Annotated in this window: 45 protein-coding genes; 21 read left to right on the forward strand and 24 right to left on the reverse strand. The window is 69.7% G+C overall.

Going from position 1 to position 45901, the window contains the following annotated elements; translation table 11 throughout:
- Positions 1 to 1672, reverse strand: a 1672-nt coding sequence (locus ON27_RS03575; protein WP_043719217.1) for a helicase-associated domain-containing protein, incomplete at its 3' end; no start/stop codon positions are given.
- Positions 1673 to 1855: 183 nt separating this feature from the next.
- Between ON27_RS03575 and ON27_RS03580 the strand changes: the two genes are divergently transcribed.
- Positions 1856 to 2044 (forward strand): hypothetical protein, encoded by a 189-nt coding sequence (locus ON27_RS03580; RefSeq protein ID WP_039795086.1) that lies wholly within the window; start codon positions 1856 to 1858, stop codon positions 2042 to 2044.
- A gap of 81 nt (positions 2045 to 2125) precedes the next feature.
- On the opposite strand, the gene ON27_RS03585 is transcribed toward ON27_RS03580, so the two are convergent.
- Both ON27_RS03585 and ON27_RS03590 read right to left on the reverse strand, forming a co-directional pair.
- Positions 2126 to 2749: a resuscitation-promoting factor Rpf1 domain-containing protein gene (locus ON27_RS03585; RefSeq protein ID WP_043719302.1), complete on the reverse strand. Its 624-nt coding sequence runs from the start codon at positions 2747 to 2749 to the stop codon at positions 2126 to 2128.
- 406 nt (positions 2750 to 3155) lie between these two features.
- On the reverse strand, positions 3156 to 3398 hold the full coding sequence (locus tag ON27_RS03590) for a hypothetical protein (protein WP_043719220.1): 243 nt from the start codon (positions 3396 to 3398) through the stop codon (positions 3156 to 3158).
- Positions 3399 to 3589: 191 nt separating this feature from the next.
- Here ON27_RS03590 and ON27_RS03595 point away from each other — a divergent pair, with 191 nt between their 5' ends.
- Positions 3590 to 4009: a cold-shock protein gene (locus ON27_RS03595; protein WP_043719222.1), complete on the forward strand. Its 420-nt coding sequence runs from the start codon at positions 3590 to 3592 to the stop codon at positions 4007 to 4009.
- Positions 4010 to 4049: 40 nt separating this feature from the next.
- Here ON27_RS03595 and ON27_RS03600 read toward each other — a convergent pair whose 3' ends face one another.
- The gene (locus ON27_RS03600; protein ID WP_043719225.1) at positions 4050 to 5573 is read right to left on the reverse strand and encodes a sulfatase family protein; all 1524 of its coding nucleotides are present in this window, start codon (positions 5571 to 5573) and stop codon (positions 4050 to 4052) included.
- A gap of 114 nt (positions 5574 to 5687) precedes the next feature.
- Here ON27_RS03600 and ON27_RS03605 point away from each other — a divergent pair, with 114 nt between their 5' ends.
- Positions 5688 to 6302, forward strand: a complete 615-nt coding sequence (locus ON27_RS03605; protein ID WP_043719227.1) for a TetR/AcrR family transcriptional regulator — start codon at positions 5688 to 5690, stop codon at positions 6300 to 6302.
- A gap of 3 nt (positions 6303 to 6305) precedes the next feature.
- On the opposite strand, the gene ON27_RS03610 is transcribed toward ON27_RS03605, so the two are convergent.
- The 3 genes from ON27_RS03610 to ON27_RS03620 form a co-directional block, all read right to left on the reverse strand.
- Positions 6306 to 6839 (reverse strand): DUF2771 domain-containing protein, encoded by a 534-nt coding sequence (locus tag ON27_RS03610; RefSeq protein ID WP_051046180.1) that lies wholly within the window; start codon positions 6837 to 6839, stop codon positions 6306 to 6308.
- A gap of 46 nt (positions 6840 to 6885) precedes the next feature.
- Positions 6886 to 8793 (reverse strand): MFS transporter, encoded by a 1908-nt coding sequence (locus ON27_RS03615; protein WP_051046181.1) that lies wholly within the window; start codon positions 8791 to 8793, stop codon positions 6886 to 6888.
- 92 nt (positions 8794 to 8885) lie between these two features.
- Complete coding sequence (locus tag ON27_RS03620) at positions 8886 to 9659, reverse strand: glutaminyl-peptide cyclotransferase (protein WP_043719237.1); 774 nt, start codon at positions 9657 to 9659, stop codon at positions 8886 to 8888.
- 17 nt (positions 9660 to 9676) lie between these two features.
- Here ON27_RS03620 and ON27_RS41080 point away from each other — a divergent pair, with 17 nt between their 5' ends.
- Positions 9677 to 11305: a DUF3027 domain-containing protein gene (locus ON27_RS41080; protein WP_083887358.1), complete on the forward strand. Its 1629-nt coding sequence runs from the start codon at positions 9677 to 9679 to the stop codon at positions 11303 to 11305.
- Positions 11306 to 11361: 56 nt separating this feature from the next.
- Positions 11362 to 14400: a sacsin N-terminal ATP-binding-like domain-containing protein gene (locus ON27_RS03630; RefSeq protein WP_043719239.1), complete on the forward strand. Its 3039-nt coding sequence runs from the start codon at positions 11362 to 11364 to the stop codon at positions 14398 to 14400.
- Between the two features lie 4 nt (positions 14401 to 14404).
- Here ON27_RS03630 and ON27_RS03635 read toward each other — a convergent pair whose 3' ends face one another.
- Positions 14405 to 14947 carry a TetR/AcrR family transcriptional regulator gene (locus ON27_RS03635; protein WP_051046182.1) on the reverse strand — a complete coding sequence of 181 codons (543 nt, stop codon included), beginning with the start codon at positions 14945 to 14947 and terminating at the stop codon, positions 14405 to 14407.
- Between ON27_RS03635 and ON27_RS03640 the strand changes: the two genes are divergently transcribed.
- Positions 14894 to 17209 carry a neutral/alkaline ceramidase gene (locus ON27_RS03640; RefSeq protein WP_306306938.1) on the forward strand — a complete coding sequence of 772 codons (2316 nt, stop codon included), beginning with the start codon at positions 14894 to 14896 and terminating at the stop codon, positions 17207 to 17209. The genes ON27_RS03635 and ON27_RS03640 overlap by 54 nt on opposite strands.
- Positions 17210 to 17219: 10 nt before the next feature.
- Here ON27_RS03640 and ON27_RS03645 read toward each other — a convergent pair whose 3' ends face one another.
- Complete coding sequence (locus ON27_RS03645; RefSeq protein ID WP_043719249.1) at positions 17220 to 17459, reverse strand: DUF2530 domain-containing protein; 240 nt, start codon at positions 17457 to 17459, stop codon at positions 17220 to 17222.
- A gap of 115 nt (positions 17460 to 17574) precedes the next feature.
- Between ON27_RS03645 and ON27_RS03650 the strand changes: the two genes are divergently transcribed.
- Complete coding sequence (locus ON27_RS03650; RefSeq protein ID WP_043686798.1) at positions 17575 to 18012, forward strand: MarR family winged helix-turn-helix transcriptional regulator; 438 nt, start codon at positions 17575 to 17577, stop codon at positions 18010 to 18012.
- Between the two features lie 48 nt (positions 18013 to 18060).
- Here ON27_RS03650 and ON27_RS03655 read toward each other — a convergent pair whose 3' ends face one another.
- The 3 genes from ON27_RS03655 to ON27_RS03665 all read right to left on the reverse strand — a co-directional run bounded on the left by ON27_RS03655 (position 18061) and on the right by ON27_RS03665 (position 20174).
- Positions 18061 to 18300, reverse strand: coding sequence for a hypothetical protein (locus tag ON27_RS03655; RefSeq protein WP_157227075.1), 240 nt, complete (start codon positions 18298 to 18300; stop codon positions 18061 to 18063).
- A 203-nt stretch (positions 18301 to 18503) separates the two neighbouring features.
- Positions 18504 to 18905 carry a YccF domain-containing protein gene (locus tag ON27_RS03660; protein ID WP_043719252.1) on the reverse strand — a complete coding sequence of 134 codons (402 nt, stop codon included), beginning with the start codon at positions 18903 to 18905 and terminating at the stop codon, positions 18504 to 18506.
- A gap of 66 nt (positions 18906 to 18971) precedes the next feature.
- Positions 18972 to 20174, reverse strand: a complete 1203-nt coding sequence (locus ON27_RS03665; protein ID WP_043719254.1) for a GNAT family N-acetyltransferase — start codon at positions 20172 to 20174, stop codon at positions 18972 to 18974.
- Positions 20175 to 20286: 112 nt separating this feature from the next.
- On the opposite strand from ON27_RS03665, the gene ON27_RS03670 reads away from it, so the two are divergent.
- Positions 20287 to 21090, forward strand: coding sequence for a TrmH family RNA methyltransferase (locus ON27_RS03670; RefSeq protein ID WP_043719318.1), 804 nt, complete (start codon positions 20287 to 20289; stop codon positions 21088 to 21090).
- Positions 21087 to 21386, forward strand: coding sequence for a DUF2537 domain-containing protein (locus tag ON27_RS03675; RefSeq protein ID WP_043719256.1), 300 nt, complete (start codon positions 21087 to 21089; stop codon positions 21384 to 21386). The genes ON27_RS03670 and ON27_RS03675 overlap by 4 nt, the downstream gene beginning before the upstream one ends.
- 200 nt (positions 21387 to 21586) lie before the next feature.
- Here the strand turns inward: ON27_RS03675 and ON27_RS03680 are convergent, their stop codons facing one another.
- From ON27_RS03680 to serC, 3 genes are all read right to left on the reverse strand, one after another.
- Positions 21587 to 22315, reverse strand: a complete 729-nt coding sequence (locus ON27_RS03680) for a DUF6928 family protein (protein WP_043719258.1) — start codon at positions 22313 to 22315, stop codon at positions 21587 to 21589.
- Positions 22316 to 22683: 368 nt separating this feature from the next.
- Positions 22684 to 23727, reverse strand: a complete 1044-nt coding sequence (sepH, locus tag ON27_RS03685) for a septation protein SepH (protein WP_174377807.1) — start codon at positions 23725 to 23727, stop codon at positions 22684 to 22686.
- Positions 23728 to 23937: 210 nt separating this feature from the next.
- Positions 23938 to 25062 (reverse strand): phosphoserine transaminase, encoded by a 1125-nt coding sequence (serC, locus tag ON27_RS03690; RefSeq protein WP_043719263.1) that lies wholly within the window; start codon positions 25060 to 25062, stop codon positions 23938 to 23940.
- A 64-nt stretch (positions 25063 to 25126) separates the two neighbouring features.
- Between serC and ON27_RS03695 the strand changes: the two genes are divergently transcribed.
- Entirely contained in the window at positions 25127 to 25765 is a 639-nt protein-coding gene (locus ON27_RS03695) for a hypothetical protein (protein WP_043719266.1), read from the forward strand.
- A 25-nt stretch (positions 25766 to 25790) separates the two neighbouring features.
- Here ON27_RS03695 and ON27_RS03700 read toward each other — a convergent pair whose 3' ends face one another.
- From ON27_RS03700 to ON27_RS41085, 3 genes are all read right to left on the reverse strand, one after another.
- Positions 25791 to 26630 (reverse strand): polysaccharide deacetylase family protein, encoded by an 840-nt coding sequence (locus tag ON27_RS03700; RefSeq protein ID WP_245559771.1) that lies wholly within the window; start codon positions 26628 to 26630, stop codon positions 25791 to 25793.
- Positions 26631 to 26763: 133 nt separating this feature from the next.
- Complete coding sequence (locus ON27_RS03705) at positions 26764 to 27444, reverse strand: RibD family protein (protein ID WP_043719272.1); 681 nt, start codon at positions 27442 to 27444, stop codon at positions 26764 to 26766.
- Complete coding sequence (locus ON27_RS41085; protein ID WP_051046184.1) at positions 27441 to 28799, reverse strand: helix-turn-helix domain-containing protein; 1359 nt, start codon at positions 28797 to 28799, stop codon at positions 27441 to 27443. Before ON27_RS41085 ends, ON27_RS03705 begins: the two co-directional genes overlap by 4 nt.
- A gap of 297 nt (positions 28800 to 29096) precedes the next feature.
- Between ON27_RS41085 and ON27_RS03715 the strand changes: the two genes are divergently transcribed.
- The 6 genes from ON27_RS03715 (at position 29097) to ON27_RS39645 (ending at position 31375) form a co-directional block, all read left to right on the forward strand.
- Positions 29097 to 29276, forward strand: coding sequence for a hypothetical protein (locus tag ON27_RS03715; RefSeq protein WP_043719274.1), 180 nt, complete (start codon positions 29097 to 29099; stop codon positions 29274 to 29276).
- A gap of 6 nt (positions 29277 to 29282) precedes the next feature.
- Positions 29283 to 29726, forward strand: a complete 444-nt coding sequence (locus tag ON27_RS03720) for a hypothetical protein (protein WP_051046185.1) — start codon at positions 29283 to 29285, stop codon at positions 29724 to 29726.
- Positions 29705 to 30049 carry a hypothetical protein gene (locus ON27_RS03725; RefSeq protein WP_043719277.1) on the forward strand — a complete coding sequence of 115 codons (345 nt, stop codon included), beginning with the start codon at positions 29705 to 29707 and terminating at the stop codon, positions 30047 to 30049. Before ON27_RS03720 ends, ON27_RS03725 begins: the two co-directional genes overlap by 22 nt.
- Positions 30046 to 30399 (forward strand): hypothetical protein, encoded by a 354-nt coding sequence (locus ON27_RS03730; protein WP_043719281.1) that lies wholly within the window; start codon positions 30046 to 30048, stop codon positions 30397 to 30399. The genes ON27_RS03725 and ON27_RS03730 overlap by 4 nt, the downstream gene beginning before the upstream one ends.
- A gap of 15 nt (positions 30400 to 30414) precedes the next feature.
- A complete protein-coding gene (locus tag ON27_RS03735; RefSeq protein WP_043719283.1) occupies positions 30415 to 30705 on the forward strand; it encodes a Clp protease N-terminal domain-containing protein in 291 nt (96 codons plus the stop codon).
- A 169-nt stretch (positions 30706 to 30874) separates the two neighbouring features.
- The gene (locus tag ON27_RS39645; RefSeq protein WP_051046186.1) at positions 30875 to 31375 is read left to right on the forward strand and encodes a hypothetical protein; all 501 of its coding nucleotides are present in this window, start codon (positions 30875 to 30877) and stop codon (positions 31373 to 31375) included.
- A gap of 100 nt (positions 31376 to 31475) precedes the next feature.
- Here ON27_RS39645 and ON27_RS03750 read toward each other — a convergent pair whose 3' ends face one another.
- Positions 31476 to 32624: a citrate synthase 2 gene (locus ON27_RS03750; RefSeq protein WP_043719327.1), complete on the reverse strand. Its 1149-nt coding sequence runs from the start codon at positions 32622 to 32624 to the stop codon at positions 31476 to 31478.
- A 121-nt stretch (positions 32625 to 32745) separates the two neighbouring features.
- Between ON27_RS03750 and pdxH the strand changes: the two genes are divergently transcribed.
- The 4 genes from pdxH to ON27_RS03770 all read left to right on the forward strand — a co-directional run bounded on the left by pdxH (position 32746) and on the right by ON27_RS03770 (position 36689).
- Positions 32746 to 33435, forward strand: coding sequence for a pyridoxamine 5'-phosphate oxidase (gene pdxH / locus ON27_RS03755; RefSeq protein WP_043719291.1), 690 nt, complete (start codon positions 32746 to 32748; stop codon positions 33433 to 33435).
- A gap of 69 nt (positions 33436 to 33504) precedes the next feature.
- Positions 33505 to 34785 carry an MFS transporter gene (locus ON27_RS03760; RefSeq protein ID WP_043719329.1) on the forward strand — a complete coding sequence of 427 codons (1281 nt, stop codon included), beginning with the start codon at positions 33505 to 33507 and terminating at the stop codon, positions 34783 to 34785.
- 192 nt (positions 34786 to 34977) lie between these two features.
- A complete protein-coding gene (locus tag ON27_RS03765) occupies positions 34978 to 36291 on the forward strand; it encodes a citrate synthase (RefSeq protein ID WP_083880375.1) in 1314 nt (437 codons plus the stop codon).
- 38 nt (positions 36292 to 36329) lie between these two features.
- Positions 36330 to 36689, forward strand: coding sequence for an FKBP-type peptidyl-prolyl cis-trans isomerase (locus ON27_RS03770; protein WP_043719293.1), 360 nt, complete (start codon positions 36330 to 36332; stop codon positions 36687 to 36689).
- 373 nt (positions 36690 to 37062) lie between these two features.
- On the opposite strand, the gene ON27_RS03775 is transcribed toward ON27_RS03770, so the two are convergent.
- From ON27_RS03775 to ON27_RS03795, 5 genes are all read right to left on the reverse strand, one after another.
- Complete coding sequence (locus tag ON27_RS03775; protein ID WP_043719295.1) at positions 37063 to 38232, reverse strand: YhgE/Pip domain-containing protein; 1170 nt, start codon at positions 38230 to 38232, stop codon at positions 37063 to 37065.
- Between the two features lie 58 nt (positions 38233 to 38290).
- On the reverse strand, positions 38291 to 39667 hold the full coding sequence (locus ON27_RS03780) for a sensor histidine kinase (protein WP_083887360.1): 1377 nt from the start codon (positions 39665 to 39667) through the stop codon (positions 38291 to 38293).
- Entirely contained in the window at positions 39664 to 40377 is a 714-nt protein-coding gene (locus tag ON27_RS03785; protein ID WP_043719297.1) for a response regulator transcription factor, read from the reverse strand. The genes ON27_RS03780 and ON27_RS03785 overlap by 4 nt, the downstream gene beginning before the upstream one ends.
- Before the next feature lie 118 nt (positions 40378 to 40495).
- A complete protein-coding gene (locus ON27_RS03790) occupies positions 40496 to 40882 on the reverse strand; it encodes a hemophore-related protein (RefSeq protein ID WP_043719335.1) in 387 nt (128 codons plus the stop codon).
- A gap of 121 nt (positions 40883 to 41003) precedes the next feature.
- Positions 41004 to 43067 carry an AMP-binding protein gene (locus ON27_RS03795; protein ID WP_043719300.1) on the reverse strand — a complete coding sequence of 688 codons (2064 nt, stop codon included), beginning with the start codon at positions 43065 to 43067 and terminating at the stop codon, positions 41004 to 41006.
- A gap of 320 nt (positions 43068 to 43387) precedes the next feature.
- On the opposite strand from ON27_RS03795, the gene ON27_RS03800 reads away from it, so the two are divergent.
- Positions 43388 to 45901, forward strand: a 2514-nt coding sequence (locus tag ON27_RS03800; RefSeq protein WP_083887361.1) for a sensor histidine kinase, incomplete at its 3' end; no start/stop codon positions are given.

Raw genomic sequence — 45901 nt, forward strand, 5'->3', positions numbered from 1 at the left:
CGATCAGATAGGTCAGTGCCTGCGGGATCGGCGTCCGGGAATGCTTGGCGAACAAGGCGTGCAGTTCGGCCGCCGTCAACCCGGCGTCGAGGGCGCGCCGCACCGAGGACTCGCCGATCCGGTACACCGTCGCCGCACCCGCGGATTCCACGTCGGCGACCAGGGCGACGCGGTGCTGTAGATCGGTGGTCAGCGGCCCGGGCGCGATCACCGTCAGGTCCGCCTGCACCAGCACGTGATCCACCGGCTCCGGCAGCGCCGCCTCCATCTCCGCCTCGGCGTCGGCCACGCTGGTCGGCGCCGCGTGCAGCAGCGCCCGCGCCGCCGAACCGAGCGCACCCCGGCCGACGAAGCCCAGCGCCGCCGCTTCGGCCAGGGTCTGCTCGACGACCTCCGGGCGGAAGTTCCTGCGCCTGCGCGGCTGCCGCCAGGCCAGCACCCGGCCGATGTCCGCCGGGTCCAGCGCCGTACCGGACGGATATTCCGCGAGCAGGCCCAGGATGGCGCGCCGGTCGCGGGGCGCGTTCGGGGTGCGCAGTTCCAGCGACAGTGCGGCCAGCGGTTTGTCGTTGGCGTCGCGCATGCCGATCATCCACGGCGTGCGGTCCACTTCGAGCCACGTCTGGCCGAGCGCGGCCCAGCGCCGCGCGGGCGGAGACTCCAGCCAGGCGTCCACCAGGGGTGTGGGCGCCCAGAAATCGTCGGTCGAGTCGAACTCCGGCGCCGGGTCCGGCAAACCCTTCTCGATCAATTTCGCGGCGGCCAGCAGCTCGACCAGCAAACCGGCTCGCTGCTCGTCGACCCCGGCCAGCTTGGCGATGCGGCGCAGCTCCCGCACGCCGAGACCGCCCGCGCGCAGGGCCGGAGCGGGCGCCTGCCCGAGCACCTCGAGCACGGCGGCACAGTGCCGTAGCAGCTCGCCGACCTCGCCCGCCGCGACCGCGTTCACCTCGGCGGGCGCCCATTTGGCGGCTTCCGGTTGCGGCGGCGTGAGCGCGTGCGGGTGAGTGACCGGTTCCCGGCGCAGCACTTGGCCGACGGTGACCGGAAGCTCGACGGTTTCGTCATCGATCCAGTGCAGCAGTCTGCGCGCCAGCAGTCGCTGGATCGGCCGGTCGGGCGCGGTGCCCGGGGCGGCGTCTCGCGTGCGTCCGCGCGGGCCCGTCGCCGCCAGCTTGTCCAGCAGGGCGCGTTCGGCGGGCTCGAGTTCGGTGAGCGCCGCGACGACCTCCGGTTCGGTGAGGGCGTCGGGCAGTTCGGTCGCGGTGCCGATCGGCCAGGGCAGCGCCTCGGCGGCCGCCGGGATCAGGTGCAATCGCTGCTCGGCGTCGAGCCAGACCAGCGCCCGAGCCGTCAGCCGCTCCAGCGCGTCGTCGATCGCGTCGGCCGCCACCCGTTCGCTCAGTTGCACGTGCAGTTCGGGACGGTCGAGCGGCGCGCTGTCGGGGCGCCGCACCCCGTGCACCGCAAGGGTTTCCAGGAGGGCGAATTCCAGGGTGTTCAAGTCCTCCGTGGCGCGCAGCACCGACGCGCGCTGTTCGGTGCGGGCGGCGAGCACGGCCATCGAGGAGGGCAGCGGCACGGCCAGGTCGGGCCGAAGCTGCAGCAGCGTCACGAGCTGGGCATCACTGCGGGCACCGAGCCATCCGGCGAGGGAGTCGGTCACGGTCATCCCGTCCACCCTACGACGCCGGGCCCGGTCGATCGGAGCCCGTCACGCGCCACCTCATGTCGCGAGCACATGGGTAACTCACCGGGTACGTCGCAAGGGTGAGCGGGACTTGATCGCGGATACTGTGTCACCTGACTGGTACGGCCTTGATACTCGGAGGGGCGGCACAGCTAGCATGGGGCCGTGGTGAACAAATCGAAGAAATCCTACGTCGACAACGGCTGGCCGAAGGTCGCCGACGGTGATCACGCGGTCACCGAGCTTTCCTCGGCCCGCTCCGGTGGTCTCTCGCCCTACGGCGAGGACACCGAGTTCCCGGTGCCCGCCGAGCAGTTGCCCTACATGCACCCGAACACGGTGATCAACCGCTGAGCGCCACCGGAACGTTCTCGGCAACGAAGAAGGGCCCCGCATCCACATTGATGCGGGGCCCTTCTCGAAGCTGAGGGGCGATCAGGAGGGCAGCAGGCCCTTGTTCGCCTCGTAGAAATTCACGATCGCGGGGTCGAGGGTGACTCCGCTGGACTTGGCGGCGTTGAAGAAGTCGAGAGCTTCCTTCGGCACCTGCACGCCCTGGCTCTGCACGACCTCGAGGGCGCGATCCACGGCGGAGAAGATCTGCTGGGTGTCCGGCGCGGCCGGGGCGGCCTGCGGCGCGGGGTTCCAGCGGGGGGTTTCGTCGGTGGCGGGCGCGGAGCGCGGGGTGGGCGCGCTGCTCAGACCCAGCTTGTTGGAGCAGGAGGGCCAAGCGCCCCAGCCCTGCGAGGCGAGCACCTTCTCGGCGACCGCGATCTGCTGTTCGCGAGTGGCCTGGTTGGCCGAGGCGGCGTACTCCTGGCCGCCGTGGGCACGCCAAGTGCTGGGGGAGAACTGCAGCCCGCCCTGGAAACCGTTGCCGGTGTTGATGCCCCAGTTGCCGCCGGCCTCGCACTGAGCGAGTCGATCCCAGTCGGAGTCGGGTGCCGCGCTGGCGTTGCCTGCGAATGCCACACCGGCGGTGCCGATGATGGCGCCGGTGACGGCAACCTTGGCTACCGTGCGGCCGGTCGAGCTTGGCTTGCGATGGCGTCCACTCATATCGGGTTCGTCTTCCTCTCGACGCACCTGCGACATCTTCGGTTCTGGTTCGGACTGAGAGGTCGTCCGTTCCGCCCTCGCCCCTACGTTTCCGTTGGGGTTCCGGTACCCGCGGGGCGAGGCTCGGTGCGGCGGGCCGGTGGTCGCCGGGGTGCCCCGGCTGGTTAAGACCGTACGACGAACGCCGGGAAAAATCACTATTTGGTAACCGGTGTGTACCAGTGGGTCTCGGCGGGATATCGGCGGGGAAATAGGTCTTCGTGCAGCTAGAGCGATCGCGGTCACTCGGGTGGGCCGCCGCCACCGCCCCGTGACCATCCCGTAATGTGATGAGGATCACACAGCTGAGTGGGTAACGAACCGCGCGGGTAACCGTTTCGCGGCGGATGGTGGCCGGCGCTCCGGTTCAGCGCGACCGGCGACCCGAGCGCAGCGCGAATGCCAGGGCGAGCACGAACCCCAGCGGCGCGAGCATCGCCCCGAAGTACAGCCATAGGCCCGGCTCGGCGTCGGTGAGTGTCGGGATCGCGAAGATGGCGACGATCGCCAGCAATCCCAGCGCGAACAGGAAGAGCGCGAGCTGCAGCAACCAATCGCCGCGCCGCCGCGGGGAGCCGCCGGAAGGGGTCGGAGCGGAAGGGTTCGTCACGGCTCGACGGTAAAACTGATGTGCTTGCGTTATTCGCACCGGGGTAGACTCGATGGCAATCGCGTCCCGCAATCGTGCTGGGCGCGTTCTTTTCGCACAGCAAAAGGGGGTCGGTCGCGTGACCGGCCCGGTGGACAGATTGTGCTCGGGCCGTAGGGGTCCGAGTTTTCGATGACGAACGGGTGAGCGCAGTGCCGACCGGCAGGGTGAAGTGGTACGACGTCGAAAAGGGCTTCGGCTTCCTTTCCCAGGACGAGGGTGAGGACGTCTACGTCCGATCGTCCGCGCTGCCCCAAGGCGTCGATGGCCTGAAGCCCGGCCAGCGCGTCGAGTTCGGCATGGCCGCGGGCCGCCGCGGCCCCCAAGCGCTGAGCCTGAAGCTGCTCGAGGCGCCGCCGTCGGTCCGGCAGGGCCAGGAACGCAACGCGCGCAAGGAGCCTGCCGCGCGCAGGCACACTCCCGACGAGCTGCACGGCATGGTGGAGGACATGATCACCTTGCTCGAGGCGAAGGTGCAGCCGGATCTGCGCAAGGGCAAGTACCCGGATCGCAAGACGGCGCAGCGCATCTCGGAGGTCGTCCGCGCGGTGGCGCGCGAACTGGACCGGTAGGCGTCGGTGCGCCCGCGGCAAGCGACGCGGGCGCCGGGCGTCAGTTGCGGCGCAGTTCCCGGGCGATGAGGCTGTCGACGAGATCGTTCATCTCCCCGACCAGTTCGGCCGCGCCGCCGTTGTGGGCGAGGTTGCGCATCTCGTGGGGATCTTCCTGCCGGTCGTAGAGCTCGTAATCGAATTCCTCGCGTGGACCGCTGATCCGGTGCGGCGTCGAGTAGCGGGCGAAGCTGTAGCGGGGCGTCACCGCGCCCCGCAGGCAGTATTCGACGCCTGGCGCCTGGCCGCCGCTGGATTCGGCATCGGAGGTGAGCAGGATCGCGTCGCGGAGAGCGCCTGCCGGGTCGGTCAGTAGAGGTGTGAGGTCCTTGCCCACGAGTGCGCCTGCCACGCCGCCGATCCCGGCCAGTGCGGCCAGGGTCGGCACCAGGTCGATGTGGGAGGTCAGCGCGGCAGTGGTGGCTCCGTGTGTGGCGGGATTCCTGGGGTCGGCGATGACCAGCGGCACGCGGTTGTTCTCGCGGTAGATCATCGCGCCCTTCTGCCGCAGTGCGTGCGCGCCGCCGAGTTCGCCGTGATCGGCCACCCGGACCACGACGGTGTTTCCCGCACCGCCACTGTGGTCCAACGCGTCGAGGACATCGGTCATCAACTCGTCGGTGCGGCGCAGCAACTCCAGATACCAATTGCCCCACTGCCGCCAGTGGGTGCGCCCGAGCGGCGAGTCGACCTCGTTCGGCATCCGGCCGCCGACGACCTCGTTCATGGTGCGCCAAACAGTTTGCACGCGGGGTTTGGCCGACAGGTCCGACTCGAAATTCGGCGGCACGTCGGCGCCGTGATCCGGCACATCCGCCAGCCGGTAGAAGCGCGGGCAGTACATCATGTCGTGCGGGTTCACCATGCTGACCACACACAGCCACGGTTGCGCGTCGCCGCCGTGCCGTCGCAGCCAGGCGACGGCGTTCTCGACGACGCCGGGGTCTTCGTGCGCGCCCTCGTTCGGCCCGCCGCCGGAGAGGATGTCGTAGGCCTCGTCGAATCCGTAGGCCGACAACGCCGCGCTGTCGGTGCCGACCGGCTCGGAGAGGTGCCATTTCCCGATGTAGGCCGTCCGATAGCCGGCGTTCTTCAGCACCGTCCCGATGGTCGGGATGGCGGTGTCGAGGTTCGGGCTCCAGGCGTGCAGCGGTCCGAGCGCCGCGCCTATGAGGTCGTTGCCGCGGACGTTGTCGGTCATACCGGTGACCGGGGCGTGTGATCCGGTGAAGAACGCCGATCGCGCGGGCGAGCAGGGGGCCGTCGGCGAATGATGCATGGCGAACCGGACCCCGGCGGCGGCCACCCGGTCGCGGGCGGGCAGGGCGAAGCCCGCGGGCAGGACGACGTCCGCGCGCTCCTGGTCGGTCATGATCACCAAGATGTTCGGCCGCGCCGCTGGGGCTGCGGTGGCCTCGGTCGGTACGCCGCTGAGGGCGGGCACGGTGGCGGCGGCCATCATCGCGAGAACCTGGCGTCGGCTCGGAGCCGGCGGGCGGGCGCGGAACTGATCGGGGTCGGGCACGGGCGGAGCCTTCCTGCTGCGGAGATCGGGCCAGCACCACCATAACTGATGATTTGACGAAATCATTCAGTAAGACTTTTCCGCTGGTGGGAGTCGCCGCGATACTGTGCACGAGTGTCAGGAACCGAGACCTCCGCTACGGCACGCGGTGAGCAGACGCGGCAGGCCATCCTCGACGTCGCCACCCGCCGGTTCGCCGACCAAGGCTTCCGCAACACTTCGGTGGCGGCGGTGGCCCGCGAGGTGGGTCTCGCGCCGTCGGCGGTGTATTTCCACTTCACGGACAAAGAGGCGCTGTTCGTCGCCGCGTTCGACCGCGACGCCGCGCGGCTGTGCGACGCGGCGCTGCCGCCGTCGGGTCCGATGGACGCCGTCTACTGGCAGCAAGTCGTCAGCCGGTTCGTGACGAGGCTCGACGCCTACCCGCTGGTGCATCGCGTTCTGGCCGGACAGGAGCCGGGGTTGCTCGTCCGACTGGTCGGCGGCGTCGTGCCACAGCGCATCCGGGAAGCGCTCGAAGCGGGGCTGCGCGCCGGTCAGCAGTCCGGGGACATCGCCGGAGACCTCGATCCGCGCGACACCGCGATCGCGCTCGAGGCCATTTTCACCGCGGTGATCATCACCGTGGTGCAGGTAGGCGGCAGCGGCACCTCGGAGCGGATCGACGCCGTCGGGCGCTTGGTGCGGACCGCGCTCACGACGCGGCGCCCACTCGATCCTCCGGCATAGCGCCTACGCCGTGCTGATCGACCAGGTCGCGTGCGGCACGTAGAACTCACGGCCCGTTTCGTCGCGGGCGAGGATCGGCAGCTGGAATTCCACCCCGATGAGGCGCAGATCGGGTTCGGGCTTCGAGTCGATGGTCAAGGCGAGTGCGCGGTCGGGATAGTCGTTGCGGCTGATCACCTGATCGACCTTCTCGCCGTTGGGCAGCAGGTAGACGAGCTGGGCGAGCCAAGGCGCGTCGGCGACCTGCTTCGGCAGCGACAGTTGCAGGGGATAACCGGCGGGCACGTCCAATTCGACAGTGCGGCCGCGGTGGCAGTCCGGCGCGTCCGGGGCGCAGTTCAAGGTCGCGAACACCGTGCCCGTCACATCGTCCGCGGGCAGGATGCGGCAGTCCTGCATGGTCACCGCGCAGTAGCTGAACGGCCGCACGGTGACCGTCTTGCCGTGCGCGTAGGCGGTCAGGGTGACGTCGGGTTCGTCGGCGTTGCGGACCAGAACCGCCAGCACGCCCGCGAAGGCGAGGGTGAGCACGAGCATCGCGGCCGCGACCAGCGCGACGATCGTCGCGTGCGTTGAGCTTGACTCACCAGATCGGGTCTCCTTGCCCTCGTTGGATGCGTTTAGTGGAACCGCCGCGCCGCGCCGCCGGATCCGGTGCGCCGGGCGCGTTTCCGGGGTGCCCGTGCGGCCGGGGCGCGGGCACCTCTTGTTCCGCGTGCTGCGGACGGTTGCCGCCGAGGCCGGGCAGTAACGAGTGACCACGGAAGCTGAGGAAAGTCTGCACCAAGCCGAGCACGAGGACCGCGGTGACCACCGCGAAGCCCTTCCAGTAGTCGGTCGGCAGCAACACGCCCGCCGCGCCGCCGACGACCCAGCTCAGTTGCAGCACGGTCTCCGAGCGGCCGAAGCCGGAGGCGATGGACTCCGGCGGCAGGTCGTCCTGGATCGAGGCGTCCAGCGACACCTTCGCCAGCGCGCTCGTCGCGGCCGCGACCAGGGCGGCGACCGCCGCGCCCAGCAGATTGTTCGCGAACGTCGCGAACAGCGCCACCAGCGCGCAAGCCGCCGTGCAGCCCAGCACGATGAGGGCGGGCCTGCCGAGCGCGAGCCGGGCGCCGGTCGCGTTGCCCGCGAAGTTGCCGACGGCCGCGGCCGCGCCGACGACGCCGAGCATGAGGGCCTGTTGCACCGGGCGGTGCTCGGTGGCCTTGGCGACGAACGCGACGTAGAAGGTGAGGAACCCGGTCAGGACCCGGATGGCGCTGTTGCCCCAGAGTCCGGTCACCACGGCGCGACCGAGCGGTTGCCTGCGTTTGCGCGGCGGCACCGACGATTCCTTGCCGGAGGACAGCACCTCGGTGTGCGCGTCGGGGCCGTGATAGCTCAGCGTCGCGGGCACCTCGCCCTCGGTGACTTCGACCCAGGAGGGGATGCGCAGGCTCAGATAGGCTCCCGTCCCGGCGATCAGCGCCGCGAAAACCAGAGCGCCGTTGGAGCCCGCGATCGCCGCGGCGAGCCCGGCGAGCGCTCCCGCGCCCAGGGTGCCGCCGACCAATCCGAACACCGTCAGCCGGGAATTGGTGCGGACCAGATCGATGTCCGGCGGCAGCACCCGGGGCGTCACCGCGCTCTTGAGCACCGAGAACGACTTGCTGCCGATCATCATGCACAGGGCGAGCGGATACAGCGCCCAGGTGTCGAACTGGAGGATCAGCACCACCGCCACCACCGCGCGCACCGCGAACGACGTCGCCAGCGCCAGGCGGCGACCGCGCTGCAGGCGATCGAGCATCGGGCCGATCAGCGGGGCGATCACCGCGAACGGCGCGATGGTGATCAACAGGTAGAGCGCGACGTTCGTCTTGCTCTCGGCGGTGGCGCTGGCGAAGAACAGGGTGTTGGCCAGCGCCACGGCGATGGCGGCGTCGAGGGCGAAGTTCGCCATGGTCGCGTAGGTGAGGGCCGTCAGGCCCGACTTGTCGGCGCCGTCGGCCTTGGCCGCGCGCTGGAAGGTCGCGATGCCTTTTTCGGTGAGCTGCCGGCCGCGCATGGCGGCCACGCGGGTCACCGTGAGTTTGCGCGGCATCCGCTGCGCGCCTGCGGGTGGTTGCCCTTGGTCCTGGACGGTCTCGGGATAGTTGTCGGCCGGTGGTTCGCTATGGCGAGACGGCTGGGGGCGGTGCGGGAAGACGTGTCGAGGCGCGCGGTCGGAACTACTTGGTTGATCGCCTTCCGGTCCGGTCGGGAAAGGCTTGGTCGGCGGCGGCTCCGAGGGCCGTTGCGCTTCGCGTCGCGGACTCGGCGGTGGTGGCACCGGCTGGTCGTGCCGCCCGGAGCCGCGCCCGCGCCCGAGCGGCGGCAGCGGCCCGCGCCGGCGCGGCGCATTGAGTGGCGGATATCGGTCGAAACCGGGATGCCGATCGAACGGCGGGGACTCCTCGCCTTCCCGCCGATCACGGTCGGGACCGGAAGGTTCGCGGGGAGTAGTCACGACGTCAATTCTGGCGTACTCCCGTCCTCGGCGTTCACGCACGCTCCGTGGCGGCGAGGAAAGTGACCATCGTCGCGGACCGGCGTCACCGTTCAGGCGGGCGCGAAGCGGACCTCGAACATGGTCGGCCAGTTCTTGCCCGTGATCAGGAACCGGTCGGTGCCGGGCAGTTGGGCGATGCCGTTGAGGGCGTCGGCCCCGGCCCGTGCGGTCGCCGGGAGCAGACCGGCGGCGTCGGCGGACGCCAGCACCGCGCCGGAGTCCGGGTCGATGCGCAGGATCGTGTCGGTGGGCCAGTCGTTGGCGTAGACCGACCCGTCGGCCGCGCACTCGAGTTCGTTGAGGCGCGCGCCGTTGTGGCTGGTCAGCTCGACCGAGCCGGTCGCGGCGAAGGTTTCCGGATCACGGAAGGTGAGCCGGTCGGTGCCGTCGCTCATGATCAGCCCCCCGTCCCTGGCACACAGGCCCCAGCCTTCCCCCTCGTAGCTCGCCCGGCCCCGTTCGGCCAGGGTGGCCGGGTCACGCGCGATCGCGACGCCGTCGTGCCAGGTCAGCTGCCAGAGTGTGGCGCCGGCGACGGTGATGCCCTCGCCGAAGTAGGGAGCGGGCAACTCGGCCCTGGCCAGTTCCTCGCCGGTCGTCAGCCGGGACGCGCGCACGCTCGACGCTCCGGCCAGCCCGGTGCCCTCGTAGAGCACCCCGCCATCGACTTCCAGACCCTGGGTGAACGCCTTGGGGTCGTGCGGTCGGGTGCCGACCACCTCGATGTTCATCCTGGGTGTCGTGTCCTCGGCGGCGCCGCATCCGCTCACGACGAGCAGACCGACCAGCACACCGACGGCCAACGAACGCCGATTGCGTTCCATACGGCAAAATGTAGGCCGTGAGCGCAGTTTCTGTTTCGGAGTCCGGCGTACGGCCGATTCTGGCCGACGCCGTCGATCTGGCCCGCCGAGCGCTCCTGGAGTTGGAACCATCGGCGGTCGGCGCGCACCTCGGCGTGATAGCCGAGGACGAGAGCGCGGCGACCCATCGTTTCGAGGCCACGCTGCCCGGCTATCGCGGGTGGCAGTGGGCGGTGGTGGTGGCCGCCCCGCCCGGAGCCGATCACGCGACGGTCAGCGAGTCCGCCTTGCTGCCCGGACCCGACGCCCTGGTCGCACCCGAGTTCGTCCCATGGGAACAGCGAGTTCGCCCCGGCGACCTCGCGCCAGGCGACTTGCTGGCCCCGCCCGCCGACGACCCGCGCCTGGTGCCCGGCTACGTCGCGACCGGCGACCCGGTGGTAGACGAAGCAGCCTACGAACTCGGTCTCGGCCGCGCCAAGGTGATGAGCAGGGAAGGCCGCGCAGAGGCCGCCGAACGCTGGTACGCCGAACACGGCCCCGATTCCGAGATGGCCAAGGCCGCCCCGGCCACCTGCGGCAGCTGCGGCTTCTACCTGCCGTTGGCCGGAGCGCTGCGCGCCGCGTTCGGTGTCTGCGGCAACGTCATGGGCGCGGACGGGCGCGTCGTCCACGTCGCCTACGGCTGCGGCGCGCACTCCGACACCGAGATCCCCGCCGGCAGCGGCTCCCCGCTGTACGAGGCGTATGACGACGCGGCCATCGAGGTGATCGCGCTCGAAACGGAAGGCGCGCGTGCCGCCGCGCCAGCCGAGGTTTCGGTTGACGAGGGCGGCGATCGGCGCGGTGCGGAAGAGGCGAGCAGTGTGCCCGGCGCGTCCGCCGAGGAGCCGGAGGATGTGACGGGGACCGCTGAGGTTCGCGTGGACGCGGTGGTCGCCGAGGGTGCTGTGGCTGCCTCGAACGCTACTGTCGCCGAAGACGCGGCCCTCGCCGGAGACTATGCCGCCACCGAGGACCTTGCCGTTTCCGATACTTCTGACGCCGCAGAGGCGCTCGCCGCTGCCGGAGAGGACGCGGCATCGGAGCACACGGCTGTCCCGGAAGAGGACGCGGCTTCGAGTGCGACCGGTGGGGATCAGCCCGAGGACCACACGACGACCACGGGTCCCGAGGTGAACGAGCCGGAGGCAGTCGGCGCGGATCAGGTCGGCGAAATCGATTCCGCCGCTCCAGCTGCCGAAGCCGACGTTCCGTCCGCCGCGCAGGGGACCTCGAGCGCGCACGCTGCCGCCGAGCAGATGCACGCCGCCGATGCGATTTCCGCGGTCGCCGCTCAGGATGAGCCGTGCGGCATGGCAGATGTCGGGCTGGTGCGTGACGCCGCGTCCGCCGACGCCGATGCGGTTCCTGCGGTCTCTGCTCCGGATGAGCCGAGCGGCACGGCAGACGACGTCGACAGCAGTCCAGCGGTCCGTACGGGTGACGCGGCGGACACTCCCGCAATCGTCGACGAGAGTGCGGATGCCGCGTCGGTCGACACGGAAGGCGCCGCCGTCGCCTCGGAGAGCGTGGTCGAGCCGACTGGGCAGGCAGGCGTCGAGGGCACCGGTGCCACGGTCGGTGACGAGCCGGGGTCCGAGGCACGGCCGGAGTTCCAGTCATAGCCGCGGAGCTGATCGAGGCCGCCGATCCGTTCGGCACCGCGGCGCTGCGGGCGGGAGTGCTCGCCGCATGGCGTGATTCGCCGACTCGGTTGCGGGAGGACGCCGCGACCGAGCACGACTTGGTGCGCGCGGGCTACCGCGACCGGTTGCTGACCGAATTGGCGCAGAACGCCGCCGATGCCGCGCGCAAGGCGGGCGTGCCCGGTGAACTCGTCGTCCGGCTCGACGGCCGCGACCTGTCCATCGGCAATACCGGTGCGCCGCTCGACGTCTCCGGCGTGCACGCGCTCACGGCGCTGCGAGCGTCGGGGAAGTCCGGCGACGGCGAAGTCGGCCGGTTCGGTGTCGGGTTCACCGCGGTGCTCGCGGTGAGCGATGACATAGAGCTGCGGTCCGCCTCCGGATCTTTGCGCTTCTCTCGCACCCTGACCCGAGAAGATCTGAGCCGCAACCAGATCCGGATTCCCGCCGTCGATACCGGCGAATTCGCCCCTCCGGTGCTGCGGTTGGCCTGGCCCATCCCGGCGCGGCCGTCGTCCGGCCTCGACACCGAGGTGGTGCTGCGCCTGCGCGCGGACGTCGACGCCGACGCGCTCTTGGCGGCGATGCGCGCCGAAGCCGTCGACCTGCTGCTGGAACTGCCCGCCCTGCACCGCATCCGCGTCGGCGCGGACGAATTCGTCTACAGTGCCGAGGACATGGGTGCGGGCATGCACGAGGTCTATGTCGACGGCCCGGGCAGTGAACAGCGCACCTGGTGGCAGTACAGCGCACCGCGCGCACGCTGGCTGCTGCCCGTACGCGACGGTAAGCCGGTGGCCGCCGCTGCCGACGTGCTGCGAGCGCCCACTCGTTCCGACGAGGAACTGTCGCTGCCCGCGCTGCTGATCGCCGACATTCCCATGCAACCGGATCGTCGCAGGCTGTTGCCCGGCGCCAGGCTCGTGGAGCTGGCTGCGGGCTACGCCGATTTCGCCCGCGCCCTCCCACCGCGCGACCGTCTCGTGCTGGTCCCGGCGCCCGGTTTCGCCCGCAGCGAGGCCGACGGCCTGCTGCGCGAAGCCCTGCTGCACGAGCTGCGATCCCATCCCTGGCTCCCGGTCGTGGCCACCTACCGGCGCGCTCCGCAGGGAGGCTCCACTGCGGACCACGAACCCCCGACCGGCTCATACGACGAACCTGCTGCCCCGTACGAGCTGGTGTGGCCCACCGAATCACCGGATGAAATGTTCGCCGACGCGGACGATGCCGAGGCCGCCGCAGGACCAGCCACGAGTGGCGGTTCGCAGACGTCGGTGGACGCAGGAGCGTCGAGCGAGGTCTGGGCCGACGAATCGGGCAGCGCCTCCCTTTCGATGTCGGACAGGGTATCCGGCGAACCACATGACGCGCCCGATGCCGCTTCCCGCGTCGCCGGTGCGCCCGCCGTGCAGTCACCGGCCGAGGACATGGCCGCCCCCACCCGCGCATACGTCTTCACCGGCCTGACCGCTGAGTTGGCCGCGCTGCTCGACCACGTGGTCGGCCCCTTGGTGATCCCCGACCTCTCCGGGCACGCCCACGCCGAGGCCATGGGCGTGCTGGACGTGCACCGGCTCGGACTGGCCCGGCTCGCGGAGTTGTCGGCGGGCTTGGAGCGTCCGCCGAGTTGGTGGCGCTCGTTCTATGCCGCGTTGGAACCGTTCGTGGTGGATCCGCTCGCGGCGGAAGAACTCGGCGCGCTGGCGGTGCCGCTGGCCGACGGCCGACTGGTCACCGGGCCGCGCACCGTGGTGCTGGACGATCAGCTCGAGGTCGCGATCCCGGTGCACTGGGCCAGGCTCGCGCACCCCGAAGCCGCGCACCCGCTGCTGGCTCGGCTCGGCGCGCGGTCGGCGACCGCCGAGGATCTGCTGAACGATCCGGGGTTGCGAGCCGACTTGGAGGATCATCCGGGCGATCCCGATACCGCCGACGCCGTTCTGCGTCTGGCCGCGCAGGCCCAGCCGGAGTCACTGCCCTCCTGGCTCGGAATGCTCGAATTGGCCGACTCCGAGGGCGAACCGCGGCCGGCCGACGAACTGCTGCTGCCCGGCGCGCCGCTGCGTGAACTGCTCGTGCCGGACGCGCCCTTCGGCACGCTCGACTCCCAGTTGGTGGAGCGCTACGGTGCGGACGCGTTGCGCGCGGTCGGCGTCGGCTGGGATTTCGTGGTGATCGTCGAAGCCGATCCGACCGGTCCGGATCATGATCTGGCGGACGAGGAACAGTGGTGGTCGACGCTGTCGGACGATCCGCCGGAGCTGATCGCCGTCCGCGACCTCGACCTGGTCGACGATCAGGCCTGGCCCGAAGCGTTGCGACAGCTGGCCGCAACGCCGCGCACCCGTCGTCTGCTCGCCGACGCCGACGGCTACACCGCATGGTGGCTGCGCGCGTACGCGCGGATCGACAGCACCGCGCTCGGCCTGTTCCGGCACCCAGCCGACACCGAGTTCGACGGGCTGCTACCGGCGTTCGCCGTCGCAGGCGTCGACCCGGACGCCTATCGCGCGGTTCTCGCCGACCCGCGGACGATCACCGACGAGCTCGCCGCCGCGCTGCTGGAGGCGCTCGCCGATCCCGCCGAAACTCCCGTGCCCGAGGTCGTCTCGCGCGCGCACGCGCGCATGGCGGCAGCCGTCGCCGCGGGCGTGCTGGATATCGGCGACCTGGAACCGCCCGATCGTGTGCGCGCCCTCTCCGGCGCGGTGGTGGATCCGGGCGACGCGTTCGTCCTGGATCAACCGTGGTTCGGCTTGGCGGTGCCGCCGGACCGCTTGGTGGCGGGCGACAGCGAAACCGCCTCGGCCCTGGCGGCTCTGCTCGATCTACCGCTGGTGTCCGAGGCCGTCACCGCCGAGGTGGTTGGCAGCGGCCGCCGCACCACTTGGGCGGCGGAGCCGCTGGGCGTGGTGCTGCGCCAAATGTTCGACTTGCCCCCGCAAGCGGGCGAGCTGATCGTGCACCGAGAGCTCACGGTGCGCCTGAGCGGTGCGATCGAGGCGACGGTGGCGGTGCCCTGGTGGCGGACCGGTACGGCCGTGCACGTCCACGCGCCGCGCTCGCACGGCTGAACGGCTACTGCGTGGCGTATCCGGTGAGCATCTCGCTCAGCAGATCCAACTGCCCGCGCACGCTTTCGCTGTCGTCGTCCACCAGCCAGCGCAGCACCACGCCGTCGATGACGTTGAGCGTGAACCGGCTCAGCGTCTGCACCGGGACCGACCAGTTGGTGCCGGTCGCATCGCGGGCGTGCTCGAGGATGTCGGCGACGGTGGAGTCGTTGAAGTTGTACTGTTCCCGCGCGATCGCCAATTTCGCCGGGGTTTGCTCACCTTCCCGCAGCGCGTATGTGGTGGTTTCGTAAGTGAGCAGCTGCCGTTCCGGAGTGGCTTCGATGTTCAGCCACATGAGTTCGAGTCCGGCCCGGATCAATTTTTGAAGGGCTTCTTTTCCACTTCCGACGTCCTGCCATACCGTTTCGTTCGCGTCGACGGAATCGCGTAATTCCATCGACAACGCTTTGACCAGCTCGGTCATCAGCGCGTCCTTGTTTTCGAAACAGTAATGCACCACACCGAGCGAGACACCGGCCGCCTGAGCGACATCGCGCGTGGTCACGCCCGCAACACCCTTTTTCTCGGCAAGGCCGATCGCGGCCTCGATAAGGTGGGCCCGTCGTTCTTCGACGCTCAATCGGGAGGACACCCAAGGGAGTTAAGCGCCCACGGCCCGCGCAGTCAATTCGCGAGCCGGAAAAATTCGGACTGGACGGGTGACCAGTTGTGTGGTTCGCTGCATCGGAACGGAAGGGAGACGGCTATGTCGGTGTCGCGCAGAACTGTTCTGGCCCGGACCGCGATCGGTTCGGCCGCGCTCGCGGCCGTGACGGCGCCCGGGATGAGCGGTGTACTCGGCGTTCCGGCGGCCGCCTCGGCGGATTCCGGCGACTACGAGATCGGCGTCGGGCTTTCCGACATCACCGGCCCGGCCGCGGAATGCGGCATGATGGGCTACTCCCAGCTCGAGCAGCAGACCGCGGGCATCCACCTGCGCCCGCGGGCGCGGGCGTTCGTCATCGGCAGCGGCGGGCGGCGGATTGTCTTCGCGGTGGCCGAGAACGGGATGATCTTCCAGTCCGTGCACCGCGGCGTGCTCACTGAATTGGCCCGGCGCTTCGGCGATCTGTACACCGAGCAGAACGTCCTGCTCACCTCCACACATTCGCACGCGACCTGCGGCGGCTCCAGCCACGACTACGCCTACAACCTGTCCATCCTCGGTTTCCAGCAGCAGGTGTACGACGCCGAGGTGCACGGGATCGTCGAGGCGATTGCCGCCGCGCACGCCGATCTCGGCCCCGGCTCGCTCGCAGTCGGCCGTACCGAGCTGCACGACGCGAGCGTGAATCGCTCGCGGGTGGCCTGGGAACGCAATCCGGCAGCGGACCGGCGACATTTCCCGGACGCCATCGATCCCGCGGTCACCACGCTCGTCCTGCGCAAAGGCGGCCGGACGGCCGGGACCATCACCTGGTTCGCCACCCACAACACGTCGATGACCAACGCGAACCGGCTGATCAGCTCCGACAACAAGGGCTATGCCTCGTTCTCCGGCGAGCACATCGAGCACGGCGTGCGATACCTGGACGGCAAGCCCGCGTTCGTGGCCGCCTTCGCGCAGACCAACGCCGGTGACATGTCCCCGAACTTGAATCTGCGCCCCGGCTCCGGTCCCACCGAGGACGAGTTCGAGAACACCCGGATTCTGGGTGAGCGGCAGTACGCGGCGTCGAAAGAAGCGACAGCGCAGGCGCATTCGATTTCCGGTCCGGTGGACGGGATGCTCTGCTACATCGACCTGGCCGACATCGCGGTGGACGGTCGCTGGACGCCGGAGGGCCTGCCGCGGCGCACCGCACCGGCCGCAGCAGGCGTTTCGCTGATCGCGGGCAGTGTCGAGGACGGTCCGGGCCTGCCGGGTGGCCCGGTTCCGGAAGGTGTGCGCAATCCGTTTCTCGAGACGCTCGGCGACCCTTCCCAACCCGCACCGGCCTGGCTGGCGGACGCGCAGGCGCCGAAAGCGATCGCGGCTCCGCTCGGCTTGCTGCCTCCGGTCGCGTGGGTGCCGAATGTGCTGCCGATTCAGCTCGTTCGCATCGGCGATCTCTATCTCGCCGCCGCGGGAGGCGAATTCACCATCACGGCGGGCCTGCGGGTTCGCGAGGCGGTCGCGGCGGCGCTGAACGTCCCGCTGGAGCAGGTGCTCATGCAGGGGTACGCGAACGCCTACCACGAATACGTCACCACGCCCGAGGAGTACGACTCCCAGCAGTACGAGGGGGCTTCGACGCTGTTCGGCCGCTACACCTTGTGCGCCTATCAGCAGGAGTTCGCCCGGCTCGCTACCGCCTTCGCCGCCGGTGGCCGGGTGGCGCGCGGTCCGGCGCCGCGCGATGTGTCCCACCTACAGCCGAACTTCCAGGTGGGTGCAGGTCCGGACGCGGCAGCGGAGGGGCGCGCCTTCGGAGACGTGCTGGTGCAGCCCCACCCGGCCTATGGGCGCGGTGGGCGCGTGGTGGCCGAGTTCGTCTCGGCGCACCCGAAGCACGACAACCGCCGCAACGGGACGTTCTTGGAAGTGCAGCGCCGGAATGCCTCCGGTGAGTGGGTGCGGGTGGCCAACGAGGGGGAGTGGGCGGTGCGATACCACTGGAGCAAGCGCGGGCTCGCCGAGTCGGTGGCCCGGTTCACCTGGGACATCCCGCTCGACGCCGAGCCGGGGCGCTACCGCTTCCAGCACTTCGCGACCCGTCTCGATCCCGGTGGCGCGCTTGTCCCGTTCACCGGCGCCACCGGCGAATTCGAGGTGGGCCGAGCGTGACCGGACGGGGCTACAGGCCGGTCTGCGCGCCCTTGTCCCCGCGTCGCGCGCCGCGGCGCTGTACCAGATAGATCACCAGGGCGATCAGGCCGACCACCAGCCCCATGAGGCAGACGGGGCGGGCCGACGCCCACCGGTCGCCGCCCGCCCACACCACCACGGTGGCGATCAGCCACAACGCGCTGCCGACCGCGAGCACCGGGCGCGGATCGGTGAGGCGCGGCGGGATCTGCGGGACTCTCTGCGTCACGAGTTCAGCCTAATCGGACCGCCGAGACGAAGTGCGTGGGCCGAGTGGAAGCGACGTGGTCCCGGAGCGCGGGAACCCGCGACCGGCCGCCCGCGGTCCCGTATCGTTTGCCACTGTGACAACGCCATCGGATGTCAGAGCCCTTGCTGGTGAGCTCTCGCTGGCGGTCGTTCGACTGACGCGACACCTGCGCGGACGTCGCGCCGACTCGCAGATCTCGCTCACCCAACTCTCCGCGCTCGCCACCCTCGCGCGAGAGGGCGCGATGACGCCGGGCGCGCTCGCGGCGAAAGAACGCGTCCAGCCGCCGTCCATGACTCGCGTCATCGCCTCGCTCACCGATCTGGATCTGGTGGAGCGCAATCCGCATCCGACCGACGGCCGTCAGATCATCGTCTCGCTGTCCCCGGCGGGCCGCGCGCTCATCGCGGACGAGGCCAGCGCGCGTGAGGCCTGGATGACCGAGCAGCTGTCCACCCTCACCGAGGAGCAGCTCGTCGTGCTCACCCGTGCCGTGGCGATCATGAAGCAGATCGTCGCGGAGTCCGAGTAGCCGTACGGTCCCAACGGCGTTCGTCTTCCGCCGCCGACGCGGCACAGATCAGCGGTTCGTCCGGATGAGCCGGACGAGGACTCCGGCTCCCCACCACAGCAGGCCACCCGAGATCGTCAAGCAGAGGACGAAGGCCGGGTAGACCAGTACGCCGTAGTCGTCGGCCCAGCGGGGCAAGCGGGTGAGCTGGGTGGCCGCGGCGACGAGCAATAGCAGGCCGAAGACCGCCGCGATCGGGGCGAGCGGCGCGGTGTCCGGGTCGGCTCGGCGGGCAGTGCGGTCGGTCATGGTGGAGCCCTCCTGTGCGGTCGGCTCGACGCCCGAGTGGGGCGCGATGGGCACTGAAAACGTCAGTTACCTTCTAGCTAACATTCGCGCGGAGATGTGATTTCGTTAACACACTGTGATGCAGATCACAGGCTCGTCGCGCTGCATGACGCGGCTTTTTCGGGCGCCCGAACGGCTCGTGCGGGCGGACAGCGTGCCGTCGGCTATCGCGCGCCGAACGGCTGATCACTGTCCACGATCTCCCGTCCCAGCGGGAACAGGGAGATGGGGATGAACTTCAGGTTGGCCCAGCCGAACGGGATGCCGATGATCGAGACGAACAGCGGGATGCTGGTGAGCAGGTGGCCCAGCGCGAGCCACCAGCCCGCGACGATGAACCAGATGATGTTGCCGATCAGCGAGCCCGCACCCGCTCCCGGCTTCTCCACCGTGGTCCGGCCGAACGGCCACAGCACGTAGGCGGCGATCCGGAAGGACGCGATGCCGAAGGGAATCGTGATGATCAGGATGAAGCAGATGATCCCCGCGACGATATAGCCGAGCGCCAGCCAGAACCCGGCGAAGATGAGCCACAGGATGTTGAGAACCAACTGGATCGGCTTCATGACACCAGCATGCCAGCCCCGGGGCGATTCGGACATTTCTTCCTTCCCCGCGGCGGGGCGCGCCCGTCAGAAGAACCAGCCGAGCATGGCGTCCCGCTCCGTGCGGAAGGCGTCATCGAGCGCACGCACCTGCGCGGGATCCTTGGCTCGCAGGCGATTCGCCGCCGCGAACACCCGCGCGGGATACGCGCCGAGATACATGCTGCCGAGAACGTCGATGCCCAGCTCGATATCGGCCGCGCGGCCGGTGGGTGCGCACTCCGCCTGACCGTCGCGCACACGCAGCGCGAATGTGCCGCCCGCGTTCCGGAAAGGATCGGTCACTTCGATGGTCACATCCAACTCGCCCGCGTAAGCGCGCGCCGTCAGCGCGGCGGGAACGTCCATCAGGCGAAGCCACGACCCGTCGTAGCGGGCGGTCGTGCGCACCAGCCGGGGATCGGTCAGCAGGTAGGGCAGCGGGTCATGGTCGGTGAGCACGCCGTCCACGCGGCTGACCAGATCCAGCCCGAGCAAGGCTCGCCACAACGCCGCGTGCGCTTCGGCGGTGACCGTCCGCATTTCGACGACTTCGACCGTTCGCGCCCTGCCGTCGGCGTGGAATCGATACAGCGCGTAGCCGTCGGCGTGCAGGAACCCGAACAGGCTGGTGCCGCCGTTCCGGAAACGCTCCGGGTCGTCGAACACGATGTCCCAGGCCGCCGCCGGGCGCACCTGCGCGCCTGGCACCAGCCTGCGCCAGCGGTCGTAGATCCGCTCCGCGGCGGCGCGCAGCTCGCCCGGCGTGCGGAGCGTGACACCACCGGGGTCGGCTGCCGACGGCAGGAATTCGGCGAAGCGGCGGTCGATGCCGACCGCGTTCTCCCGGGTCGCGCGCCCGTACCCGAACCGGCCGTAGATGCCGCCCTCGCTGGCGGTGAACATCGTCAAGGGCAGTCCGGCCGCCTCGATACGCCGGTGCTGCTCGGTGTACATGGCGCGCAGAATGCCGCGCCGCCGATGGGTCGGCGCCACGCCGACGCCCGCGATGCCGCACACCGGCACGGTCCGCTCGCCGGGCACCGTCACCGTCATGGTGGTGGATTGCACGTGCCCGACGACCTGATCGCCGTCGACCGCCACGATCGTGTTCTCCGGCGGGAACAGCCGCGGTATCCGCTGCAACTCGGCCGGGTCGTAGCGGGTGCCGAACGAGGTCTCCACCAGCGTCATGATCGCGGGCCCGTCGTCCTCGGTGGCCGGCCGAATCGTGATTCCCGGGAGCGTCATGCTTCGACCTTGCCACGCCCGCGCACCCGCCCGCACCGCATTTTCCGCCGTCCGCGACCGCCGGGCGAACACCGATTCGGACACGGCCAGGACCGCCCGGCAGGATGGAGCGGTGGCCGAAGTGATCGATATCGATGACCCCGCCGACCCACGGGTCGACGACTTCCGCGATCTCAAGTCGGCCGACCGCAGGCCCGACCTGCCCGGGCGCAAGGGACTGGTGATCGCCGAGGGCGTCGTAGTGGTGCAGCGGATGCTCGATTCGCGCTTCACACCGACCGCGCTGCTCGGCGTGGAACGCAGGCGCGCCGAACTCGCCGACGACTTGGTGGCCGTGGACGTGCCGTACTACCGCGCGACGGCCGAGGTGATGGCCGAGGTGGTCGGTTTCCACCTCAACCGCGGCGTGCTGGCCGTCGCGCGCCGTCCCGCCGAACTCGGCGTCGACGAGGTGATCGAGCAGGCGCGCACCGTCGCGGTGCTGGAGGGGGTCAACGATCACGAGAATCTCGGCGCGATGTTCCGCAACGCGGCGGGGCTGGGAGCCGACGCGATCCTGTTCGGTGACCGCTGTGCCGACCCGCTGTACCGCCGCGCCGTCCGGGTGTCGATGGGACACGTGCTGCGAGTGCCGTTCACGACCGTGCCGGATTGGCCTGTCGGGCTGGATATACTGCGGCGCAAGGGATTCCGTATCATCGCGCTCACGCCGAACCCGGCTGCGGTGAATCTGGCGACGGCGATGACGGGGGAGCGGGTGGCGTTGTTGCTCGGGGCCGAAGGGCCGGGACTGACCGAGGAGGCCATGCGGGCCGCCGATGTCCGCGCGCGCATTCCCATGACGCCCGGCACCGATTCGCTCAACGTCGCGACCGCGGCGGCGATGGCTTTCTACGAGCGGGTGAGGACCGCGTGACCGAACCGTATCGATCGGATTCGTCCTATCCGGACCCGACGCCGTGGGGTGCGGGCCTCACCGTGGCGACCATGGTGGCGCTACTGGCCGCGGTCGCGGTGTATTCCTTCGGCGCCGCGCTGGCCGAAGTGCATCCGCTGCTCGCGGTCGCGGTGAACCTCGTCGCGGTCGGCGGCGCCGCGCCCACCGCCTGGCGCTGGCGTTTCGCGCCGGTGACGAGGTGGGTGATCGGCGGCGGCGCGGCGGGCGTGCTGCTCGGCTGGATCGCGTTGCTGCTGGGCGTATCGGCCGCTTAGCTGATCGGTCGCGCCGAGTAGCGACGCGCTTGACGGTCGGGTCCGCGTAGCCCCATGAGCGGGCCGCGCCGCAGGGGGTGGTTCCGGTGGTCAGCTGATCTTGGTTGCGCGTGCGGGGCCGGGGGTCCGCGTAGCCAGTTGACCTCGGTCGCGACTGGGCTCGGGGCGAGTCACGCGCAGCCGGCCGCATTCGGCCGTGCCTAGGGTACGGGATCGGGTCCGCGCAGCCAGCCGAACAGGCCGCGCCTGCGCGACGTCGCATGCGCCCCACCGTCGGTGGGGCTGCTCGCCTTGCCCTTCGGGTAGAGCGCGAAACCGCAGACGGGGATGTCGCCGGGCGCGATCGCGCCGGGTGCGACCGGACCGCGGTAGCGGAAGCCGAGCCATTCGTGGTTGGCGGCGTCGGCGAAGTCGGGCGGATCGAACGGCAGCGACTGCGGATCGGGCAGCTCGCCCGGGCGCCACCGCACCGGATGCTCACCCGCCCAGTACGAACGCTCCCAGACCAGCGGAAGTCCTTCGTCTTCCAAGATGTTCACCCGGGTCGAGCTGAACGATCGGCGGAACTCGCCGCGCTCCCAATGAGCGAACGCGCCCCAGCCGTGCTCGATGTCGAACGACACCAGATAGGTGTGCTCGGAGGCCAGCGGGCGCACCAGCAATTCCGGGATCTCGGTCGGGTGGATCCGCGCGGCCTGTGCCGAGCACAGCACCGTCACGCCAGGAAAGCAGCCGATGTACACGTGGTCGATGTCCGGGCCCGCGCAACCGGCCAGTGTGCCTACCATGACCGGCCGCACCTCGCGGTCCTCGTGCAGTTGCCTCGCCAGCGCCAGTGCGGCTCCGGGGTCCGGGTCGTGGTTCGCGCACCGCACCGCCACCGGGTCGGGGGTGTCGACGTACCAGAGCGACCAAGCCTTGGAGAGCATTCCGGCACCTCCCGATAGTCGCACGAATGGATTCGCGAACTCCGAGCAACGCGCTGGTCCCGACCGGCGCACCGCTCAGGTGACCGTCGGCGCCGACGCGTCGTCGACCACACCGAAAATTTACTCGCCCCGCACTCCCCGCGGTGCGGCTTCGCGCCGCGAAAACACGCGCCCGTTCGCCTGCGATGTCAGCGAATAGTTCCGTCTCGCACGGGCGATCGAGCACCGAATCGCTACTACTGATTTCGCGAGCACATGGGTAACTCATCGAGTACGCCCGAAGCTGAGGCGGCACTCCGAGCAGGACCTGTGCGCGAGCCCCGCGCTCCCACCTCGTACGGCCTGAAACGCGGAGAGGCGGACAGCGGTCAGTGACCGGAGCTGCGCACCCCGAGCAGTACGTCCTCCCAGGACGGCATCGGCGCCTTGCCCCGCTTGGCGCGACTCGGCTTCGCCGGAGCCTTCGCGGGCTTCGCCGGCTCCTCGCTCGCGGCGGGCGTCGACGCGGCAGGGGCTGGCGGGGCCGTATCCGCAGCGGCGCCGGAAGCCGGTGTCGCCGCCGCGGCATTCGCGGGAGCCGCGTTGGCTGCCGCCGCGGGGACTGCCGTACCGGCCGCGGCGCCGTTGCCCGGCGGGATCGCCGCGGCGCCGCCACCGGCCGCGACGGCACGCTGCTCGTAGTACTCGTCCAGCGTGGGCTGGCTCTGGCGGCTCGCGGTGCGCGCGGGCGGCGTGGCCGGAGCGGGACGCGGTTCGGCCACCGGTTCGGGCTGCGGCTGAGCCGGTTCCGGCTCGGGCGGCACGATGGTGGCCAGCCCGCGCAGCGCGCGACCGAAGTCCGGATCGATCAGGTCGGACGCCGGATCGTCGAGCGGGGAGACCGAGCCGCCGTGCGCGTCCGGCTGGTAGCGCCAGTGCGCGGCGATCTCCGATCGACCGTTCTGCCACTGCAACTGGGCGACCCAGTAACCCTTCTCGTCCTTCCAGGCGTCCCATTCCGCGCCCTCGATGTTGTGCCCGCGCGCGGTGAACGCGGCGGTGACCACATCGATGAGGGTGTCCACGGCGGGACCGTCGGGACGGACCGGATGGGCCTTCTGGGCGAGTTCGGCGGCGCGCGCTCGCTCCAGCAGGACTGGATAGGCGAACCGCTCGACGCGGCTGGCCGGCATTCCGGATTCCTCGGTGACCTGTTCCACAGAGGCCCCTGCGCGAATACGGGCCTGGATATCTCGGGGACGCATAGTTGCTTCCATTTCGATCTCTATCTGGCCGAATCGGGCAAGGTCTCCGCGCGCGGCGGCTCGCAGTTTGTCGTCGGCGGGCAGCCGGAACTTCTGACCGGACTCGGTGTCGATACACACGATGTGCGTGGAGTCGGGCGTCACCCCGATCACTCGAAGTTCACGCACCGTTACCTCCTTATCGCGTCGACTCGCGACACCGCCCACTTTCCGAAACAGTAGTGCACATCTGAGATTCATGGGGCAGGACACGCGGCACGGAAATCTCCTCGGAGACGTCCGTGCCCCGCTAATCTGCTCTGTTCTATCCGCAATACCTAATTCTGCGGCGTGTCGATCCCGGGCGTGTTGCGGTCGCCGGGCCGAAATACACGGCGCTCAGCCGAGATTCTGCACGACCCAGTCGATCGAGCGGGTCAGCTGGCTGACGTCGTCCGGATCGATCGCCGGGAACATGCCGATGCGCAGCTGGTTGCGGCCCAGCTTGCGGTACGGCTCGGTGTCCACGATGCCGTTGGCGCGCAGGATCTTCGCCACCGCGGCCGCGTCGACCGAATCGGCGAAGTCGATGGTGCCGACCACCTGCGAGCGGTGCGCCGGGTCCGTGACGTAAGGAGTCGCGTACTCGCTCGACTCGGCCCAGGAGTACAGCCGCGACGACGAGTCCAGCGTGCGCTTGACCGCCCAGTCCAGGCCGCCGTTGCCGTTGAGCCACTCGATCTGGTCGGCGAACAGCAGCAGGGTGCCCAGCGCCGGAGTGTTGTAGGTCTGGTCCTTGGTGCTGTTGTCGATCGCGATCGGCAGCGACAGGAAGTCGGGCGTCCAGCGGCCCGACGCCTTGATCTCCTCCACCCGGGCCAGCGCGGCCGGGCTCATCAACGCGACCCACAGGCCGCCGTCGGAGGCGAAGCACTTCTGCGGAGCGAAGTAGTAGACGTCGGCGTCGGTGATGGTGACCGGCAGGCCGCCCGCGCCGGAGGTGGCGTCGATGGCGACGAGCGCGTGCTCCGAGTCCGCGGGACGCCGGACCGGGATGGACACACCGGTCGAGGTCTCGTTGTGCGCCCAGCCGATCAGGTCCACCGACGGGTCCGACACCGGCTCCGGCGCGCTGCCCGGCTCGGCCGAGATCACGATCGGGTCGCCGATGAACGGGTTGCCCTTGGTCACCGCCGCGAACTTCGAGCTGAACTCACCGTTGGTCAGGTGCAGTGAGCGCTCACGGACCAGGCCGAACGCCGCCGCGTCCCAGAACGCGGTGGTGCCGCCGTTGCCGAGCACCACCTCGTAGCCGTCGGGCAGGCCGAACAGCTCGCGCAAGCCGGAGCGCACCCGCGCTACCACGTCCTTGACCGGTTTCTGCCGATGCGAGGTTCCGAACACCGAGGCACCGACGTTCACCAGCGACTGCAGCTGCTCCGGGCGCACCTTGGAGGGGCCGCAACCGAACCGTCCGTCGGCGGGCTTGAGATCGTCGGGAATGGTCGGAAACGCAGAGGTCATGGCGAACAGGGTAGTCGGTGGTATCGCTGTGGCGACGCCCACACTCCGGCTAACGTAAGCGCCCATGAGCATGCCGTCAGCAAACTCGGGGTGGCGACTGCGCGAGCGGGCGCGGAATTTCCGCCTGCGCGGCGCGACGGTCTCGGAGACGGTGCGGCGGGAGTTGCTGATCCGCGGGGAACCGGGGACCGCGACGATCCTCGGCGTGCGTCCGCGGCGCACCGAACCCGGGCACGTGTTCTGGGTCCGGGTGCAGCTGGCCGGGGAGTTCCCCTACGAGAGCCGGGTGCGGCAGCGGGTGGCCGACGCGGACCTCGAATGGATGCGCCCGGGCGACGTCGTGTGCTGCCGGGTGGACCCGCGCGACCGCGACCGCCTCGTGCTGTACGTGCCCGGCATCGAAGAATCCGGCCGCGCGAGCATCGCGAAGATCCTCGCCGACGGCCGCCGCGCGGACGCCACCGTGCTGGCCGCCGCGCCGGTCGCGGCCGACTACTCCGGGCGCGACGACCCCGTGCTGCGGCTGGACCTCGAACTGCGGGCCTGGGACGAACCCAAACCGTGGCGGGTGCGGCTGGTGCAGCCGGTGCCGTTGAACGCCATCCGCCTGGTGGACCTCGGCCAGCATCTCGAGGTCGCCTTCTTCGAGGTCGACCACGGCGAATCGGTCGCCGTCGACTGGCTCGCGTCGCTGGAGGAGTGAACCGCGGGCTGATCGGGTCGAGCGCCTACAGATGCACGAAGGTGAAACCCATCGCCCGGATCTTCGGCAGCGCCGCGATCATGCCCGCTGCCGTCCCGGAGTGCGGCCGGTGCATGTGGGCGAGTGAAATAGCGCCCGGGGCAACCGCATTCATCGCCGATTGCACCGCGGTGGCCGAAGCCGTCGCGCCGAAATCGGCGTTGATACTGAAACCGACCGGCGTTTCCCCCAATTCGCGAACGATAGCCACGGCCACGTCGTCGTAATGCGCGGTGCCCGCGCGAAAGAATCGCGGCGGCCTGCCCGTCAGCGTGGTCAGCAACTCGTGGTTGGCCCACACTTCGTCGGCGACCTCCTGCGCCGAGCGTGTGCCAACGATGCCATACGCTTCGCGGCCGTTCACCGAAAGCGGTTTGTGCGCCACGCCATGATTGGCCAGTTCGAACAGTGGATTCGCCGCCAATTGCGCGGCCCGCGCCCGGTTCGCATCGATCCAGCGCTTGTTGAGGAACAGCGTCGCCGGAATCCGCTCGCTGATCAGGAAGTTCATCAGCGACTCGTCGATGTCGTTGTTACCCGGTCCGCCGCACGCGTCGAAGGTGAGCGCGATCTGTTTGCCCGCAGCCGCGAAAGTGCTGGTGATCCCCGGCAGGTCGACACCCCAGCGGCTCGGCTGCATCCCGGCGTACCGGGTGGCGACAGCAGGCGCCGCTGCCGACCGTGCGCTCGTGGCGGGCGCAGCCGACGTTTCGGCCTGGGCGACGGAGGTGATCGGTGTGGTGCCGCATCCGGTGGCGGCGAATCCTGCGGCCAGTACGGCCCCGGCGCCGAGCATTCGGCGCCGCGATATTCCTTTGTCCAGCATCCCTCGAGTCCTCTTGCTTCCCCCGGATGCTACGCCGGGGTAGTGCTCGGCCGGATCCTCGACGTACTCGAGGCGGCCGCGATGGGCGAGGAACACCAGCCGCCGCAGGGCGATGCCGACGACCGGTACCGACCTACGCCTTCAGGTGGTAGCGCAGTACCGCGACGTCGCCGAGCTGAGTAACGTCGACCAGCCGCATACGCCGCGTCGAACCGCCCGGGAACTGCGCCGGATTCACGAACCGCGGCGCGCCGGGGTCGCCGACCAGGAGCGGGCCGATCGCGAGATGCAGCTCGTCGGCGAGCCCGGCCGACAGAAACGCCGTGTGCATGTGTGAGCCGCCCTCGACCATCAACCGGCCGACGCCCCGGGCGCCGAGGTCGTCGAGCAGTGCACCGAAGTCCACCGTCTCACCGAGCGCGACGACGTCCGCCAGTTCGCCGAGTCGTTCGCGCGCCTTCGCTGCGCCCGCGTCGGTCGTGTAGACCACGGGCAGATGCTCCTCGGTGCCGTGGTGCCAGAACTTCGCGTCCGGGTCGAGGTTGCCGCTGTCGGTGACGGTCACCTTCAACGGCTGCCGGGTCCGGCCCGCTGCGGCGCGCTCGGCTCGGCGGTCGTCGCCCTTCACGATGAGCCGGGGATTGTCGGCGCGGATTGTGCCAGCCCCGATGAGGATGGCGTCGCACTCGGCGCGGACCTGGTCGACGCGGTCGAAGTCCGCGGCGTTGGACAGCAGCAGCCGTTCGGCGGTCGTATCGTCGATGTAGCCGTCGATGCTGGTCGCGACAGACAGCAGCACGAACGGCCGCGTCACGAGATGACCGCCCAACGCTCGGCCGCCGCACGGAACTCGGCAACCTCGGGCAGATGCCGCGCCGACAGCAACTCATCGACGGCGCGCACGTTCCGCAGGACGCGTTCGGATCCGGTGCTGACGCCGACCTGCATCGCGGCGAGGCCCAGCGTGGCGGCGGGCTCTGTCTCACCTGCGCGCGCGTACGCGAGCGCCTGCCGTGAGGTGTAGACAGCTTCATCGCGCGTGAACCCGGACTGCATTCCACCGATCGCCCGCGAGAACTGGTCGATCGCGGCCCGATAGTCGCCCAGCGTCGCGTGCCCGTGCGCCTGGTGGGCGTCGATGTACGGCTCGTCGAGGAACCCACCCCACACCGGATCCGCGTCGGCGTCGTCCGCGAGCGTGCGCGCCCGGTCGAACGCGCGAGCGCTGCCCGATTGGTCACCGGCCAGCGCGGCACCGTACCCGGCGAAGGTCGCTGCCACCGCAGCGAAACGCGTTCCCGGCGGTGCGGCGCGTTCGGCGGCCTCCGCCAACTCTATTGCCTCGGCACCGTCTCCCATATCGTTCGCGATCTGCGCCTTACGAATCAGCGTGGCCGCGATGCAGTAGTCATCACCGAGCTGATGCGACCAGGTCAGCGCACGGTCGGTCCATTGCTGAGCACGCGACCAGTTACAGGCGTCCTGGTGCAGCCACGCCGCGAACTCCGCGTAGAAGATCCGCATCCGCTGCATATCGGCGGCGTCGCCGATCCCCGCGCGCCGCAGCTGGTTCATGATCTCGAGGTTCTGCTCGACCAGCGGGATCACCGACTGGCCGCCGTAGAGGTTGTCGCTCTCGATGAGCGCCAACCGGAGCGTGCGGAAGTGGGCGGGATGGTCGACGTGACTGTGGGCCAAGGCCGCCGCGGGCTTGGCGCCCACGGCGGCGGCTAGGGCTCCAGCTCCGAATCCTGCGACGACAGTACGACGTGGGAGTGACACGAGGGCGACCTCTCCGGCGGCGGTCCGGGCGCGCACCCAGACCTGATCAGCATCACCAGCACCCGTCGCGATCGGCATCAGCCGAGCGGGGGTGTCATTCGCCAGCGTAACTGTTACCGGGGGACCGTCCTCGGGTTCGTCTCGCTGCGATCCGATCTCGGCCAGCGCCCGCTCGAAGCGGGCGATCACCTCCGGCGACGCTTCCGCGAGCGCCTTGTCCAGCAGTTCCCGGCTGCTCGGCCGCATGTGCGCAGAGACCCCCTGGAGCTCCCAGTTGGTGACCGACCGCGCCGAGATCCCAGTTCTGGCTGCGAACTTCTCGACGCTGAGCAGCATCGCATCGCGCAGCGCTTTCGATTCCATTCCGGTCCAGCGATAGACGATCATCGGCTCGCTTCCGCCCCCTGCTCGTGCCGCCGTGGTGCTTCGAAAATTACACCCGGTCAACCGCATTCCCTCTCCAATTGCTCAGGAGAGATGCTGCGAAGTTGCGTTGCAACTGCATCGCTACTGCCTAGTCGCTTCCACCCGCCGCAGAGACGCTGAGATAGCACACCGGTGCAGGGCCGCAGGCGATCCCGCATCCGTCTCGGATACGTTCCCGGCCGCGCGGGAGGTCATGGTTGGAGCTGCGCGGCCGGTCCCGGCGCTGGTGTGCCCGAACCGTCTGCCACGGAGGCCGCCATGCGTATCACGCCAGACACCCGGGATCTGTGGGCCGCGCACTACTGCGACTGCGGAACCGAACCCACTGATCTCGACTTGGACCGCGCCCGCTTCGTCCTCGTCGACCACTCCGGCCACGGCGGCCGATGCCTGCCATACCTCGCGGCGATGGCCTACTCGCTCGGATCACAGGAGTAGCCGGGTATGGACGCGGGCAACAGGTTTCAGCACGGGTTACCAGACTGGCACGAGGTCAGCGCGGCGATCCGCTACGTCGCAGGCGACAAGCCCGGCGATCACCTCGTCACTCGATGGGCGCGGGCACTCGCGCACCTGCACCGCACCCGCCGAATCGACCCGGGCCGCGCCGCCGACGTCGACCGCCGCCGCGCCGAACTCGCCACGCTGATCAACCGATGGGTGACCACCCACCTTGCGCCCGCCACCGGCGCGGCCGATGTCGGGGCCGCCGCTGACGCGCTCGCCGCCGCGTACGTCGATGCCGAGATGCTGTTGCTCGCGCAGGAGGAAGTCACCGAGGAGACCCTGCACGCGGCGTGGACACAGGTGGGTTACCTCGCTACGCAGTGGGCAGACCTCGTCGCCGCGGTGGTGGATGGACAGCCATGCCCGCCGGGCCGGTGCTGATCCTCGCCGCGATGACCGTCGCGGTCGTCGCCTGCGTGTTCGCTGTTGTCTGGCTGGCGACCGGTGCACCGGCTATGGGGCCGCGGTTCACCGAGATCGACGAACGCCTCAGCCACGAATCGCCGCCCCTGCCGCTGACGGTCGAGCAGGCCCGCCAGCAGTGGGCGCGGCATCTGGGCTGCCGACTCACCCGCTGCGCCCGCAAGCAGGAGATCCAGCGGACATTGCGCGCGGCCGGAGTCGCCCCGGACATCGACGCCAAACCAACGGCACCGACCCGGCGAGGTGGTCGGCACGCCCACTCTCGAAAGAGGAACCCATGAAGCTCAGGACCACAGCCCGTGCGCTGCTCGCAGGCTGCGCCCTTACGGTGTCGCTCGTCGGTGGCACGCTCACGCCGACCGCGATTGCGCCAGCCCACGCCGGGCCATGCTTGTTCGGGCACGTCGATCCCAAGGACGACAACTCCGCATGCCGAGGTAGCGACTCGGCGCGGTTTCCGGAATCGGAGTCCACGCCGGACGGCACTCCGGCACTGACCTGCAGCCGACTCAATGAGGGCGACAAGGTGAGGACACATGACGGTCTGGGGTGGCGGTATTGGTGGTGCAGGAAGTACAAGGACTCGTGGGGCCACACTTACTACGAATGGACCGAGATTCTCTACATGTGATGGGAAGGTGGAGCGATGGCGGAGCCGATCATCCGAACACCCATGTACGAGCGGTTGCTGACCGACGCCGAGAAGCTCGCACGGGACCGTGGTGACGGATGGGTAGGCGTCGAGCACGTCTTGATCGCCGCATTCTCCGACCCGGACGCCATCTCGACCGTCGAGCTGCGCGATCGGATGGGCGTCGACCCCGCCGAACTGATTCGGCGGCTGGCCCAGATCATCGATGCCCCGATACCTGGACCGGGCCAGTATCGGGTGCGCAGTCTTGACGGGACCACTGTGCTTCGATCCGTTGACGGCTGACCGAATCAGCTGGTCTGCGGCCGTTCGTGTTTCATCTCCCACTCGTGGCCTGAACAGGACCTACCGACGGAAAGTCGATACGAGCACGCAGCACGCTGCTAGGACGACGGTGGGACAACAGAGCCGTCATTTGGGCAATCCGCTGACATGGAAGGAATCGGCACTGCGAATGGACACTCTGAACCATCCAGCGGTCGCCGTGGCGCTCGATGCTTTGGTGGCCGCTGACCGGGATCTCACCTCGGTCAGCGCGATTGTCCGCGACGAGATCGCCGCTGTCGTCGTCGACGGAGACCAAGGCCGCTACATCGTGTTCGTGCACCCCGACGGAGACCGGTGGACGACCCACGGAACAACGTTCGGCGCACCCCGGCCTAGCGGTCTTCGGCATGCCCACACCCTGGCGTGGGAGCCCTTGCAGCGCCTCGCAGCCCGATTCCGGTCCGCGACCGCTGACCGGAACGGCGTGGGCTGGTTCGCGGTGATCGGCCGCGCCGCACAGGACGCGGTTTCCCTGTCGGTGGCCTCCAGCTTGGAGGAGCAGGTGGTAGCGATCGGCGCGGACGGTTTGGCGTTCGCGGTCGTCCGCGCGACCGGAAGCGAACAGCCGCGCGTCACTGTGGCCACCCGCGACGGACGGCGGGTCACGGTGGGGCCGCGCGGGGTCTGATCGGCTGCCCGCTGCACGGATGCGACGCGAGCCGGATGTGACCGCCGGAGAAAATCTCCCGCTGTCACGCCCGGCTCGCGGACCTGGCGCTGTGGTGGGCCTAGGTGTGGGCGATGGTGGCCCAGCCTGCGACCTGTTCGGGCCTGCGGGGGCTGGGGCCGGTGTAGATGGCCGCCGGGCGGACCAGTTTGCCCAGTTGTTTCTGCTCGAGGATGTGCGCGCACCAGCCCGCGGTGCGGCCGCAGGTGAACATGGCGGGCATCATGTGGGCGGGCACCTCGGCGAAGTCCAGGATCACGGCGGCCCAGAACTCCACGTTGGTCTCGATGGCGCGGTCCGGACGACGCTCGCGCAGCTCCGCCAGGGCGGCCTGCTCCAGCGCGGCGGCGACCTCGTAGCGCGGAGCGGCCAGCCGCTTCGCGGTGGCGCGCAGCACGCGGGCGCGCGGGTCCTCGGCCCGGTAGACCCGGTGACCGAAGCCCATCAGCTTCTCCTTGCGGTCCAGGATGCCCTTGACCAGAGCGCGTGCGTCGCCGGACTTCTCGACCTCTTCGATCATCGGCAGCACGCGCGCGGGCGCGCCGCCGTGCAGCGGACCGGACATGGCGCCGATCGCACCGGACAGCGAGGCCGCCACGTCGGCGCCGGTCGAGGCGATCACCCGGGCGGTGAAGGTGGAGGCGTTCATGCCGTGCTCGGCGGCGGAGACCCAGTAGGCGTCGATGGCCTCGGTGTGCCGCGGGTCGGGGTCACCCTTCCAGCGAGTCATGAAGCGCTCGGTGACCGTGGTGCACTCGTCGATCTTCTTCTGCGGGACGGCGGGCTGGTAGATGCCGCGCGCCGACTGCGCGACATAGGACAGCGCCATGACCGAGGCGCGGGCGAGATTCTCCCGAGCGGTCTCGTCGTCGATGTCCAGCAGCGGCTGGTAGCCCCAGATCGGCGCGAGCATGGCCAGGCCGGCCTGTACGTCGACGCGCACGTCACCGGTGTGCACAGGGAGCGGGAACGGCTCGGCGGGCGGCAGGCCGCGGCCGAACGATCCGTCGACCAGCAGCGCCCATACGTCACCGAAGGTCACCCGGCTCTCCACCAGGTCCTCGATGTCGACTCCGCGGTAGCGCAGCGCGCCGCCGTCCTTGTCGGGTTCGGCGATGTCGGTGGTGAAAGCAACCACGCCTTCCAGGCCACTGACGAAATCGCTGGGTACGGTGGCCTGCCCACCGGAAACCGCGGGGCTGGTAGTCATGTTGCGACTCTCCTTGCACTTGGGTCGCATGTTCTCGTCGATGGGAAGACGTCGGATTTGACGAGCACATGCCGATCATCAAAACCTTAGCTCGCCGCTACTGCGGAGTAACGTCTGGCCCATGCGTGACCTGGACAATTCATCGGATCTCGCCGCCATGCGGGTCGACTACGGCGGCCTGCCGCACGGTGGCAACGAGGACGTCGACCTGGACGAGACCTGGCTGGCCGGGGGCTGGGAGCCGCTGTTGCGGCACTGGATCGAACAGGCCACCGCGGTCGGCATCGCCGAACCCAACGCCATGGTGCTGGCCACGGTGTCGATGGCCGACGGCACGCCGCGGCCGGTCGCGCGGACCGTGCTGTGTAAAGGGCTCTCGCCGGACGGTGTGATCTTCTACACGAACTACGAGTCCGCCAAGGGGGCTCAGTTGACCGCCGTCCCCTACGCCGCGGTCACCTTCGTCTGGCCCGCGCTGGGCAGACAGGTGCACCTGCGCGGCGCGGTCGAGCGGGTGCCCGCCGAGACGACGGCGGCCTACTGGCGTTCCCGGCCGCGCGACTCGCAGCTCGGCGCCTGGGCCTCGCGGCAGTCCGAGCCGATCGGCTCGCGGTCGGAACTGGATCGCACCTTGGCCGAGGCGACCGCGCGTTTCGCCGAGGTCGACGAGATCCCGGTGCCGCCGCACTGGGGCGGTTTCCTGGTCCGCCCCGACGAGGTCGAGTTCTGGCAAGGGCGGCGCGGCAGGCTGCACAACCGGATCCGCATGCGGATCGGCGACGAGACCACGATCGAGCGCTTGCAGCCCTGAGGTATTCCCGGGCCGGGCGTGAGAATTCTCGCGCCCGGCCGGTCCGGGCGACTGGATACGCTGCGCCCGGTGAAACTGCTCGCCGACACCACTCCGCTGCGCGACCCGCATTTCCGACGCCTGTGGAGTTCGGGCATCGTCACCATGATCGGCGCTCAGCTGTCCGTTGTGGCGGTGCCGCAGCAGATCTTCCAGATCACAGGCAGCTCCGGCTACGTCGGTCTGGCCGGACTGTTCGGCTTGGCGCCGTTGATCGTGTTCGGCCTGTGGGGCGGCGCGCTCGCCGACGTACTCGACCGGCGCAGGCTCCTGCTGTTCACCAATGCGGGCACCGGGCTCACGGCGCTGGCCTTCTGGCTGCAAGCGGCGGCCGGACTGGACAACGTCTGGGTCGTGCTCGGCCTGTTCGCGGTGCAGCAGGCGTTCTTCGCGGTGAACCAGCCCACCCGCAGCGCCGCCATCCCGCGCCTGCTGCCCGATGACCAACTGGCCGCCGCGAATTCGCTGAACATGACGGTGATGCAGTTCGGAGCCATCGCGGGGCCGGTGCTGGCCGGTGCGCTCATCCCGGCCGTCGGGCTCGCCACGCTCTATCTCCTCGACGCCGTCGCGCTGCTGGCCACCCTCTGGGCGGTCTGGCGGCTGCCCGCGCTGCCGCCGACCGGAGCGGTGCGCCGCGCCGGATTCCGCACGGTGCTCGACGGTTTCGGCTATCTCGCCACCCAGCGTGTGCTGCTCGCGTCGTTCGCGGTGGACGTGATCGCCATGGTGTTCGGGATGCCGCGCGCGCTGTTCCCGCAGATCGCGCACGAGACCTTCGGCGACCCGGCCACCGGTGGGGTGGCGCTCGGTCTGCTGTTCGCCTCGATGTCGGCGGGCGCGGTGCTCGGCGGGGTGTTCTCCGGCTGGATTCCGCGAGTCCGCAGGCAGGGCCTCGCCGTGCTGGTCTGCATCGCGCTGTGGGGTCTGGCCATGGTCGGCTTCGGACTCGCCGTGGGTTTCACCGGCCACGGCATCGGCCTCGGCGCGGGGTTGTGGATCGCGCTGGCCTGCTCGGCCTTCGGCGGCGCGGTGGACATGGTCTCGGCCGCGCTGCGGGTCACGATGCTGCAGACGGTGGCCACCGACGATCTGCGTGGACGGCTGCAAGGGGTCTTCACAGTCGTGGTGGCAGGCGGTCCGCGGATCGGTGATGTTGCCCACGGTTTCGCGGCGGCGAGCCTGGGTACCGCTGTAGCCGCGGCGGGCGGAGGCGCGCTCGTGGTGGCGGGCGTGCTGATCGCGGCGGTCGCGTTCCCGGCCTTCACGCGTTACCGTGTCGCACGCGCTCGAGCCGAAATCGCCCTGTGACGTGCACCGCGAACGTCCAGCGACCGCGTCGCGCCATGGGCGGAAGACCTCACCGCGCCAGGACGTGTTTGTGAGCCGCCGCAGGACTACCCTCCGGTATTGTCCGCGTCGGTGAACGGCTAGCGTTGAGGCAAGCGCATCGTGCGCCGACCGCGCCGGTGCCTGTGGTTCTAGCCTGAGAGGGATCCTTCCGTGCCCGCTGAGAACATCATCAACGTCGACGACGACGCCAAGCCGGTCCTTTCCTACCCCGGCGGCGAGTTCCCGATGACGGTCACCAGGGCCGCCGAGGGCAACGACGGGATCGAGCTGGGGAAGCTGCTGGCCAGCACCGGGTACGTGACGTACGACCCGGGCTTCATGAACACCGCCCCGACCAAGTCGGCGATCACCTACATCGACGGTGAGGCGGGCATCCTGCGCTACCGCGGATACCCGATCGACCAGTTGGCGGCGGCCTCGACCTTCATCGAGGTCAGCTACCTGCTCATCTACGGCGAGCTGCCCACCCAGGCCCAGCTCGAGGACTTCACCGACCGCATCCGCAGGCACACCCTGCTGCACGAGGACCTGAAGCGGTTCTTCGACGGGTTCCCGCGCAACGCGCACCCGATGCCGGTGCTGTCCTCGGCCGTGAACGCGCTGTCGGCCTACTACCAGGACTCGCTGGACCCGCGCGACCCCGAACAGGTCGAGCTGTCCACCATCCGACTATTGGCCAAGCTGCCCACCATCGCGGCCTACTCGTACAAGAAGTCGGTCGGCCAGCCCTTCCTCTACCCGGACAACTCGCTGAGCCTGGTGGAGAACTTCCTGCGCATGACCTTCGGCTTCCCGGCCGAACCCTACGAGGTCGACCCCGAGGTCGCCGCGGCGCTGGACATGCTGCTCATCCTGCACGCCGACCACGAGCAGAACTGCTCCACCTCGACCGTGCGCCTGGTCGGCTCGTCCGACGCCAACCTGTTCACCTCGGTCTCCGGCGGCATCAACGCGCTGTGGGGCCCGCTGCACGGCGGCGCGAACCAGGCCGTGCTGGAGATGCTCGACGGCATCAAGGCCAGCGGCAGCGACGTCAAGGAGTTCATCCGCAAGGTCAAGAACAAGGAAGACGGGGTGAAGCTGATGGGCTTCGGACACCGCGTCTACCGCAACTACGACCCGCGCGCCTCGATCGCCAAGAAGCACGCCGACGCGATCCTGAGCAAGCTCGGCGGCCACGACGAGCTGTTCGACATCGCGCAGGCCCTGGAAGAGGCCGCGCTCACCGACGACTACTTCATCGAGCGGCGCCTGTACCCGAACGTCGACTTCTACACCGGCGTCATCTACAAGGCGATGGGCTTCCCGACCCGCATGTTCACGGTGCTGTTCGCGATGGGCCGGCTCCCCGGCTGGATCGCCCACTGGCGCGAAATGCACAGTGAGCCTTTGAAGATCGGCCGTCCGCGGCAGATCTACACCGGCTACGGCGCTCGCGATTACCGCGAGATCAACAACCGCTGACGAAAATCCATCCACACCTAACGAAGGGGCATAGCCGAATGACCAAACCGGAGATCGAATTCCAGGCAGGGCCCGCGCCCACCGAGCTGGTGATCAAGGACATCATCGAAGGCTCGGGCAAGGAAGCGGTGCCCGGCGGCACCGTGGAGGTGCACTACGTGGGTGTCGAATTCGAATCCGGCGAAGAGTTCGACTCGTCCTGGAACCGCGGTGAGTCCATCACCTTCCCGCTGCGCGGCCTGATCCAGGGCTGGCAGGACGGCATCCCCGGCATGAAGGTCGGCGGCCGTCGTCAGCTGACGATCCCGCCGGAGCTGGCCTACGGCCCCGCCGGCGCCGGTCACCGCCTGTCGGGCAAGACCTTGGTCTTCGTGATCGACCTGCTGAACGCTAATTGATTTCTCCAGCGCCTGCGGCGCTGGGTGTTCACGGCCTGTGTTGGTTTTCCAGCGCCTGCGGCGCTGGGTGTTCACGGCCCCTTTGTGGCTCGCATTCGAGCGACCACCGCTGGCGACTTCGTCGCGGACGCGGCGGCCGCTCGAATGCGAGCCGGGCCGTGAACGGACAATGCTCGGTCTCGCTTCGCTCGAAACCTGTGGTCGAGCCAGTGTGGTGACGCGCGCCGGAGCTGGCACCACTCGAGATTTCGCCGCGGCCTGAGACGCGTGACCCGTGTTTCATCGCCGGAGTTCACATCAGCGAGGGCTTCGGCGCAGCTCGAGATGTATGGCCCGTGTTCCATCGAGGAACGCGGGCCCTCGTCGTGTCCGGCTACTTTCTGACGATCTCGACCGGATCGGTGAGGGCCGAGGCCAGAGCGGACTGCTGGGCGCTGCTGCGTTGCGGCAGGGCGGCGACGGCTTTGTCGGTCTGGCTGCTCAGGTTGTGCACGATGCCTTGCAGCTGACTCACACCTCCGGTGAGCTGGGCGATGGCGTCGACCAGTTGGGCGCCGCCCTGTTCGGCCAGCTGCGGCAGGCCCTCGGCGAGCTCCGCCCCCTCGGACAGTTGCGCGCTCGCGCTGGTCAGACGGTCCACGACGGTGCGAAGCAGAGTGCCGAGATCGGTCTCGGGGTCCACCGCGCCGCCGACCAGCGAGCCGAGCCCGGTCAGCTGCGCGCCCGCCTGGCCGGACACGCCGCGCAGCGCGTCCAGCTTCCCGATGATGTCGGCGAGTGCCGGATCGTTCGCGAACGGAAGCGCGCGCAACAGCGGCAGGATCTGATCGAGTCCGCCGCTCACGGTGTTCGCCGTCTGTTCCACCTGCGCGATCGTGATCCCGGTCGAATCGAGGGCGGCGGCGAGCTGGTTCGCCTGGGCGGCCGCGCCGTCCACGGTGGAGTTCAACAGGGCGATGGCCGAAGTCAGCTGCGCCGAACCGTTCTTCGCGAATTCCAGGAAGCCGAGCAGCTGATCGGCGCCGGAACTGAACTGACCGGCGCCCGCGGCGGCCGCGCCGACACCCGCGTTGAGCAGTTGGGCGGTGAACTGCACCTGGGAAAGCTGGGACCGGGCCTGGGTGACCGCGGTGAGGGCGGCTTCGACGCCGACCGCGCCGATCCGCTGGGTCACCGCGGTCACCGCGCCGTGCACCAGGTCGGCGTCGGCGTCTTCGTGCGTGTCCACGGTGACTTCGGCCCGCTTCGGCTCCGCGCCGGCCAGGGTGCCCAACGACTCGGTCAGATCGCCGGGCAGCGTGATGACGGCGGCGTAATCGTCGGCGTCCACCTCGCTCGCGGCGACGGCGGTCCATTCGTAGCCGCCCGCGTCCTGCAGCGCCTTGACGACCCGCGCGCCGGTCGGGCCGGCATCGCCGTTGACCAGCGCGATTCCCGTCGGCCCCCGGCCGGACCCGGCACATGCGGTGATTGCGGCGCCGAGAGCGCCCGCGGAAACGAGGGCAACGGCGAGAAGTGCCCAGCGGGCGTGTTTTCCGATCACGTCCGCATACCCTAAACGCGTATTATGGTGCGCTCCTTGGCGTTTCTCTGAGGGATGTCTAAATCGCCGACCGCTCGGGCAGGTCCAGGACCAGCCGGATGCCGCCGAGGGTGCCCGCGTCGAAATAGGCGCGGCCACCGTGCAACTGGGCCTGCTGCGCGACCAGCGCCAGGCCGAGCCCGGAGCCGCCCTTGCTGGCTTGGCTGCCGCGGAAGAAACGGTCGAAGACGGCTTCGCGCTCCTGCGCGGGGATGCCGCGACCGTTGTCGTCGATCGAGATGACGATGTGACCGCCCGGCCGCCGGTGCGCGCAGACCAGGGCCTCGGTGGCTCCGCCGTGCTTGACCGAGTTGGCCAGCGCGTTGTCCACCGCCAGCCGTAACCCGGCGGGCAGGCCGCGCGTGACCAGTTCGGCGTCGGAATCGATGCGCACGGTGAGTCCGGGGAAATGCCGCATGGCGTCGTGCGCGGCCTGGTCGCACAGGTCGCCGACGTCGGTGGCGACGTGGTCGCGCTCATTGGTCAGATCGCCGGTGGCCAGCCGCTCCAGCGCCGCGAGCGTGCTCTCCACCCGGCCCTGGCTGCGTTGCAGGTCGTCGAGGATCTCGGCCCGTTGCGCCTCGTCGAGATCGAGGGTGCGCAGCACCTCGAGATCGGTGCGCATCGCGGTGAGCGGAGTGCGCAGCTCGTGGGCGGACACGGCGGCGAAATCGCGTGCGGTCTCGAGTGCGGCCGCGGTCTGAGCCTGGGCCTGGTCCACCCGTTGCAGCATGGTGTTCACGGCGTCGGCCAGTTTCTCCGCCTCGCGCACGCCCGCGCCCTCCACCGGCGTCTGCGAATTGCGTGGATCGGGGAACGCGCTGCGTGCCCCCACCTGCCGGGTGAGCCGGACGATCGGCCGCACCGCGGCGCCCGCCAGCAGCCAGCCGAGCGCCGCCGCTGCGGCGATGGCCAGCAGTGCGCCGCCGAGAACCCATCGTTGCTGCTCGGCGGTGGCCTCGGCCGCGCCCGCGGCGGGGATGCCGAGTGAGACGACCCGGCCCGCGGGCTGATTCTCGGTGGTGGTCAGGATCCGGTACGGGGTGCCGCCCACCGGGACGGTGCGCGAACCGGTCGCCAGCTCGGGCAGCTCGGTGGGCGTGCTGGCGACGACCTCGCCGTTGTCCCGGACGGTCACCGCCATGTCGCTGTTCAGCCCGGTCAAGCTGATGAACCGGACGGCGATCTGCGGCTCGATCAGCACGATTCGCGCCGCGACGGCGAGTTGCTGATCGGACTGCTGCACGTTGTTGCGCTCGATGGCGCGGATGCTGATCAGGCTGATCAGCGTCACGATGACGATCGCGCCCGCCGCCGCCGCTCCCGCGACCCGGGTGCGCAGCGAGAACGACCGGCGCCGACGGGTTTTCGGGCGGGCCGGGGCGGAACCGGTCATTTCGGCGCTCGCAGCACGAACCCGACGCCGCGGATCGTGTGCAGCAACCTGGGCGTGTCGTTCACCTCGAGCTTGCGGCGCAGGTAACCGACGAAGACGTCCACCACGTTGGTGTCGGCGGCGAAGTCGTAGCCCCACACCAGTTCCAGCAGCCGCTCCCGGCTCAGCACCACGCCCACATTCCTGGCCAGCGTGGACAGCAGCTCGAATTCCCGCTTCGTCAACTCGATCTCACGGCCGTGCAGCATCGCGCGGTAGCCCGCGACGTCCACCTCCAGCGGACCGACGGTCACCGCGCCCGGGGTCGCGGGGGCAGGCGTGTCGGATCGGCGGCGCAGCAGGGCCCGGATCCGTACCACCAGCTCCTTCAGCACGAACGGCTTGACCAGGTAGTCGTCGGCGCCGGACTCCAGTCCGGAGATGCGGTCGTCCACCGACGCGCGGGCGCTGAGCACGCAGATCGGCACGTCGTTGCCCATCGCGCGCAACGCGGTGACCACGCCCGCGCCGTCCAGGACGGGCATGTTCATGTCGAGCACGATGGCGTCGGGCGCGTGATCGTTCACGCTGCGCAGCGCCTGCGCGCCGTCCCGGGCGACCAGGACCTGGAAGCCGGACAGCCGCAGCCCGCGCTCGACCGAGGCGAGCACGTCCTCGTCGTCGTCGACGACGAGAACCGTGGGGGTCGGGGTCGACGTCACGTCGTCCATTCTGCTCCCCTCCTCTCCAGGTCTTCGGCCGTGCGGGTCGGGGAGGGCGGCGGAGCGACCCGCTCCCGGACTCGCCAGGTCCAAGCGGACCCGGCGAGTCACCGGAATCGTCGCGCGATCAGTAGTTGTGGCAGGACTCGGCCACAGCGCGAATGGTGTCGCGCAGCTGCGCGGCCCGCGGGTCGTTCTCCGCCTGGCGCGCGGCATCCGGGTTCTCATCGATGGCCCGCTGCAGCTCGGCCCGCCGCTGCTCGACCGGCTGGTCGAACCTGCGCTGCAACTCGGCCTTCTGACTCGGGTTGGCGTCGAGCATCGCCGCCAGCTGCGGCGCTTGGTCGTGCAGCGCGGCATCGACCTGGGCGAACGAGCAGCTCGAGGTCAGCAGCGGCTCGGCGTATTCCATCGGGCCCGCGTTGGCGATCGCGGGGCTCAGGACCAACGTGACCGTGGCGAATCCACCAGCTGCGAGAGCGGCGAGGGCGGGGCGGCCTACGGAACGTTTCATGATGTGTTGCCTCCAGATCATCGAAGGGTTTCGGGGCGGTCTCGAGGCTATTTCGAACTGCTGGCACGGATATGAACGTCCTCTGTGGAAACTCTGAGGACATCACGGGACGTGCGCGAACTCAGGATGGCACAACCGGATCCACGTCGGGCTCCACCACGTCGTCGGTGTTCTCGGTGTCGCTGCCCGCCGGTTCCCGCCATTCCGGACGGGCCGCGCGGATCTGCTGCTCGAGGGACGCGAGCACACCCGGGTCCTCGATGGTGGAGGGCACCTCGAACGGGCCGCCGGAGGTCATCTGCCGGATGGTCTTGCGCAGGATCTTGCCGGACCTGGTCTTGGGCAGCGCCGTCACCGCGATCGCGTCGTGCAACGTGGCGATGGCGCCCACCTGGGTGCGCACCCGCTCGATCAGCTCCTCGCGCAGTCGCGACGGATCGATGTCGACACCGGACTTCAACACCACGTAGGCCAGCGGCCGGTGGCCCTTGAGTTCGTCGGGCAGCCCGATGACGGCGCATTCGGCGACCGCCTGGTGCCCGGCGATGGCCGCCTCGATGCTGCCCGCCGAGAGCCGGTGCCCGGCCATGTTGATCACGTCGTCGCTGCGGCCGAGCACGAACAGATAGCCGTCCTCGTCGAAGTAGCCGGAGTCGCCGGTGAGGTAGTGGCCGGGATAGGCGGAGAGGTAGGAACGCTCGTAGCGGGCGTCGTCGCGCCACAGCCCGGTCAGTGTGCCGGGCGGCAGCGGAAGGCCGATGACGATATTGCCCTCGGTGTTGGGCGCCACCGCGTTGCCGGAGGAGTCGAGCACCCGTAGTCGATAGCCCGGCACCGGCATCGAGGCCGAGCCCGGCTTGATCGGCAACTGCTGCAGGCCGAGCGGGTTCGCGCAGATCGGCCAGCCGGTCTCGGTCTGCCACCAGTGATCCACGACCGGGCAGTCCTGGCGGCCCGCGAGCAGGGTCTCGTCGGCCCAGGCGTAGGTGGCCGGGTCGAGGCGTTCGCCCGCGCAGAACAGGGCGCGCAGGGAGGACAGGTCGTGGCGATGGGCCAGTTCCGCTCGCGGATCCGCCCTGCGGATGGCCCGCAGCGCGGTGGGGGCGGTGAACAGCACGTCCACCTTGTGCCGGTCGATCACCCGCCAGTACGCGCCCGCGTCGGGCGTGCCGATCGGTTTGCCCTCGTACAGCAGCGTGGTGGCCCCGACCAGCAGCGGCGCGTAGACGATGTAGGAGTGCCCGACCACCCAGCCCACGTCGGAGGCGGCCCACATCACCTGGCCCGCGTCCACGTCGTAGATATTGCGCATGGACCAGGCCAGGGCGACGGCGTGCCCGCCGTTGTCGCGCACCACGCCCTTCGGCTTACCGGTGGTGCCCGAGGTGTAGAGGATGTAGAGCGGATCGGTCGCGGCGACCGGTACCGGCCCGGCGGGTGGCGCGTCGCGCACGGCGTCGTCCCAGTCCAGCCATTGCGCGGCCACGGTCTGCGCCGAACTAGGCAGGAACTCGGTGGCGGGCTGCGGGGCCGGGAAATGAATGGTGTCGAACTCCGGCCGCTGCTTGACGACCACGGTGCGCGGCGCGGTGGTCTCGGCGAGATCCAGCGCCTGCAGCACGATCGGCGGATAGTCGATCTTCCGGCCGGGTTCCAGTCCGCCGGACGCTGTGACGATCAGCACCGGTTCCGCGTCATCGATGCGGGCGGCCAGCTCCGGCGCCGCGAAGCCGCCGAACACCACCGAATGGACCGCGCCGATGCGGGCGCAGGCCAGCATCGCGATCACCGCTTCGGGGATCATCGGCAGGTAGATCACCACGCGATCGCCCGCCGAGACGCCGAGCCGGGCCATCGCACCGGCGAACCGCGCCACCTCGTCGAGCAATTCGGCGTAGGTGTATACGACGGTCGCGTCGGTCATAGCGGAGTCGTATATTAGTGCCGGCTGATCGGCGCGGCTGGGGGCACCGGGGGTCGTCGGATGCACGTGCCGATCGAGCGCGTTGAAGGAGGTGTTGAGCCGGCCGTCGGGAAACCACCTGGCCACCGGGCGGGCGCTGGTGTCGAGGATCTGCGTCGGGCGCACGTCCCAGTCGATCGCCTCGGCCGCGGCGGCCCAGAACTCGGCGGGATCCACCAAGCTGGTCTGATAGGCCGGTCGATACTCCTGCCGCACGTTCAACCCCGTGACTCCCTAGCCTCGCCTCGATGCCCGCCTCGATAGATCTGGTTGATTGTGGCAGACTTCACGCGACGCCCGGGTGGGTGCCGCGACCTCAGGTTTTGCCTGGAATCGGCAGGTCATCGGTTGCGAACTTACACGGAGTCACCCAAGAAGTTATTGATCCGTTAGAATCTGATGTCACTTGTTTGGGCCGTCGTAGACGCAATTTCTCGGCCAGCCGCAGTTCTCGGCCAGCTCCACCCGTCGAGCCATGCACGCGATTGTGGAGGTTCGGCTGATGGTGCGTGGTAGAGGCCAGTTTGGAAAGTGAGTGGGAGATGCGTGACGCCGCTAGGTCCGGCAACAAACGCTGGGCGCTCGGCAACTGGGACCTGCGCTGGAAGGTGACGGCGGTGCTCGCCGTGCCTCTGGCGGTCGCGGTCGGGCTCGGCGTGTCCAGGATCTCATCGCAGTTCGCGGAGTCCAACCGGCTCGCCGACATCTCCGAGAACGTGGCCGCCATCCCCTCGGTCACGGCGCTGAGCGCGCAGACAGCGACCACCGCCGGCTCGCAGATGATCTCGCTGGGATCCAATCAGTCCGTCGTGACCGATCAGAACCTCGCGGATCTGGACAAGGCGATCGCCAACGCCGAGAAGGTGCTCTCCCGGTTCGACAGCGTGCCCGGCGCACGCGAGGCGCTCGAGGGCATGCTCACCCAGGCCAAGGGTGTGCGCGCCCAGGGCAAGTCCGTCACCACCGGCCCGCCGACCGACACGCTCGCGTTGATCGACCGCGTCCGCAACGGCAGCACCAATATCGTCGAGTCCACGGTGGGCCAGGTCAGCGACACCGCTGTCGACGCGGCCAAACTGCGGCTGGTCGACTCGCTCAACACCCGTGCCACCCTGGTCAGCGAACTCGCCGCCTTCCCCGAGGTGCTGCGCTCCCAGCAGGCCGGCGTCCAGAACTTCCTCATCGCCTCCAATACCGAGCGCGCGCTGCTGAACGTGCTCGCGCACCGCTTCTCCGACGGCGACACCTCGATCGCCGACCTGCGGGCCGGCATCGACACCAGGATCGCGCTGCTGACCAGCCCGCAGGCGCAGGCGGGCCAGCTCCCGGTCGGCGACCTGAAGAAGTCGCTGACCGACAGCCTGGCGGTCTACGAGCACGTCGTCGGCAAGGCGACCAAGGACATCGACTCCGCGATGGCATCGCTGGTGGGCAGCGCCCAGCGCGACGCGTGGACCTACACCGCGGTCGTCATCGCCACCATCCTCGCCGCGCTCCTGCTCGCCGTCTTCGTGGCCCGCTCGATGATCGTCCCGCTGCACCGGCTGCGGCTGGCCGCGCTGCGCGTGGCCGAGAGCGACCTGCCGCACGAGGTCGCCCAGCTCCGCAACGGCGCCTCACCTGAAGAGGTGCCGCTGGAGCCGATGCCGGTGCGCAGCACCGAGGAAATCGGTCAGCTGGCCCGCGCGGTCGACGACATCCACGGCCAGGCGCTGCGCCTGGCGAGTGACCAGGCGAAGATGCGTTCGCAGGTCAACGACATGTTCGAGACCCTGGCGCGGCGGTCCAAGTCGCTCGTCGACCATCAGCTCACCCTCATCGAGGCGATGGAGTACGACGAGAAGGACCCGCGCCTACTGGAGAACCTCTTCCGGCTCGACCACCTCGCCGCCCGTATGCGCCGTAACGGCGACAACCTGCTGATCCTCGCGGGTACCAGGCAGCGCCGCGCCAAGTCCGCCCCGGTCGAGATCGCCGACGTGCTGCGCGCCGCGATCTCCGAGGTCGAGGACTACGAGCGCGTGAAGCTCGGCGCCACCCCGCGCGGTTCGCTGAAGGAGCCCGCCGCCTCCGACCTCGCGCATCTGTTCGCCGAGCTGCTGGACAACGCGCTGCGCGCCTCGCCGCCGGAGACCGACGTCAAGTTCACTTTCGCGCAGGCGCACGACCAGGGCCTGCTCATCGAGGTGGCCGACCGCGGCATCGGTATGCCGCCCGCCGAGATGGCCGACATCAACCGCCGCTTGGAGCAGACCGCCGAGCCCGGGCCGGACACGGCCCGCCACATGGGTCTGTTCGTGGTCGGCCGGCTCGCCGAGCGGCACGGCCTGACCGTGCGGCTGCGCCCCACCTTCGACACCGCGCGCGACCCAGGCGTGACGGTGACCGTGCACGTGCCGGTCGGACTGATCGTCGCGGGCAAGCCGAGCGCGGGGCAGCCCGTCACCCCGCAGCCCTCGCCGCAGGCCGCCGCGCCGAAGCGTCCGTCGGCGCCGTCGTCCATGCAGATGCGGGCCGTCACGCGGACCCCTGGGGGCAATGTCATGGTCACCGTCGATCCCGGGGTGAGCGGCCCGATTCCGGTCACCAGTGCCACGCCGGCCCCGAGCGGGCCCACCCCCAGCGCGCCCGCGGCCACGGGTCCGGGCGGGCTGCCGCAGCGGCAGCCCGGTTCGGCCATGTCGTCGTCCGGTATGCGCGCGGACGCGCAGCAGTCGGCCGCGAGCCTGCGCCCCGCGCCGGGGCAGCCCGCGCCGAGCGGTCCGCAGCGCGGCAAGCTCGCCGCGGCCAATCTGCCCAAGCGCAACCTCTCGCCGGGCGGCCCGCCGCCGCGCCAGCCCGGTGGGCCCTCGGAGCAGGCCGGGACCGGCCTGCCGCCGCGTGAGCCGAACTCCGGTGAACTGCCCATCCGTCAGCCCGGCGCGAACGGTGTGCCGCAGCCGAGCACCGGTCTGCCGCAGCGCCAGCCGGGCACGAGCGGTGTGCCGCAGCGTGAGTCGGCGTCCGGTGGCCTGCCGCAGCGTGACGCGTTGGGTGGTCTGCCGCAGCGCGAGTCC

This window comes from Nocardia asiatica NBRC 100129 (assembly GCF_000308415.1).
GTDB lineage: Bacteria > Actinomycetota > Actinomycetes > Mycobacteriales > Mycobacteriaceae > Nocardia > Nocardia asiatica.

Excerpts from the sequence above, each read along its gene's own strand:
- ON27_RS03585 (WP_043719302.1), bottom strand. The coding sequence starts at position 2,749 with ATGAGTGGACGCCATCGCAAGCCAAGCTCGACCGGCCGCACGGTAGCC.
- ON27_RS03610 (WP_051046180.1), bottom strand. The coding sequence starts at position 6,839 with ATGCTCGTGCTCACCCTCGCCTTCGCGGGCGTGCTGGCGGTTCTGGTC.
- ON27_RS03620 (WP_043719237.1), bottom strand. The coding sequence starts at position 9,659 with ATGGAACGCAATCGGCGTTCGTTGGCCGTCGGTGTGCTGGTCGGTCTG.
- ON27_RS03640 (WP_306306938.1), top strand. The coding sequence starts at position 14,894 with ATGCACCACACCGAGCGAGACACCGGCCGCCTGAGCGACATCGCGCGT.
- ON27_RS03655 (WP_157227075.1), bottom strand. The coding sequence starts at position 18,300 with ATGACCGACCGCACTGCCCGCCGAGCCGACCCGGACACCGCGCCGCTC.
- ON27_RS03660 (WP_043719252.1), bottom strand. The coding sequence starts at position 18,905 with ATGAAGCCGATCCAGTTGGTTCTCAACATCCTGTGGCTCATCTTCGCC.
- ON27_RS03665 (WP_043719254.1), bottom strand. The coding sequence starts at position 20,174 with ATGACGCTCCCGGGAATCACGATTCGGCCGGCCACCGAGGACGACGGG.
- ON27_RS03680 (WP_043719258.1), bottom strand. The coding sequence starts at position 22,315 with ATGCTCTCCAAGGCTTGGTCGCTCTGGTACGTCGACACCCCCGACCCG.
- serC (WP_043719263.1), bottom strand. The coding sequence starts at position 25,062 with ATGACCTCTGCGTTTCCGACCATTCCCGACGATCTCAAGCCCGCCGAC.
- ON27_RS03695 (WP_043719266.1), top strand. The coding sequence starts at position 25,127 with ATGAGCATGCCGTCAGCAAACTCGGGGTGGCGACTGCGCGAGCGGGCG.
- ON27_RS03700 (WP_245559771.1), bottom strand. The coding sequence starts at position 26,630 with ATGCTGGACAAAGGAATATCGCGGCGCCGAATGCTCGGCGCCGGGGCC.
- ON27_RS41085 (WP_051046184.1), bottom strand. The coding sequence starts at position 28,799 with ATGATCGTCTATCGCTGGACCGGAATGGAATCGAAAGCGCTGCGCGAT.
- ON27_RS03715 (WP_043719274.1), top strand. The coding sequence starts at position 29,097 with ATGCGTATCACGCCAGACACCCGGGATCTGTGGGCCGCGCACTACTGC.
- ON27_RS03720 (WP_051046185.1), top strand. The coding sequence starts at position 29,283 with ATGGACGCGGGCAACAGGTTTCAGCACGGGTTACCAGACTGGCACGAG.
- ON27_RS03725 (WP_043719277.1), top strand. The coding sequence starts at position 29,705 with ATGCCCGCCGGGCCGGTGCTGATCCTCGCCGCGATGACCGTCGCGGTC.
- ON27_RS03730 (WP_043719281.1), top strand. The coding sequence starts at position 30,046 with ATGAAGCTCAGGACCACAGCCCGTGCGCTGCTCGCAGGCTGCGCCCTT.
- ON27_RS03735 (WP_043719283.1), top strand. The coding sequence starts at position 30,415 with ATGGCGGAGCCGATCATCCGAACACCCATGTACGAGCGGTTGCTGACC.
- ON27_RS39645 (WP_051046186.1), top strand. The coding sequence starts at position 30,875 with ATGGACACTCTGAACCATCCAGCGGTCGCCGTGGCGCTCGATGCTTTG.
- ON27_RS03750 (WP_043719327.1), bottom strand. The coding sequence starts at position 32,624 with ATGACTACCAGCCCCGCGGTTTCCGGTGGGCAGGCCACCGTACCCAGC.
- pdxH (WP_043719291.1), top strand. The coding sequence starts at position 32,746 with ATGCGTGACCTGGACAATTCATCGGATCTCGCCGCCATGCGGGTCGAC.
- ON27_RS03770 (WP_043719293.1), top strand. The coding sequence starts at position 36,330 with ATGACCAAACCGGAGATCGAATTCCAGGCAGGGCCCGCGCCCACCGAG.
- ON27_RS03780 (WP_083887360.1), bottom strand. The coding sequence starts at position 39,667 with ATGACCGGTTCCGCCCCGGCCCGCCCGAAAACCCGTCGGCGCCGGTCG.
- ON27_RS03785 (WP_043719297.1), bottom strand. The coding sequence starts at position 40,377 with ATGGACGACGTGACGTCGACCCCGACCCCCACGGTTCTCGTCGTCGAC.
- ON27_RS03790 (WP_043719335.1), bottom strand. The coding sequence starts at position 40,882 with ATGAAACGTTCCGTAGGCCGCCCCGCCCTCGCCGCTCTCGCAGCTGGT.